The following is a 57,671-nucleotide window of genomic DNA, read 5'->3' as shown; positions in this document are numbered from 1 at the left end:
CGCGAGCAGTGCCGTCAGCGTCACGGTGAACACCAAGGGGGGCACGCGTACGCCCAGGGCGAGCTGGGCGGCCGTCCCCGCCCCGGCGGCTGCGGCGATCAGCAGGGGGAGGCGGATCTCGACGATCTCGCCGAGGTCGTTCAGCAGGCCGACGGCCGCCGGGCTCGCGACCGCGCGGCGCAGGTCCTCTTCGGAGAGCGGGCGGGCGTTGGGGATCTTGAAATCGCGGTACGACTCGGGCCGGGCGCCCGCGACGACCAGCGCGAACATCTCCACGATGTACTTGTGGGCGACGACGAGGACGGTACGGCCGGCCTGGGAGGCGGGGAGCAGTACCTCGTCGTAGTAGGCCGCCACGCGCGCGTACATCTCGGTCCAGGTCTCGCCGCCGGGGGGCCGTCCGGTCGGGGAGTGGAACGCCTCGGTGTAGCCGGCGAAGCCGATGGACTTCTTCACCAGGCTCTTGTTGCGGCCGCTGTAGAGGCCGAAGTCGCGTTCCGTGAGGGCCTCGTCGATCGTGAACCGTTCCGGCGGCTCAGGCAGCCGGTCGGTGATCGTCCGGGCGGTCTCCTGGGCGCGGCGGAGGGTGGACGTGTGCACTTCGTCGATGCGTAAGCCGCTCACCGCGAGAGCGGCGACCCGTTCGGCCGCCTGCTCGGCCTGGCGCAGGCCGAGCGTGGTGAGCGGGGCGTCCAGCCGTCCGGCGAAGCGATTCTGCTCGTTGGCCTGGGACTCGCCATGGCGGATGAAGTAGAGGGGCATGAGTGTCCTTGCGGGCTGTGGGGGGTGTGAGGGGAGGGGTGGCAGGGGCACTGTGCGTTTGGTGTTGTATTTGAGCGTTCAACTTAATCATGTGGAGGCACTGTTTCTGTGAAGTAGCCGTCGAGCGACGCTCATGTTCCGTAAGAGGTGCTCGTGATCCGTCCTGGCGCTCGTCCCCGGCATCCGGGCGGCCCGCGTTGTCAGTGGGCGCCTATAACCTCGTATGCGTGTCGTCTCTCGCGCTGTACCGCCGCTATCGCCCGGAGTCGTTCGCCGAGGTCATCGGGCAGGAGCATGTAACCGACCCGCTGCAGCAGGCGCTGCGGAACAACCGGGTCAATCACGCGTACCTGTTCAGCGGGCCGCGCGGCTGCGGCAAGACGACGAGCGCACGCATCCTGGCCCGCTGCCTGAACTGCGAACAGGGACCCACGCCCACGCCCTGCGGGGAGTGCCAGTCCTGTCGCGACCTGGCGCGCAACGGACCGGGCTCCATCGACGTCATCGAGATCGACGCCGCTTCGCACGGCGGTGTGGACGACGCACGTGAACTGCGCGAGAAGGCCTTCTTCGGGCCTGCGGCCAGCCGGTACAAGATCTACATCATCGACGAGGCCCACATGGTCACGTCGGCCGGTTTCAATGCGCTGCTGAAGGTCGTCGAGGAGCCCCCGGAGCACCTCAAGTTCATCTTCGCGACCACCGAGCCCGAGAAGGTCATCGGGACGATCCGCTCGCGGACGCACCACTACCCGTTCCGTCTCGTGCCGCCGGGGACACTGCGCGAATATCTCGGCGAGGTGTGCGGCAAGGAGAACATCCCGGTCGAGGACGGCGTGCTGCCCCTGGTCGTCCGGGCCGGTCAGGGCTCTGTGCGTGACTCCATGTCCGTCATGGACCAGCTGCTCGCAGGGGCGAGGGAGGAAGGTGTGACGTATGCCATGGCGACATCCCTCCTCGGCTACACCGACGGTTCGCTCCTCGACTCCGTCGTCGAGGCCTTCGCGACCGGTGACGGGGCCGCCGCCTTCGAGGTCGTCGACCGCATCATCGAGGGCGGCAACGACCCGCGCCGCTTCGTCGCCGACCTGCTGGAGCGACTGCGCGACCTGGTGATCCTCGCCGCCGTGCCGGACGCCGCGGAGAAGGGGCTCATCGATGCCCCGGCCGATGTGGTCGAGCGCATGCAGGCCCAGGCGGGCACCTTCGGCGCCGCCGAGCTCAGCCGCGCAGCCGACCTGGTCAACGAGGGCCTCACCGAGATGCGCGGCGCCAACTCGCCCCGCCTCCAGCTCGAACTGATCTGCGCGCGCGTGCTGCTGCCGGCCGCGTACGGGGACGAGCGTTCGGTGATGGCCCGCCTCGACCGGATCGAGCGGGGCGTGAACTTCTCCGCGGGCGGCGGCGCGCCGGCGGTGGGGTATGTGCCGGGGCCCGAGGCGCACGCGGGACCGATGGCTGGTGCCGTCGGCGGCCCGGCAGGCGGCCCGGTTCCGCCGGGCGGCGGCCCCGCTGCGGCCCGGGCGGCGGTACGGAATTCGGGAGCGCCATCGGCGGGCCTGCCGACCGCCGGTGCCGGTGCCGGCACACCCGCAGCCGCCGCGCCCCCGCCCACCGCCGCAGAGCCTGCCGCACCGGTCGCCTCGCCGCCGCCCTCTGCCCCGGTCTCCCCTGCCCCCGCCCCGGCCTCCCCGTCCCCCGCCCCGGGAGCCTGGCCCACCGCGGCCCCCGCGGGCGGCGGCCGACGCCCCGGCGGCTGGCCCACGGCAACCCCGGCGGGCACCGGCCAGCCCCCGGCCACGCCCAGCGTGCCGGCAGCTTCCGCACCCGCACCCGCGCCCGCCCCGCAGACGGCGGCGCCCGCCCCCGCCTCCTCCTACGCACCCCCGAGCGGCGGTCCGGACCCCCGCATGCTCTGGCCGAACATCCTGGAGGCCGTCAAGAACCGCCGCCGCTTCACCTGGATCCTGCTCAGCCAGAACGCCCAGGTGGCCGGCTTCGACGGCACGACCCTCCAGATCGGCTTCGTCAACGCGGGCGCCCGCGACAACTTCGCCGGCAGCGGCAGCGAGGACGTCCTGCGCCAGGCGCTGGCCGAGCAGTTCAACGTGCAGTGGAAGATCGAGGCGATCGTCGACCCGTCCGGCGGCTCGGCCCCGCCGCCCGCCCCTTCCAACGGCGCCTACGGCGGAGGCGGCTACGGCAACCCCGGCGCCGGCACTCCCCCACAGCGCCCGGCGACCCCGCCGCCCCCCAGCTCGCCCGCGCCCACGTCACAGCCCCCGACGGCCCGGTCCACACCCGCACCCGCCCCCCAGCCCAGGGCCCCGGAACCCCCGCCCCCGGTCTCCCCCGAGGACGACATCCCCGAGGACGACGACCCCGACCTCAACGAGTCGGCCCTCTCCGGCCACGAACTGATCGTGCGCGAGCTGGGGGCAACGGTCGTGGAGGAGTTCACGAACGAGTAGGCCGTTCTTCGGGGCGCGGCCTGTTCTTCAAAAAACGGGCGTGCTCTTCTGGCCGCCGGTCACGGCACTTCAGCCCGTCCGGCGTTTGAGGACGAGGCCGTTCAGGCCGAAAAGCGGGGTCTGGGGGCGGCAGCCCCCAGGGCCGGCGCCCCCACCACCCGGGGCGCCACTTGGAGGAACGTACAGCTCCCCGCCCCCCTCCCGCTCGGCACCCCGCACAAAACCCCCGTTAGGCTGACCCCCGTGAAGGTCCTCGTCATCGGCACCGGCGCCCGCGAACACGCCCTGTGCCGCTCCCTGTCCCTCGACCCCGACGTCACCGCGCTGCACTGCGCCCCCGGCAACGCCGGCATCGCCGAGGTCGCCGAGCTGCACCAGGTAGACGCCCTGGACGGCAAGGCCGTCGCCGCGCTGGCCACCGAACTCGGCGCCGACCTCGTGGTCGTGGGCCCGGAGGCACCCCTCGTCGCCGGGGTCGCCGACGCCGTGCGCGAGGCGGGCATCCCGGTCTTCGGCCCCGCCAAGGAGGCCGCGCAGCTCGAGGGCTCCAAGGCCTTCGCGAAGGACGTCATGGCGGGAGCGGGCGTGCCCACCGCACGCTCGTACGTCTGCACGACCCCGCAGGAGGTCGACGAGGCCCTCGACGCCTTCGGTGCCCCGTACGTCGTGAAGGACGACGGCCTCGCCGCCGGCAAGGGCGTCGTCGTCACCGGTGACATCGAGGCGGCGAGGGCGCACGCCAACTCCTGCGAGCGCGTGGTCATCGAGGAGTTCCTCGACGGCCCCGAGGTCTCCCTCTTCGCCATCACCGACGGCGAGACGGTCGTCCCGCTGCAGCCCGCCCAGGACTTCAAGCGCGCGCTCGACCGCGACGAGGGCCCGAACACCGGCGGCATGGGCGCGTACTCGCCGCTGCCGTGGGCCGACCCGAAGCTGGTCGAGGAGGTCCTGCAGACCGTCCTGCAGCCGACCGTCGACGAGATGCGCCGCCGCGGCATCCCCTTCTCCGGTCTCCTCTACGCCGGTCTCGCGATCACCTCGCGCGGCGTCCGGGTCATCGAGTTCAACGCCCGTTTCGGCGACCCCGAGACCCAGGTGGTGCTGGCCCGTCTGAAGACCCCGCTGGCCGGTGTCCTGCTCGCCGCCGCGAACGGCACCCTCCAGGACCTGCCGCCCCTGCGCTGGAGCGAGGACGCCGCGGTCACCGTGGTCGTCGCCTCGCACAACTACCCCGGCACCCCGCGCACCGGTGACCCGATCACCGGCCTCGACGAGGTGGCCGCCCAGGACGCCCCGCACGCGTACGTCCTGCACGCCGGCACGAAGCACGACGGTGACACGGTGGTCAGCGCCGGCGGCCGCGTCCTGTCCGTCACGGCGACCGGCAAGGACCTCACCGAGGCCCGTGACCGCGCGTACCGGGCCGTCTCCCGCATCCACCTCGACGGCTCCCAGCACCGCACGGACATCGCGGCGAAGGCGGCACAGAACGCCTGACCCCACCGCGGCGTCCACACCCGCCGACCAACCCGTCGGGCCCCGGATCCGTCTAAGGATTCGGGGCCCGACGCGTTCGCGGCCGGTCTCCGGGTCGGGTTCGGGACCAGAGGCCTGATCTTCGCTTTCCGTCATCCACCTCTCCCCAAAGCCATTCCATCGAGTGACCGATACCCCATCCGGCTGACGTGGGCCGAGGCCCCAACTAGGGTGCGGCGCAAGCGGTCCGGCACTTGGCCCACCGGCATTGCGATGTCAGTGGCGGGTGCCACAGTGGGGGAGTGAGCAACGCCAGGACAGCCGCGCAGCCAGGACAGCTTGGGAGGGGGTGAGGACCGGCCGTGACCGGTACCGGTATGGGTGTGGAAGCGGGCGCGCAGGCAGCGCGCGCGAGGGCCCTCGCCGTGCTGCGCATCCGCAGCAGGGCGCTGGCCGTGGCGGTGCTGCCCGCGGCGGTCGCCGTGATCCTGCTGGCCGGCGGCTCCACGGACCACCTGGTGGGCCCCTTCTGGCACGCCGCCCGCTGGGCCATGACCCCCCTCGCCGTCCTCGTCCTGCTCGCCGCGGGCGCCATCGCGCTGGTCGTCGCCCGCGCCCGCCCGGCCGTCAGCCCGACGATCCCGATCGCCGAGGAGTCCGCCCCGGACCTGTACCGGATGGTGCGCGACCTCGCCGACCGGCTCGACGTCCCCGCACCCTCGGCGATAGCGCTCACCCCGGACTGCGACAGCTGGCTGGAGGACCGCACCCACCCGGCGCACGGCCCGCCCCCCGCGGCGGACCGGGACGAGATAGCGGGCATGCGGAGCGCCCACCGGCGCACGGCCGCCGCACCGGTCCTCGTCATCGGCTCCCCCTTCCTGTGGTGGATGCGCGTCGGCGAACTGCGCGCGGTCCTCGCTCCGGTCATCGCCGGTACGGGACCCTCCGCCCACCCGGACATAGCTGCGGCCCGCCGCTTCGTACGGGGCCTGGACGCGGCGGTGGCCGTCGGCTCGACGCCCGGCCGCTGCCCCCTGACCCGCGGGGTGTGCGCGAGCATCGGCTGGGTGGCCCGCCTGCTGCTGCGCAGCTGCCGGGAGCATGCGGCGCAGATGGAGCGAGGCGTGGCGGCCGCGGCCTCCGAGCGTGCACAGGCTGTGGACTACGGCCTCAGGATCGTCGCCCAGGAACAGGTGGGCCTGGCCTACGCCGGCTGGGACCGTCTGCTGACCCGGGTCGCGCTGCCCGCCTGGCGGATGGGCCGCTGGCCGTCCCGACTGGACGCTGGAGTGGTGGCGGCCCTCACCGAACTCTCCCGTCGTGACCGTCTGGCGGAGGGCTTCGCCTCCCGTCTGGGTGAGCGCCCCGCCTGCGACCTGCTGGAAGAGCCCGGCGCGGTGGACGGGGCGGCCTCACTTCTCGCTGCCCGTCTCTTCCACGGCGGCCCCGCCGAGTCCGGCCCCGACTGGGCGCCGGTCGACTGGGACGAGTACCCGGAGGAGGTCGTGGACCGCAAATGGCGCACCGACGCGGCCCGCCTCCACCGAGTCCTCGACACCCTGGGCGTCAGCCACACCCCCGACCCCGGCACCCCGCCCGCCGACGGCCCCACCCTCTCCAGAATCCTCAACCACTTGTCGAGCCCACCACCGATTGCTCCCGCAGCCGCCGACGGCGAGACGTCCCCGGTGGGGCCGCCCGCACCCGACGATGTCACGGGTGATGCGGGCGGGAGCACCATGGCCGAAGGCGAAGCCGAGGCCGAAGAACCCGAGCCGGAAAACGAACGCACAGCCACCCTCGCCGCAGGCCTCACCGCCGAACTCGCCCGCGAGGAAGCCACCGCCGCCACCCCCGCGGAGCGAACCAACCCCGACGCCGCCTTCTGGGACGAAGCCACGCTCCCCCTCTTCCCGCTCCAACCCCCAAGGACAGCCCGCGAGTTGCTCGCGGACCACGTCACCGCGATGGTCTGCTGCGCCGCCATGGACACCGCAGGCGCCATCCCCGGCCTCGACTGGCTCGACGGCCCGTCCCTCCTCATCAAGGGCGAACGGGCCACGGACCTGGCCCCCCGCGTCCTCCGCCTCGTCGAGGACGGCGACCCGGCCCCCCTGCGGGCCTGGCTTCTCGAAACCGGCATACGCCCCGAGAAGCCCGTCCGGCTTGTGTGACGGTCACCGGTTCCGGAACCCTGCATTCCACTTTCGGCCAATTCGCAACGAATAGTGACCACATGGGTGCGCAATGTGATGTGCTGGGACCGATCGAGCACATGGCAAGGGCTTGCGGCACAAGCCAGGCACGCCAGGGCCACAAGCCAGGCACGCCACACCATGCGACAGGCACACCACGCGACCGCGGGGGATCGAGGGAGGGGAGCGACCATGGGGCAGGAGCAGATCCGCCGCTGGGAATCCGGGGCGCTGGCGCATGCCGTGACCGACCCCTTCGGCCAGGGGCCGGTGCCCTGGCTCCGCGGCAGCGAGACGTACTTCGACGACACCGGCCAGGTGGTCCCCTGGTATGTGGACGCCCCCCGGCAGTCCTCGTCGGGCGACTCCCCGGACACCCCCCGCGTCCCGGCCCCGCGAGCCGCCGGCGGCCCGCGCTCCGCGGACGACGTCCGCCGCCAGATCAAGGGCTTCATCTCCACCGGCGCGGTCGCCCCGGGCGAGGCCGTCGACTTCCACATCACGGTCGACCCGCCCCAGGAGTTCAGCGTCGACATCTACCGCATCGGCCACTACGGCGGTGACGGCGCAGCCAAGATCACCACCAGTCCCCGCCTCTCCGGCATCGTCCAGCCCCCGCCGCTCGCCGCGGACCGCACGGTCTCCTGCCACCACTGGTGGCTCTCCTGGCGCCTGCAGATCCCGAGCTACTGGAGCATCGGCGCCTACGTCGCCGTACTCACCACCCTCGACGGCTACCGCTCCCACATCCCCTTCACCGTCCGCGACAAGCACCCCGCGGACCTGCTCCTGCTGCTGCCGGACGTCACCTGGCAGGCGTACAACCTCTACCCCGAGGACGGCCGCACGGGCGCGAGTCTTTACCACGCCTGGGACGAACAGGGCCGTCTGCTGGGCGAGTCCGACGCGGCGACCACGGTCTCCTTCGACCGCCCGTACGCCGGAGCCGGCCTCCCCCTGCACGTGGGCCACGCCTACGACTTCATCCGTTGGGCCGAGCGCTACGGCTACGACCTCGCCTACGCCGACGCCCGCGACCTGCACGCAGGGCACGTGGACCCCACCCGCTACCGCGGCCTGGTCTTCCCCGGGCACGACGAGTACTGGTCGGCCAGCATGCGCCGCACCGTCGAAATCGCCCGCGAGCAAGGCACCTCCCTCGTCTTCCTCTCCGCCAATACCATGTACTGGCAGGTCGAGTTGGGCCCGTCCCCGTCCGGCGTCCCCGACCGTCTGCTGACCTGCCGCAAGCGCAAAGGCCCCGGCCGGCCCGTCCTCTGGCGCGAGATCGACCGCCCAGAGCAGCAACTGGTCGGCATCCAGTACGCGGGCCGGGTCCCCGACCCCCACCCCCTGATCGTCCGCAACGCCGACCACTGGCTGTGGGAGGCGACCGGCGCCCACGAGGGCGACGAGATCGAAGGCCTGGTCGCGGGCGAGGCGGACCGCTACTTCCCGCGCACCCCGCTCCCCGAGCACGAGGAGCGCATCCTGCTCGCCCACTCCCCGTACACCGACTCCGAGGGCACCCTCCGCCACCAGGAGACATCCCTCTACCGAGCCCCCTCCGGCGCCCTCGTCTTCGCTTCGGGGACCTTCGCCTGGTCGCCGGCCCTGGACCGTCCGGGCCACGTCGACACCCGCGTCCAGCGCGCCACGGCCAACCTCCTGGACCGCATCTGCAAACGTGACTGAACTCACGTAAGCCCACGTCACCGCCCCTTTCGAGCCGACCCCACTCCAAGGGCGATCCCCGGCATACGGGAGAATCGAGCCACTTGGACAGAACCACGGGGAGGAACCGTGTCCGGATTCGTAGAAAAGCCCGAGCCGATCCAGGTTCCGGGCCTGGTTCATCTCCACACCGGCAAGGTGCGCGAGCTGTACCAGAACGAGGCCGGCGACCTCGTGATGGTTGCCAGCGACCGCATCTCCGCCTTCGACTGGGTGCTGCCGACCGAGATCCCCGACAAGGGCCGCGTCCTGACCCAGCTCTCCCTGTGGTGGTTCGACCGGATCGCCGATCTGATCCCCAACCACGTGATCGGCACCGACCTGCCCGCCGGCGCTCCCGCCGACTGGGCGGGCCGCACCCTCGTCTGCAAGTCGCTGCAGATGGTCCCGGTGGAGGCCGTCGCCCGCGGCTATCTCACCGGCTCGGGCCTGCTGGAGTACAACGAGTCCCGCACGGTCTGCGGCCTCGCCCTCCCCGAGGGCCTGGTCGACGGCAGCGAACTCCCCGCGCCGATCTTCACCCCGGCCACCAAGGCCGAGGTCGGCGAGCACGACGAGAACGTCTCCTACGAGGAGGTCGCCCGCCAGGTCGGCGCGGACACCGCCGCCCGGCTGCGCCAGGCCACCCTCGCCGTCTACGGCCGGGGCCGGGACATCGCCCGGGACCGCGGCATCATCCTCGCGGACACCAAGTTCGAGTTCGGCTTCGACGGCGAGACCCTGGTCCTCGCGGACGAGATCCTCACCCCGGACTCCTCCCGCTTCTGGCCGGCCGACCAGTGGCAGCCGGGCCGCGCCCAGCCGTCGTACGACAAGCAGTTCGTCCGGGACTGGCTGACCTCCCCGGAGTCCGGCTGGGACCGCAAGAGCGAGCAGCCCCCGCCGCCGCTGCCGCAGCAGGTCGTGGACGCCACCCGGGCGAAGTACATCGAGGCGTACGAGCGCCTGACGGGCACGAGCTGGAGCTGACCCTGCGAGAAAGGCCCCGGCACGCAGCCGGGGCCGAACTCCTCCAGGGCGTACGACGAAGGCCCCGGTCAAGTGACCGGGGCCTTCGATGCAGAGAGCGGACGACGAGGCTCGAACTCGCGACCTCAACCTTGGCAAGGTTGCGCTCTACCAACTGAGCTACGTCCGCAGTGCGCCGTGGCGCGGAGCCAACTATACCCAACCCCGCTCCCGCGCGAGCCGCACCGCCGTATGACGGTTCTCGGCTCCGAGCTTGGAGACGGCCGACGACAGGTAGTTCCGTACGGTCCCCTGTGACAGCGCGGCCCGCTCGGCGATCTCCGCGACGGGTGCCCCGTCGGCGGCGAGTTCCAGCACCTCGGCCTCCCGCGCGGTCAGCGGCGAGTCCCCGGAGGCGATCGCATCGGCGGCCAACTCGGGGTCGACGTAACGGTTCCCGGCATGCACGGTCCGGATGATCTCCGCGAGCCGCTGTGCGCTGACCGTCTTCGGAACGAACCCCCGCACACCCGCCGCAAGCGCCCGCTTCAGATGTCCGGGCCGCCCGTGACTGGTGACGATCAGCACCTGGCAGCCGGGCAGTTCGGACCGCAGGGATGTGGCGACCTTCACACCGTCGGCGCCCGGCATCTGAAGATCGAGCACGGCCACATCGGGCTCGTGCGCCCGCGCCATCGCCAGCGCCTCGGGGCCGGAGGCGGCCTCGGCCACGACCACGAGGTCGTCCTCCAGGGCGAGCAGTGCGGCGAGCGCCCCCCGGATCAGATGCTCGTCGTCGGCGAGCAGAAGCCGGACGGCGGCGGTCATGCCATGACCTCTTCCACACTCAGCGGCACCTCGGCCGTCACCCGGAACAGACCCGCTCCGACCCGGCCCGCCTCCAGCGTCCCGCCCACCGCCGACAGCCGCTCCCGCAGCCCGGCCAGTCCGGACCCGCCGCCACCGGCAGGGGCCGAGGCCCCGTCGTTCTCCACGGTCAGCACCACGCATCCCTCACCAGTCTGCAGCGCTATGCCACATCGCACGGCGTCCCCGTGGCGCAGCACGTTCGTCGTCGCCTCCCGCACCACCCACCCGAGCACCGACTGCACCCCGGCCTCCAGCCCACCGGCCTCCCCGCTCACCTCGCAGCGGATCCCGGCCGCACTCAACACGCCCTGTGCACCCGCGAGTTCGACCCCGAGATCGGCCCCTCGATATCCCCGTACGACATCCCGCACCTCCCGCTGGGACTCCTGCGCGATCCGCTGTACCTCGATCATCTGGTCCACGGCCTCGGGCCGCCCGCGCCGCGCCAGCTGCACGGCCAGCTCGCTCTTGAGTGCGACGACGGCGAGATTTCGCCCCATCACGTCATGCAGATCCCGCCCGAACCGCAGCCGCTCCTCGGCGACGGCGAGCCGGGCGCGGGTCTCGCGGGCCTCGTCGAGTTCGTAGACGGCGTTCAGCAGCCAGACCGAGAAGATCGCGGTGAAGGCCAGGAACCCGGCGCCGAGGAGCACGCCCAGCATGGTGAGCAGGGTGGCGGGCCCGGGGGTGCCCAACGGGAACGAGACGGCTCCGGCGCCGATCGCGAAGCCGCCCACGATCGCGTACACGCGCCACCGGTCGCGCACGCCGAGCGAGATGACCCCGGCCGCGACGACCAGGACGACCCCGAAGACACCGTCGGCCGTGGTGTCCACGCCGTCGCCCTTCGGTCCGTGCTGCGCGATCCCCACCGCCGTGACGGCGATCACGGCGGTGACGACGGTGAGCGTCCACAGCAGCCGTACGGGCTGTGGACGCCGCCCGCGGGTCCAGTCCAGTGCCCGGGACGCCGTCACCATGCAGGCCACGGCGTGCACCGCCACCAGGCCCAGCAGCGCTCCGCCGAGCCCGGGCCCCAGCGTGCCGACGGCCGGCAGTCCGATCGCCAGGACCTCGGTCACGCCGAAGAAGTGGAACGACCACCGCGTGTACGTCTCGACCTTCGCCGGTGTGCTCTTGCGCCGCCACCAGCCGCGTGTCCGACCCATCTCCCCGAGGCCCCCATCCGTCAGCGCCGTGGCTCCCACCGGAACCACCGCCGTACAGCAAACACCGCGAGCACGGTCCAGGCCAGGGCGGTCGCCACGGCGCCCAGTGCCTCGTACCCGCTCAGCTGTCCGGTCCAGCCGCCCCGGACCAGCCGGATCGCGGGGGAGAGCGGCAGCAGTTCGCACACGGAGCGCAGCCGGTCCGGCAGGACCTCCGTGGGGATCGCGATGCCCGAGCCCATCATCGACACCAGCACCAGCGGCATCGCGGTGACCTGGGCGCTCTCCACGGTCCTGGTGAAAGAGGCGGTCAGCGCACCGAGCGCGGCACACAGCACCAGGCCCGACAGCATGCCCAGGACGGTGAGGTACGGAGCTCGGGGCGTCCCTGCGTGCAGCAGCACGGCGCAGCCGACGGAGAGTACGACGGCCTGCGCCAGGCCGATGCAGACGGCGGGCAGGGCGGTGCCGGCGAGGATCTCGTGGTCACCGAGTTCCCCGGTGCGCAGCCGCTTGAGGACCAGTTCCTCGCGGCGGGCGACATAGGCGCTCACCAGGGACGTGTACACGGCGAACAGGAAGGAGAACCCGACCGCGGCCGTCAGCGTCACCGTGCCGATGCTCAGCCCCTGCGCCTTCAGGTCGATCCGGTCGACCGCGGGCCGCACGCTGAACGGCAGCGCCAGCGGCATGAGCAGTGCCGTGACCACCGCACCGCGATTGCGTCCGAGGAGGGTGAGCTCGGCGCGGGCCAGGGCACGCAGCCGCCGCCCGACGGGAGCGAGTGCGAGTGCGCTCATGCCGCCACCCCCTGCTCCTGCGCGATCCCCAGGAACGCCTCCTCCAGCGAGGCCGACCGCACATCCAGCCCCCGCAGCTCCACCCGCGCCCCCTCGGCCCACACCAGCAGCCCGGTGGCCGCCCGCTGCAGCTCCCGTGTCCGCAGCCGTACGACGTTCCCGTCCACCTCGTGCCCGCACACCCCCAGCTCACCCAGCGGCGGCAGGTCCCCGAGGAAGTAGCCGTCGGGCAGCCGGAAGGAGATCCGTGAGGGCTGCGCGGCGGTCACCTCGGCCGGTGTCCCGGTCGCCGCGACGCGCCCCTCGTGCAGGATCGCGATCCGGTCGGCGAGCCCCTCCGCCTCCTCCAGGTAGTGCGTGGTGAGCAGCACGGTGGTGCCGCCGTCGCGCAGCGCCCGTACCAACTCCCAGGTGTCCCGGCGCCCTTCGGCGTCGAGTCCGGTCGTGGGCTCGTCCAGGAACAGCACCTCGGGCTCGCCGAGCAGCGCGAGCGCCAGGTCGAGGCGCCGCCGTTCACCCCCGGACAACTGCTTCACCCGTACGGCGGCCCGTTTCCGGAGCCCGACGAGCGCCAGCGCCTCGTCCTCCGGCCGCGCTCCGCTCACACACCCCGCCCACATCCGCGCGGTCTCCGCGACGGTCAGCTCGGACGGAAACCCGCCCTCCTGCAGCATCACCCCGACCCGAGGCCGTACGGCGGCCCGCTCCTCGTAGGGATCATGGCCGAGCACCCGCACCCGGCCCCCGGCCGGCCGGGCGAGTCCCTCCAGCAGTTCGACCGTGGACGTCTTGCCCGCGCCGTTGGTGCCGAGCAGCGCGAAGATCTCGCCGCGGCGCACGGAGAAGGAGATTCCGCGCACCGCCTCGAACCCGCCCCCGTACACACGCCGCAGGTCAGTGACCTCAATCACGTGTTCGCGTTCGTTCGTGTCCATGACTTCAGCGTCCCGGCGAGCGGGGCGGGGCAGCAGTGCGCGCTGTCATCACTCGGCATGACAAATGTCAGACGGACGGCAGGAGAGACTCCGAACACGACGAAGGCCCCAGTCATAAGACCGGGGCCCTCAATCAGAGCGGACGACGAGGCTCGAACTCGCGACCTCAACCTTGGCAAGGTTGCGCTCTACCAACTGAGCTACGTCCGCATTGCCTCCGACCGGCTCCCACCGATCGGCGCGAGCACCAGCCTACCTGATCCACAACAGTGGTCCGGACCGGCGGTGCAGAGCGGGTGACAGGAATTGCACACTGCGCCTTCCCCCTGGAAGGGGGATGTTCTGCTACTGAACTACACCCGCATGTACTCCGTGAGCCGGGCCTTTCGGCCTTGCCCCTCGGCGTGCTCCAGACTCTAGCTGACCAGGAGGGGTGCAGCGCAAGTCGGTTCTCCCGAGGGGCCGGTGACCGCTCGTCGGGCGGCGGCTACTGCGCCGCGCTGAAGGCCTCGTAGACCTTCTTGGGGATGCGGCCGCGGGCCGGGACGTCCATCTTGTTGGCCTGGGCCCAGGCCCGAACGGCCGCCGGGTCGGGGGCGACCTCCGTCTGCCGGTAGATCCGGCCCGACTTCGACCGCTTGCGGCCGGCCTCCACGTACGGCGCGAGCACCTTACGCAGTTTCTTGGCATTGGCTTGATTCAGGTCGATCTCGTACGACTTGCCGTCGAGTCCGAAGGCGATCGTTTCCGCCGCTTCCGAGCCGTCGATGTCGTCAAAGAGAGTGACCACGACCTTCTGCGCCACGAATATCGGTCCCTTCGTGCGGCACGCTGACAATTCATTTGTACAGTGCCCGACAATGCAATGTGAAGCCCGACTAAATCCTCCCGCGTGTCCGAGCGCAATAGGTTTCGGATGTCGATCCGGGATCTTTCCCGGAAATTTCCTGGAGGGGCCCGTCGCCGCGCCGGATCGTGACAGACGTCACGTAGATTCCTACAAGTCGACGCGCGTAGAAATTTTGTGCAGGTAGTCTGAAACCACTGCAGGAACCTGCTCCGCACCACACCACCGGGAGTGCACGTGGCACGCGTCGTAGTCGACGTCATGCTCAAGCCGGAGATCCTCGACCCCCAGGGCCAGGCGGTGCAGCGCGCACTGCCGCGTCTGGGTTTCGACGGCATCTCCGACGTACGTCAGGGAAAGCGATTCGAACTGGAAGTTGACGGGCCGGTCGACGAGGCCGCCCTCGCCCGCATCCACGATCTTGCGGAATCCTTCCTCGCCAACACCGTGATCGAGGACTTCACCGTCAAGGTGGAGGAAGTCGCGGAGGCCGCGAAGTGACCGCTCGTATTGGCGTCGTCACTTTCCCGGGCAGCCTCGACGACCGGGACACGCAGCGCGCGATCCGTCTCGCGGGCGCGGAACCGGTCGCCCTCTGGCACAAGGACAAGGACCTCCACCAGGTGGACGCGGTCGTCCTTCCGGGCGGTTTCTCCTACGGCGACTATCTGCGGGCCGGCGCCATCTCCCGCTTCTCGCCGGTGATGGAGACGGTCATCGAGCAGGCGAAGGCCGGCCTTCCGGTCCTCGGAATCTGCAACGGCTTCCAGATCCTCACCGAGGCCCACCTCCTCCCGGGCGGCATGCTCGGCAACGACCACCTGCACTTCATCTGCCGAGACCAGAAGCTGCGGGTGGAGAACGCGGACACCGCCTGGACCGTCGACTACGAGCAGGGCCAGGAGATCCACATCCCGCTCAAGAACATGGACGGCCGGTACGTCGCCGACGAGTACACCCTCGACAAGCTCGAGGCCGAGGGCCGTGTCGCCTTCCGGTACGTGGACTTCAACCCCAATGGCTCGCTCCGCGACATCGCCGGCATCACCAACGAGGCCGGGAACGTCGTGGGCCTCATGCCGCACCCCGAGCACGCCACCGAGCCGCTGATCGGTACCGGCCGCACCGACGGCCTCCCCTTCTTCACCTCGATCCTCAAGAAGCTGGTGGGCGCATGAGCCGGACGCCTCTGGACACGGTCGAGCACGCGGCCGCGACCCCCGACGTCGAGCTGCCCTGGGCCGAACTCGGCCTGAAGAAGGACGAGTACGAGCGCGTGGTCGAGATCCTCGGCCGCCGGCCCACCGGTGCCGAGCTCGCCATGTACTCCGTCATGTGGTCCGAGCACTGCTCGTACAAGAGCAGCAAGGTGCACCTGCGCCAGTTCGGCGAGAAGGCGCCCCAGTCGGATGCCCTTCTCGTCGGCATCGGTGAGAACGCGGGCGTGGTCGATGTCGGCCAGGGTTACGCGGTCACCTTCAAGGTCGAGTCGCACAACCACCCGTCGTACGTCGAGCCCTACCAGGGCGCGGCCACCGGCGTCGGCGGCATCGTCCGCGACATCATCGCCATGGGCGCCCGCCCGGTCGCGGTCGTGGACCCGCTGCGCTTCGGTGCGGCCGACCACCCGGACACCAAGCGCGTCCTGCCGGGTGTCGTCGCCGGCATCGGCGGCTACGGCAACTGCCTGGGCCTGCCGAACATCGGCGGCGAGGTCGTCTTCGACGCCTGCTACCAGGGGAACCCGCTGGTCAACGCCGGTGCCATCGGTGTGATGCGGCACGAGGACATCCACCTGGCGAAGGCGTCCGGTGCGGGCAACAAGGTCATCCTGTACGGGGCCCGTACGGGCGGTGACGGCATCGGCGGCGCCTCGATCCTGGCCTCCGAGACCTTCGACGACGCCAAGCCGTCGAAGCGTCCCGCCGTGCAGGTCGGCGACCCCTTCCAGGAGAAGCTGCTCATCGAGTGCACCCTGGAGGCCTTCAAGGAGAAGCTGGTCGTCGGCATCCAGGACCTGGGTGCGGCCGGTCTGTCCTGTGCCACCTCCGAGCTCGCCTCGAACGGCTCCGGCGGCATGCGCGTGACCCTGGACGACGTACCGCTGCGCGACTCGACGCTCTCGCCCGAGGAAATCCTCATGAGCGAGTCGCAGGAGCGCATGTGCGCGGTCGTGGAGCCGGAGAAGGTCGACCGGTTCCTGGAGATCTGCGACAAGTGGGACGTCATCGCCACCGTGATCGGTGAGGTCACCGACGGCGACCGCCTGGAGATCTACTGGCACGGCGGCAAGATCGTCGACGTCGACCCGCGGACGGTCGCGCACGACGGTCCGGTCTACGAGCGGCCGTACGCCCGCCCGTCCTGGCAGGACGAGCTGCAGGCCGACGACGCGAACAAGCTGCCGCGGCCCGCTTCGAGCGGGGAGCTCAAGCAGCAGGTCCTCCAGCTGGTGAGCTCTCCCAACCAGGCCTCCAAGAAGTGGATCACCTCGCAGTACGACCACTTCGTGCAGGGCAACACGGTGCTGGCCCAGCCCGAGGACTCGGGCATGATCCGCATCGACGAGGAGTCCGGCCTCGGCGTCGCGATCGCTACGGACGGCAACGGCCGGTACGCGAAGCTCGACCCGTACGCGGGCGCCCAGCTGGCCCTTGCGGAGGCGTACCGCAATGTCGCCACGACCGGCGCCAAGCCGCTGGCCGTCTCCGACTGCCTGAACTTCGGTTCGCCCGAGGACCCGGCCGTCATGTGGCAGTTCGCGGAGGCCATCCGCGGCCTCGCCGACGGCTGCCTGCAGCTGGGCACCCCGGTCACCGGCGGCAACGTCTCGCTCTACAACCAGACGGGCGAGGCGGCCATCCACCCGACGCCCGTGGTCGCGGTCCTGGGCGTCATCGACGACGTGGCCCGCCGCACGCCGGTCGCCTTCCAGGAGGAGGGGCAGCTGCTCTACCTCCTCGGCGACACCCGTGAGGAGTTCGGCGGTTCGGCCTGGTCGCAGGTGGTGCACGACCACCTCGGCGGTCTGCCTCCGAAGGTCGACCTGGAGCGTGAGCGCCTGCTGGCCGAGATCCTGATCTCCGCCTCCCGCGACGGCATGATCGACTCCGCGCACGACCTGTCCGACGGCGGTCTGATCCAGGCGGTCGTGGAGTCGGCGCTGCTCGGCGGCAAGGGCGCGCGCCTGGTCGTACCCGACGGGCTGGACGCGTTCACCTTCCTCTTCTCCGAGTCGGCGGGGCGTGCGGTCGTCGCCGTGCCGCGCTCCGAGGAGGTCCGCTTCAACGACATGTGCGGTGCGCGGGGCCTGCCGGCCGTTCGCATCGGTGTCGTGGACGGTGACACCGTGGAGCTTCAGGGCGAGTTCGAACTGTCCCTGGAGGAACTGCGCGAGGCGCACGAGGCGACGATTCCGGCGCTGCTGGCGTAGACGGTCGTACGACGCTGAAGGCCCCGCCCGGATTCGCGCTTCCGGGCGGGGCCTTCTCGGCTTGTCGGGCGTTCAGCGGACGTAGTTCTTGAGGATCTCCGTGTCGAGTTCGATGTCCATGGGGCCGGGTACGGACACCTTCTCGCCGAACTTCGAGGTCTGGATGCTGCGGTAGCCGCCGACCTGCCGGTCCGGGTTGCTGTGCACCGTGACCGTGCAGGAGTCCCGGACGATCAGGAGGTACAGGGGGATCCCGGCCTGCCCGTACGCGGTCGGCTTCTCATGCCGGTCCCGCCGGTCGGTGTCCGAGTCGTACGAGGTGATCTCGACGACCATGAGCGCGCCGTCCGGGTCGGCCCACTCACCCTGTCCTGCGAAGTGGGCCTCGGGTGCGAGTACCGCGTCCGGTTTCGCCCTGCCTTCTCGATAGGCATCCACCCGGAGTCCTTGGCCGTAAATCAGGTCCAGGTCCGGCCTGGCCTGCAAACAGCGTCGGGCCAGCCAGGAGACGATGGCGTTGTGGTCTCCGTCTGCCACCTTCTTGACTCCGATCCGTCCGTTGATGAACTCCAACGTGACGGTCTCGGGGGCGGCGGAGGCGATCGTTTCGAACTCCACCACCGACATCTGAGACATGCGCTCGGCCATAACCGTCATGTTGCACCCCCTTCCAGGCGAAGACCAGTGTTGTCAGGGCCCGGCGGTGCGGTGCGGGTTTCGCCGTCGATCACCCGCACGGGTGATCGACCCGGGCCCCCTGATCCGTGGGCGTACGGCATAGGCTCACCGTCATGCCCCCGGCCAAGAAGCGCGCCCGTACCTACGACCCCGTCAAGATCCGCAAGGCCGTCCTGGCCCAGTTCGGGAATGTCCGGGAGGCCGTGCGCGCCCTGACCCCCGAGCAGTTGGCCGGGCCCACCCGGCTCGGTGCGTGGACCGTGCGGGAGCTGGTCGCGCACATCGGGATGGCGGTGACCGCCGTACAACGGTCGCTCGACAAGCCGGAGCCCGCCAGGCAGGACGCCGTGCTGCTCGACTGGGCCTTCGCCACCGCCGCCAAATCCTCGGCCATCGACGACTTCACCCGGCGCCTCGCCGAGCAGCAGCCCGATCTCGACGCCTACCTCGCCGGCATCGAGCAGAGCCTCGGCCGGCTGCTCGACGAGCACCCCGGCACCCGGCTGCTGGAGACCAACGTCGGCGCCCTGCCGCTCGCCGACTACCTGGTCACCCGCACCGTCGAACTCGTCGTCCACACCGACGACCTGAACGCAGTCGTGCCCGGCCTGGAGGTGCCGTACGACCGTCAGGCGCTCGCCGCCTGCACCCGCCTGCTCGCCGACGCCCTGGCCGCGAAGGCGCCCGGCGGCTCCACCGAGGTGCGGGTCCCGCCGTACGCCGTGGTGCAGTGCATCGAGGGCCCGCGGCACACCCGTGGCACCCCGCCGAGCGTCGTGGAGACCGACCCGCTGACCTGGATCCGGCTGGCGACCGGGCGTGTGACCTGGGCGGACGCCGTTCAGGAGGCCCAGGTCAGCGCCAGTGGCGAGCGGGCGGACCTGGGCGGGCTGCTGCCGCTGATGAGGTGAACGGGGGGAACCGGTCTCCCGTCCCTTTCGTCCCATCGGCATGGACAAACAGCGACTCACCCTCGCCGTCCTGACCGTCCTTCCGCTGGTCATGGCGTGCGGAAGCGACACGGGCAGCACCTCCGCCGCCTCACAGGTGTCCGGCGTCCACTGGAGGGTCGACAGCGTCACCGTGGACGGCACCACCCGGCGCGCTCCCGCCGACGCCGACCTCCGCGTCCGTGAGGACGGAACGGCCGTGGGCAACTACGGGTGCAACGCGTTCGGCGCGAAGGCCGCCTTCAAGGACCATCGAGTCGAACTGACGCACGCCCGCCAGACCTTGATGGCCTGCGAGCCCCGGCGCATGGCCTTCGAGCGGGCCTTCGCCGCCACCCTCACCGACCACTCGCTCACGGTCGAGACCAAGGGCGACGGCCTGACGCTCACCACCCACGACGGCGACCGCATCCGGCTGACCAAGGAGAAGGACGCCCCGCTGTACGGGACCAAGTGGTCGATCACCGCACTCGATGACTCCAACGGCACGGCGACCAGCCTGCCGCGGCAGCAGACGGCGTCCGCCTACCTCATGTTCGACAAGAAGTCCGGCAAGGTCACCGGGCGCCTCGGCTGCAACCACGTCACGGCGAACGCCACGGTCCACGACGGACATATCACCCTCGGCGCCCCGTCCACCACACGAATGATGTGCGACACCTCACTCATGCATACGGAGAAGAGCCTCCTGCGCCTCTTCGACGGCACCGCGAGCTATGGGTTGGATCAGCAAACCCTCACGCTGACCAGCACAAACGGAGAAACCGCCAAGGCGGTCGCCGAGCGGTGATCCATTAGCGGCAGCTGTCCCCAATTCGGACCAGTGGTCGATCTCGCCTACACTCGGTGGCGTGCCACGTGGTGACGGTCGACTCAATCATGATCTGCTCCCCGGTGAGAAGGGCCCCCAGGACGCCTGCGGCGTCTTCGGAGTCTGGGCTCCCGGTGAAGAGGTCGCCAAGCTCACTTACTTCGGGCTCTACGCCCTCCAGCATCGGGGCCAGGAATCCGCGGGAATCGCGGTCAGCAACGGCTCCCAGATCCTCGTCTTCAAGGACATGGGCCTCGTCTCCCAGGTCTTCGACGAGACCTCGCTCGGTTCGCTCCAGGGTCATATCGCGGTCGGTCACGCCCGCTACTCGACCACCGGCGCCTCCGTGTGGGAGAACGCCCAGCCGACGTTCCGCGCCACCGCGCACGGCTCCATCGCGCTCGGCCACAACGGCAACCTGGTCAACACGGCGCAGCTCGCCGAGATGGTCGCCGACCTCCCGAAGAAGGAGGGCGGCCGTACGCCTCGCGTGGCGGCCACCAACGACACCGACCTCCTGACGGCGCTGCTCGCCGCCCAGGAGGACGCGGACGGCAAGCCCCTGACCATCGAGGAGGCCGCCCACACGGTCCTCCCGCAGGTGCGCGGCGCCTTCTCCCTCGTCTTCATGGACGAGCACACCCTCTACGCCGCCCGTGACCCGCAGGGCATCCGCCCGCTGGTCCTCGGCCGCCTGGAGCGCGGCTGGGTCGTCGCCTCCGAGTCCGCCGCCCTCGACATCTGCGGCGCGAGCTACGTCCGCGAGATCGAGCCGGGCGAGTTCGTGGCCATCGACGAGAACGGTCTGCGTACCTCTCGATTCGCGGAAGCGAAGCCCAAGGGCTGTGTCTTCGAGTACGTGTACCTGGCCCGCCCGGACACCGACATCGCCGGCCGGAACGTGTACCTGTCCCGCGTGGAGATGGGCCGCAAGCTCGCCAAGGAAGCCCCCGTCGACGCCGACCTGGTCATAGCGACCCCGGAGTCCGGCACCCCGGCCGCCATCGGCTACGCGGAGGCCTCCGGCATCCCCTTCGGCGCGGGTCTCGTGAAGAACGCGTACGTCGGCCGGACCTTCATCCAGCCCTCGCAGACGATCCGCCAGCTCGGCATCCGTCTGAAGCTGAACCCGCTCAAGGAAGTCATCAAGGGCAAGCGCCTGGTGGTCGTCGACGACTCGATCGTCCGCGGCAACACCCAGCGGGCCCTGGTGCGCATGCTCCGCGAGGCGGGCGCGGCGGAGGTCCACATCCGGATCTCCTCGCCGCCCGTGAAGTGGCCCTGCTTCTTCGGCATCGACTTCGCCACCCGCGCCGAGCTCATCGCCAACGGCATGACCATCGACGAGATCGGCACCTCGCTGGGCGCCGACTCCCTGGCGTACATCTCCATCGACGGCATGATCGAGGCGACCACCATCGCCAAGCCGAACCTGTGCCGCGCCTGCTTCGACGGCGAGTACCCGATGGAGCTCCCGGACCCCGAGCTGCTGGGCAAGCAGCTCCTGGAGACCGAACTGGCCGCGGGTCCCGCAGCCACGGCCGCGGCCGACGCGATCCGTCGCCCGTAAAGCCCGTGCTGTGCCTTTTCAATAAACGCCTGCCGTACGACACGAAAGTTCTCACTAGCCATGTCTGAGACAACTGGTGCCAGCTACGCAGCCGCGGGCGTCGACATCGAAGCGGGCGACCGCGCCGTCGAGCTGATGAAGGAGTGGGTGAAGAAGACGCAGCGCCCCGAGGTCCTCGGCGGCCTCGGCGGTTTCGCCGGTCTCTTCGACGCCTCCGCCCTCAAGCGCTTCGAGCGTCCCCTTCTCGCCTCCGCCACCGACGGCGTGGGCACCAAGGTCGACATCGCGCGCCGGCTCGGTGTGTACGACACCATCGGCCACGACCTGGTCGCGATGGTCATGGACGACATCGTGGTGTGCGGCGCCGAGCCGCTGTTCATGACCGATTACATCTGCGTCGGCAAGGTCCACCCCGAGCGGGTGGCCGCGATCGTCAAGGGCATCGCGGAGGGCTGTGTGCTGGCCGGCTGCGCCCTGGTGGGCGGAGAGACGGCCGAACACCCGGGGCTGCTGGGCCCGGACGACTTCGATGTCGCCGGCGCCGGTACGGGCGCGGTGGAGGCCGACCGGCTGCTGGGCCCGGATCGCATCCGTACGGGTGACACGGTGATCGCCATGGCGGCCTCCGGGCTTCACTCGAACGGGTACTCGCTCGTCCGGCATGTCCTGCTGAACCAGGCGGGCCTGTCGCTGGACGCGCGGATCGAGGAGCTCGGCCGCACCCTCGGCGAGGAGCTGCTGGAGCCGACCAAGATCTACTCGCTGGACTGCCTGGCCCTGACCCGTACCACCGAGGTGCACGCGTTCAGCCATGTCACGGGTGGCGGCCTCGCCGCGAACCTCGCCCGTGTCATCCCCGACGATCTGCACGCGATCGTCGACCGCTCCACCTGGACCCCGGCCCCGGTCTTCGACCTCGTCGGCAGGACGGGGCAGGTCGAGCGCCTGGAGCTGGAGAAGACCCTCAACATGGGCGTGGGCATGATCGCCATCGTCCCCGAGGAGTCCACCGACGTGGCCCTGGCGACGCTGGCCGACCGAGGCGTCGAGGCATGGGTCGCCGGAGAGATCACCGGGCGTGGCGAGCACGAGACCGGCGCGGCCCTCGTCGGGGACTACAGCGCCTGACGGTGGCGAAAGCAGCGCAAAACCCGGTCCGGTGGTGTGACCACTCCCGGACCGGGTCAAGCACTGCTCAGTGCGTCAAGCGCCGCGGCGATGTTGCGACGACGGACCGGACTCGTCGTCCTCGTCCTCATCGTCGTCGTTGTAGAGATCCGCGTACTGGGCGTACGGGTCGTCTTCGTCCTCGTCGTCCTCGAACGGCTCGCCGTTCGGCGGCTGACTCGAAGTCGAAGCGCCCAGCTCGCTGGCCAGACGCGACAGGTCTGTCCCGCCGCTGTTGTACTTCAGCTGGCGGGCGACCTTCGTCTGCTTGGCCTTGGCCCGGCCGCGCCCCATGGCTCGACCCCCTCGGTGACGGGGCTCGACGGCCCCAGAGTCTTGACACGCGTTCATGATCTGGAACGGGCTCTCCGCGGAGAGACCGGTCCGTAGGGCTTCCACGGTACCTGAGCCCACGCCCATACGGTACGTCGCCCGCAGGACGGGCCCGGCTCCAGGACCCTCGGGGCGCCCCGTCCCCGCTGGTCAACCGCGATTTTAACCACTTCTCGACAGGCGACCCGCCGACGAACGTGAGAGTTCTCTCTAAGTGTGCGCCGACGGGTACCGGCCAAACCTCCCGAAGGTCAGAGACTGCGCCCTGCGGCCGCCTCGTGCATCCGCTGCTCGGCGATCCGGTCGGCCGCCGCGGCCGGCGGAATCCCATCCGTCTTCGCACGTGCGAATATGGCCAGCGTGGTGTCGAAGATCTTCGCCGCCTTCGCCTTGCACCGGTCGAAGTCGAAGCCGTGCAGCTCGTCGGCGACCTGGATGACGCCGCCGGCGTTCACCACGTAGTCCGGCGCGTAGAGGATCCCGCGGTCGGCGAGGTCCTTCTCGACGCCCGGGTGGGCGAGCTGGTTGTTGGCGGCACCGCAAACGATCCTCGCGGTCAGCGCGGGCACGGTGTCGTCGTTCAGGGCACCGCCGAGCGCGCAGGGGGCGTAGATGTCCAGGCCCTCCACGCGGATCAGGGTCGCGGTGTCGGCGACGGCGCTCACGCCCTCCGGGTGCGCCGCGAGGATCCGGCCCACGGCCTCCTCACGCACGTCGGTGACGACGACCTCGGCGCCCTCGTCGCGCAGGTGCCGGACCAGGTGGTGGCCGACCTTGCCGACGCCCGCGATGCCGACCTTGCGGCCGCGCAGCGAGGGGTCGCCCCACAGGTGCTGGGCGCTGGCGCGCATGCCCTGGTAGACACCGAAGGCGGTGAGGACGGAGGAGTCGCCGGCGCCGCCGTTCTCCGGGGACCGTCCGGTCGTCCAGCGGCACTCCCGTGCCACGACGTCCATGTCGGCGACGTACGTGCCGACGTCGCACGCGGTGACGTAGCGGCCGCCGAGGGAGGCGACCATGCGACCGTAGGCGAGCAGCAGCTCCTCGGTCTTGTCCCGCTCCGGGTCGCCGATGATCACGGCCTTGCCGCCGCCGTGGTCGAGACCGGCCATGGCGTTCTTGTACGACATCCCGCGCGCGAGGTTGAGCGCGTCGGCGACGGCCTCCGCCTCGTTCGCGTACGGGTAGAAGCGCGTACCGCCGAGGGCCGGGCCCAGAGCGGTGCTGTGGATGGCGATGACGGCCTTGAGGCCGCTGGCGCGGTCCTGGCAGAGCACGACTTGCTCATGTCCGCCCTGGTCCGAGTGGAACAGGGTGTGCAGTACATCAGCAGGTGCGCCGGTTACGTCGGTCACTGTGGTGACTCCTGAGTAGCTAGCGGCGGTTGGAGACCAGCTCCCGTGGGGTGGCGGGTGCTGTGAGCATGAGATTAGAGCCTGGGTGCCCCCGTCACCGCGCAGTGCTCAGGATCACCCACTCGCGGAGTACGTCCGTGCGACGATTTGCATAGATTTCCCGCCGGTTTGTGAGCGGGTTCCGCAGGTTTTCCCGGTGGTGGGCGGGGGAGGGAGCAGGCGTGCCCAAGGTGTCCTCGGTGATCGTCCCGTACGCGACGTATCTGCGCGTGTACGAGCCACTGGCCGCCTTCCCCGAGCCGGAGCGCAGCCACTGGGCGCGCTACGCCCGGAGCGCCGACCGCCCCTCGTACCAGGACGAACTGCGCCGCTCCCTGGCCGACTTGGTGCCCACCCCGCCGATCGCGGTGCCGGTGCACGAGAGCAGTGACGCCTTCGTGCTGGAGGCCGACGGGGTGCTGTGCGTGTGCCCCTGGCGGACCCGGCTGCGCGGCTGGCAGGCCCTCCAGGAGCTGCCCGAGGAGTTGCCGAAGCCGGTCCTGGACGCGGTGCTCCCGGAGGTCGTACGACGCCAGGCGGCCCAGGACTACGAGCGCTGGCTGGTCCGCAACCCGGACGCCCGCCCGTGGATCCGCACGGCGACCTGGCAGGTGCCGCTGCACTGGTTCGTGCTGGTGGCGGACGAGGAGCGGCGCTTCGACAAGGGCTCCGGCGAGATCCCTCCGATGCTGCGCTACCAGACGCCGATGGTGCAGGCGCGGCGGCGGGTGGCGCGGGCGCTGCGGGCCCTGAAGGACGGCATCGACGAGGGGCCGCTGATCGACGGCCTGGTGGACGTGGGGCGCTGGCTGGAGGAGTTCCACCCGCGCTCGACGGTGGAGCTGGACTACGGCGGCCTGGTGCACACGCTGCCGGCCGGCGAGCTCGAGGACGACCACTCCGCGGCGGACGTCGCCGAGGGCATCGAGGCGCTGCGGCAGGGCGACGGGGTGGCCGCGGGGGCGGCGTACGCGCGGCTGGTGGAGCGCTGGCGGTCGGTCCGGGACCGGCGCTCGGCCAACTGACGGCGGCCTCAGGTCACGAACTGACGTTTGACGAATCGCCCGTTTTGGGGTTTCGTCCTCGCACCGAAGTGTGCTCTGTGTTTCCTGAGGTTTCGTCAACATGGGACGTAGGTCCCGATCCGGGCGTTCATCTCAAGCTGTGCCAAGCGTGACGGACCGCACTTACGCGGCCCTTGCGCCCCTTGCCCCTCCTCGTGCCAAAATAGGACAAGGAGTCCGGGGAGGGCTCCGTCCGTCCCGGTGCGTACCACTGTGGGCGGAATCTCAGCATTGCACGCTTTGGGGGGTCTCGTGGCTCCTGATTGTCCTGTGACTGATCGTCACAGTGACGTGACTGTCCGCTATGGCATGGTCCATCGGCTTCCGTCGCTGATGAACACCTGGAGGGGCAATTCCATCGGTTTGGCCGACGCGGCTGGACAGATGGTGTAGTTGTAGTGCCGAGGACAAGCCGTTCGTCCTATAACCGACTCGACTCGCGTCCACCATTTCGGGCAACGCGGGTCAAGGTGCAGAATTTAGAGGAAAGAACCGAGAAGGTTCGGTTCTCCCGAGGAGGCCGCTCATGACCGCTCGCACCCCTGATGCCGAGCCGCTGCTGACCCCGGCTGAGGTCGCCACGATGTTCCGCGTCGACCCCAAGACGGTCACGCGGTGGGCGAAGGCCGGAAAGCTCACTTCGATTCGAACGCTCGGCGGGCACCGCCGCTACCGCGAGGCGGAGGTCCGTGCACTGCTCGCGGGCATCCCGCAGCAGCGCAGCGAGGCCTGAACAACTGCATAACCGGGCAAACCGGCAGGTCCCCCACTTGCCGCGGCGCCCGAACCCTGGCTCCAAGCGACGCGGGGTCTGCCCCAACAGGCTCCACGCCCACGCTCTTCAGAGCTTTCCAAGCAAGTAACAGGGTGCGTCGTCGATCGCGCTGGACTCCGCCGGGTCCAGCGCGATCTTTTTTGTGTGCACTGCGTGCCTGGCCGGGGGTGCCGTGAGCGGCCTTGTCGGAGTCCGGGGGTGGATGTCGGATCGCCTGTGGGGCACGGCCGGGGGGCACCCTGCGGCAGCCTCCCGGAGGGGTCCCCGAGTGGTGCAATTGCACATATAAAATTGACCACTTGTAGGCGAGGTGTAAGTACCGCGGTTTCAGAAACTCATGCGGTGACACCCATCACATGCCGCGCTCCTTGTTGCCTTCGGTGCCCGTGCGCTAAAGGAGCGATACGGTCCAGATTCCCATGGCGGGACGGGTGTTGGGGCGGGCGGCCGTCATGCGCCGGCGGCGCTTTCGTCCTCGACGACCTCGTCCGGGGCCTCGGCGACGCTTGGCGAGTCCAGCGCCAGCCGCTGCAGGTGGTGGCATATCGGGCAGTGGCGGGTCAGGTGGCCGTACGAGGAAGCGGCCGACAGATGCGCACGGAGCAGGGCCCGTGTCTCGTGCCTGACCGACGCCGCCATACGCCACCTCCACGGGCCGAACGGGGAACGGGCCCTGTCTTCTGGGTACCGATGGAATGTGACGCCGTCAAGACGGCATGGGGTTCCGCCGAACGCCTGTGCACGGCGTGACGCACGCTGCCGCGACCCTTTCCCTGGGGGCTGCGCCCCCAGAACCCCGCTTCGGCCTGGACGGCCTCGTCCTCAAACGCCGGACGGGCTGAAGTGCCGCGACCGGCATGAAAAAGGGCCCGCACTTTGCCGGTGCGGGCCCCACTCACTTCTCACTGCGGTCCTGACGGGATTTGCTGTATCCGATGGCGGCTGCGCCGCGGGCGCGGCCTCCGCCTTGGTGGTGCGGCGCGTTGGCGAGCGGGCATGAAGAAGGCCCGCACCGACAAGGTGCGGGTCTCACTCACTTCTCACTGCGGTCCTGACGGGATTTGAACCCGCGGCCTCCACCTTGACAGGGTGGCGAGCACTCCAAACTGCTCCACAGGACCAGGTTTCGCGGCGCTATTCGTGCGTTGCGCTGCGAGAAGAGACTGTACAGGAGGGCGAGCCCACTGGTCGAACTCACCCACCGTGTGCGGGCGGTTACGGGACGGCCGCGTCGATCGCCTTCACGATCCGCTTGTCGGAGACCGGGTACGCCGTACCCAGCGCGTGGGCGAAATAGCTGACCCGCAGCTCCTCGATCATCCAGCGGATGTCCGTGACGGAGGACGGGATCGGACGGCCCTGGGGCATCTGCTCCAGCAGCCACGCGTACTCGTCCTGCATCTCGTGGACCTTCTCCATGCGCGTCGTGTCCCGCTGGACCCCCGTCGGCATCTGCTGGAGCCGGCGGTCCGCGGCCACCAGGTAGCGCATCAGGTCCGGCAGACGGCGAAGGCCTGCCTCCGTCACGAAGCCGGGCTTCACGAGGGCGTCCAGCTGCTTCCTGACGTCCTGGAGGTTCGGGAGCAGCGCGGGGCTGCGTACGGCCTTCAGACGGCGCTCACAGGCCTGCCAGGCGGCCAGTACCTGCTGCACCTGCCCCACCGTACGGACCGTGGTGTCCACGATCTCCGCGCGAACCTTGTCGTACAGCTTCCGGTACGACTCCTCGTCCCACGCCGGGCCCCCGAAGTCCCCGATCAGCTTGTCCGCCGCCGCCGTCGCGCAGTCGTCGAACAGGCCCTGGATGGAGCCGTGCGGATTCGCGGACAGGGCGAGCTTCTGGGCGTTCGTCAGCTTCTCGGACGCGAACTTCGCAGGGTTGACCGGGATGTTGCGCAGGATCAGCCTGCGTGTGCCCTTCCACATCGCCTCCGCCTGTTCCGCCTCCGTGTCGAAGAGACGGACCGAGACCGTGTCGCCGTCGTCGACCAGCGCCGGGTACGCCTTCACCGGCTGGCCCGCCCGGCGCGTCTCGAAGACGCGGGTCAGCGAGCCGATCGTCCAGTCCGTCAGGCCCTTGCGCTCCAGGGACTGGCCGCCCTCGCGCGAGGCGGTGGCCGCGGCGGCCTGGGAGAGGGCCTTGCGGGCCTTCGGCTTCAGCTGGAGCCGAAGCGCCTCCAGGTCCTTGTCCTCGGCGAGCTTGCGCCGCCGCTCGTCGACGATGCGGAAGGTGATGCGCAGATGGTCCGGGACCTTCGACCAGTCGAAGTCGGAGGCCTCGAAGGGGACTCCGACCATGCGCTTCAGTTCGCGGGCCATCGTCACCGTCAAAGGCTCCTGCAAGGGGACGGCCGTATCGAGGAAGCGCTTCGCGAAGTTCGGCGCAGGCACGTAGTTGCGGCGGATCGGCTTCGGGAGCGAGCGGATCAGCTCGGTGACGAGTTCCCCCCGCAGGCCCGGGATCTGCCAGTCGAAGCCCTCGTCCGTGACCTGGTTGAGGACCTGGAGCGGCACATGGACCGTCACACCGTCCGCGTCCGCGCCCGGCTCGAACTGGTACGTCACCCGGAACTTCAGCGGCCCCTGCCGCCAGGAGTCCGGATAGTCGGCCTTGGTGACCGCCTCCGCCGACTCCCGGATGAGCATCTCCCGCTCGAAGTCCAGGAACTCCGGCTGCTCGTGCCGCTTCCGCTTCCACCAGGAGTCGAAGTGGGCGCCGGAGACGACGTGTTCGGGCACCTTCTGGTCGTAGAAGTCGAACAGCGTGTCGTCGTCGACGACGATGTCCCGGCGGCGGGCGCGGTGCTCCAGCTCCTCGACCTCGCTGAGGAGCCTGCGGTTGTCGGCGAAGAACTTGTGGTGCGTGCGCCAGTCGCCCTCGACGAGCGCGTTGCGGATGAACAGCTCGCGGCTTGCCTCGGGGTCGATCCGGCCGTAGTTCACCTTGCGCTGGGCGACGATCGGGACGCCGTACAGCGTGACCTTCTCGTACGCCATCACGGCCGCCTGGTCCTTCTCCCAGTGCGGTTCGCTGTACGTCCGCTTCAGCAGATGCTCCGCGAGCGGCTCGACCCACTCCGGCTCGATCTTCGCGTTGACGCGGGCCCACAGCCGGGACGTCTCCACCAGCTCCGCGGACATCACGAACCGCGGCGGCTTCTTGAAGAGGGCCGAGCCCGGGAAGATCGCGAACTTGGCGTTGCGGGCGCCCAGATACTCGTTCTTCGCGCCCTCCTTCACGTCCTTCATGCCGATGTGCGAGAGCAGGCCGGCGAGGAGGGAGACGTGGATGCGGTCGCCGGGGGCGTCGTCCTCGTTGAGGTGGATGCCCATCTGCTTGGCGACCGTCCTCAACTGCGTGTAGATGTCCTGCCATTCGCGAATGCGCAGGAAGTTGAGGTACTCCTGCTTGCACATACGGCGGAAGGAGCTGGAGCCCCGCTCCTTCTGCTGCTCGCGGACGTACCGCCAGAGGTTGAGGTAGGCGAGGAAGTCGCTGGTCTCGTCCTTGAAGCGGGCGTGCTGCTGGTCGGCCTGCGCCTGTTTGTCGGCGGGCCGCTCGCGCGGGTCCTGGATGGACAGTGCGGCGGCTATGACCATGACCTCGCGGACACAGCCGTTCTTGTCGGCCTCCAGGACCATGCGGGCCAGGCGCGGGTCGACGGGCAGCTGGGCGAGCCTGCGGCCGGTCGGGGTGAGCCGCTTGCGTACGTCCTTCTCCGCCGGGTCCAGTGCGTGCAGCTCCTGGAGCAGCTGCACGCCGTCGCGGATGTTGCGGTGGTCCGGCGGGTCGATGAAGGGGAACTTCTCGATGTCGCCGAGGCCGGCCGCGGTCATCTGCAGGATGACGGACGCCAGGTTCGTACGGAGGATCTCCGCGTCCGTGAACTCCGGGCGGGCGAGGAAGTCGTCCTCGGAGTAGAGACGGATGCAGATGCCGTCGGACGTACGGCCGCAGCGGCCCTTGCGCTGGTTGGCGCTGGCCTGCGAGATCGGCTCGATGGGCAGGCGCTGGACCTTGGTGCGGTGGCTGTACCGGCTGATCCGGGCGAAGCCCGGGTCGATGACGTACTTGATGCCCGGGACGGTCAGCGAGGTCTCGGCGACGTTCGTGGCCAGAACGATCCTGCGGCCCGTGTGCGGCTGGAAGACGCGGTGCTGCTCGGCGTGCGAGAGCCGGGCGTAGAGGGGCAGGACCTCGGTGAACCGGTAGTTCTTCTTCACCAGCGCATCTGCCGTGTCCCGGATCTCCCGCTCCCCCGAGAGGAAGACGAGGATGTCGCCCTTGCCCTCCCCCTGGAGCTCCTCCACGGCGTCGCAGATCGCGGTGATCTGGTCGCGGTCGGAGTCCTCGGAGTCCTCTTCGAGGAGGGGCCGGTACCGCACCTCCACCGGATACGTCCGCCCGCTGACCTCGATGATCGGGGCGTCGCCGAAGTGCCGGGAGAAGCGTTCGGGGTCGATGGTCGCTGAGGTGATCACGACCTTGAGGTCGGGCCGCTTCGGCAGCAGCTGCGCGAGGTAGCCGAGCAGGAAGTCGATGTTGAGGGACCGCTCGTGGGCCTCGTCGATGATGATCGTGTCGTAGGCGCGCAGCTCGCGGTCGGTCTGGATCTCGGCGAGCAGGATGCCGTCCGTCATCAGCTTGATGAAGGTCGAGTCCTGGTTCACCTGGTCGGTGAACCGCACCTTCCAGCCGACGGCCTCGCCGAGCGGGGTGTTCATCTCCTCGGCCACGCGCTCGGCGACCGTACGGGCGGCGATACGACGGGGCTGGGTGTGCCCGATCATGCCCCGCACCCCCCGCCCGAGCTCGAGACAGATCTTGGGGATCTGGGTGGTCTTTCCGGACCCGGTCTCACCGGCGACGATGACGACCTGGTGATCGCGGATGGCCTCCGCGATGACGTCCTTCTTCTGGCTGACCGGCAGCTGCTCGGGATACGAGACGGCGGGGACCCGGACGCGCCGCTCGCCCATCCGCTCCTCGGCCTTCGCGATCTCCGCCTCGATCTCGGCGAGGACGGCGGCCTGGGCCTCGGGCTTACGGATCTTGCGCGCGCCTTCGAGCCTGCGCCCGAGCCGGTGCGCGTCGCGCAGGGACAACTCGGTCAGGCGGGGGGCGAGGGTGCCGAGGGCCGGGGTGGCGGGGGCAGGGTGCGTAGACATACGCGATCCAGGATCTCATCCCGGAGAAATCCGTGGCGAACGAATTGTCGCCCGGCGGCCCGGCGGCCCGGCGGGGCGGTTCAGCCGGTCCGCTGCGCCGGAGGCGGCGCGGGCGCGGGCGGCTGCTGCCGCAGGCCGCCGTTGCCCAGCGCGATGGACCTGGCGGTGTTGGAGACGGCCTTGATCCCCAGATAGGCGGTGGTCATGCTGCTGACCGCGGTGAAGGCGGCCGTGAGCACGCCCACGATCACCGACTTGTCCCCGTCGAGCCGCCACACCCCGAAGGCCGCCACGCCCGCGATCGCAAGATTGCTGATCACCACGGCCAGCAGCCCGTAGCGAGCCCGGTCCTTCTCCAGCTCGACATCCCGGATGGCCTTGGCCTCGTCCCGGCTCATCGTCCCCCGCCCCCCTTGTCCCAACGCCGACCAGCCAGAACGTAGCGCTGCGGCGGATCGCTGCCAAGCAGTCCGACCGTCGTCCTCAGCCGGCCCGCAGTTCTGCGATCCGGGCGTCGACCTGCGCCCGGTCGTAGCCGCGGCGGGCGAGGTCGAAGGCGGGAGGTGCGTCGGGGGCCGCGCCCGCGGCCAGCTGTGCGAGATAGGCGTCGACCTGGGCGCGGTCGTAACCGCGCCGGACGATCGCGAAGGCGAAGATCTCGGGTTCCATCGTGTCCCCCTGTTCGTTTGGAGCCGTCATGCTTCCAGCCCCAGCCAAAGGGGACGCCATGATCGACCCTCGACCTGCCCAAATCAGAGCCGCCCGGCAAACACCTGCAGGTGACACGATCAGGGCCCCCGTCCGGATGGACGGGGGCCCTGGATTGTGGCTGGGGCCGGGGTCGAACCGGCGACCTATCGCTTTTCAGGCGATCGCTCGTACCAACTGAGCTACCCAGCCACGAGGCTTTCGAGGAAGCCTCAGCGGTCCTGACGGGATTTGAACCCGCGGCCTCCACCTTGACAGGGTGGCGAGCACTCCAAACTGCTCCACAGGACCAAGCTTTGTGCGCGACCACCAGTGTCTCACACGGTTTTACGTGCCCCCAACGGGATTCGAACCCGTGCTACCGCCTTGAAAGGGCGGCGTCCTAGGCCGCTAGACGATGAGGGCTATCGGCCCGCCTGGGCGCCTCTCGGCGCGTCGGGGACGTGAGAAGCATATGGGATGGCGGGAGGTATCGCCAAAACGGTTTACGGGGCGGAGCTGGAGGGTGCTGACGGGGCGGGAGTGGAGGGGGCTGCTCCCGGCTTGTTCTCATCGGGGAGGTGGCGGGTGACCTCCGCCGTCGTCTCGCCCAGGCCGCCCAGTTTGATCGCGTCCCAGGCCTGCAGACGGCGGGTGTCGCGGTCGAAGTAGAGGATCGAGGCCTCGATGGGGGCCGGGTACTTGTGCTCCAGGGCGCGCAGGCCGCTGCCGCCCGTCGAGCCCTCCATGCGCAGCCGGGTGCCGCGCGGGAGGATCTCGTCGCCCTCGTGGTGCAGGTGCCCGCACAGGACCAGTGGCACCTCGCCGTCGACCACACGGGCCGCCGACGGCTCGTGGACCATGGCCACGTCGACGGGGGTGCCCGCGCTCTTCTGGTCGCTCAGGTCCGTCGCCAGGCGGGCGCCGGCCAGTTCCTCCGACTGGGCGGCTCCCAGTGTCTTCGAGCGGTCGGGGGTGAACTGCGGATCGCCCATGCCCGCGAAGCGCAGGCCCCCGATCGTCTCCGCCCGGCCGCCGTCCAGCACGTGGACGTTCTTCATGCCCTGCAGATAGTGCTGCGTGACGTCCGAGTCGTGGTTGCCGCGGACCCAGACATACGGCGCTCCCAGGTCCGCGATCGGGTCGAGGAAGCCGTTCTCCGCCGCCGAGCCGTGGTCCATGGTGTCGCCGGTGTCGACGATCACGTTCACCTTGTACTGGTCCACCAGCGACGCGATGATCTTCCAGCTCGCGGGGTTGAGATGGATGTCCGAGACGTGCAGGACACGGATGGTGGACGGGTCCGGCTGGTAGGCGGGGAGCGTGGACGTGACGTCGTAGAGCTTCGTCACGTTGGTCACCAGGCGGGCCAACTCCTTCTGGTAGACGTCGAATTCGGTGACGATGTTGCGGGCGTTGCCGACCAGCGAGGGCGCGGAGGAGAGCAGGCCGGAGTACTTCGGTTCCAGTACGGAGTCGGGGTTCCAGGTCGCGTACACCGAGGCTCCGCAGGCCACGAGGAGGGCCAGGGCCGTGCCGCCGGCGGCGAGGGCGCGGCGGGGGCGGCGGTAGACCGCGAGGCCCAGGGCCGTGGCTCCGGACACGACGGCGATGCAGGAGCGCAGGGCCACGTCGAGGGTGCCGTGCTCCACGTCGCGGGCGACCTCGTCCTGCAGGCCGGAGAGGCGTTCCGGGTGGTCCACCAGGGCCTGGGCGCGGACCGGGTCGAGCTGGTCGACGTTCACGTCGAGGCGGAGCGGCGCGTGGTGGCTGTTCAGTTCCAGGGCGCCGAGCGGCGAGACGTTGATCTTCGTGCCGCCGCTGAGGGACGGGCGCAGCGTCATCGTCGTGTCCATGGGGCCGACCGGCACCCGTACGTTCCCGACGATCAGCAGCCCCAGCCAGGCACCGAGCAGGACCACGGCGGCCAGGCCCAGGGCGCGGGGCCAGGGGTGGGGCTGCCGGACCAGCTCGAGGGTCGGGTGGGGACGGCGGGCGCGGTAGTGGCGGGCGAGGGTGCGCGGGGACTTGCGTACCCGGTTCAGTACGGAGGCGACGATGGCGGGGACGCGGGCCATTGGTCCCATATGCCCAGGTGCGGGTGTGGATATGCGAGTGGATTCATGACTCTCCTGCGGACGGGCCGTGGCCGACAATGGGCCTGTGCTGGAGATGACGCGCGAGGAGTTCGAGGAACTGGTCGCCGAGGCGCTCGACCGGATCCCGCCGGAGCTGACGCGGCTGATGGACAACGTCGCGGTGTTCGTCGAGGACGAGCCGCCGGCGGACGATCCCGAGTTGCTCGGGCTCTACGAGGGCACTCCCCTGACGGACCGGGGTGAGTGGTACGCCGGGGTGCTGCCGGACCGCATCACCGTCTACCGGGGGCCGACGCTCAGGATGTGCCGGTCGCGGGAGGACGTCGTCGCGGAGACCGAGGTGACCGTCGTGCACGAGATCGCGCACCACTTCGGGATCGACGACGCGCGGCTGCACGCCCTGGGATACGGATGACCGGGGCGCGTGTCCTCTTGTGGGCGGCGGGAGTTGGGCAGGTTGACTCCTTCCCCCGCCTCGGAGGTGGCTTTCCGTGCGCCGCTTGTACGTACCCGTCCGCCTGGCCGCCACGGTCATGGCCGTCGCCGCTGCCGCCGGCTGCATGAGCGTGGGGGAGGACGGGGGAGGCGGCGCGAAGCCGTCGCACTCCGCGGGGCAGCGGGGCGGCGAGGCGCCCGACGGCGGGTCGGGCGTGTCCGGCAGGGGGTTCGGGGCCGGTGCGGCCGACGGCAAGCACAGGGGCGGCAAGCGGGAGAAGGAGAAGGGCGGGGAGTCGGCCTCCCCCTCGGCCTCGCCGTCGGCCGGAGACGGCCGGTCCGCCCCTCCGGCGGGCAAACCCGGGAACGGGAAGAGCGAGAAGCCCGGGGTTCCCGCGCCGACCGTCGCGTCGCCGACCCCGACGCACACGGCCGAGCCGCAGCCGACGCCGACCGAGCAGCCGACCCCCGCCTCGCCGGAGCCGACGGTCGCCGAGCCGTCGTCGTCGGCGCACGAGGAGACGTCGCCGCAGCTGGCGGAGCGCGAGCCGGCGCCGACGGCGGGATCACCCGCGTAGGGACGTGACGAGCGTCTCGGCGGCTCGGTTTGCCTCGGGGAGGGCAGGGTGCGTATGGTGGTAGATCGTTTGATCCCATTGCCCGGCGCCATTGCAGAGAGCGCCGCGTGGCGCGTTCTCTCCCTTGCCGTGGCTGACCGCATAGAGGCGGTCGTGATGCGAAATCACGGAGTTGACGGGCGCGTGCCGACGAGACTCCGGAAGGTTTCGCTTACGCATGTCCATTTCCAGTACTGATCACGTCGTCGTGCCCGAGAACGAGGGCACCGAAGGCGCCGTGGAAGCTCCCGAGGTCACCTTCGCGGACCTCGGTCTCCCCGAGGGCGTCGTGCGCAAGCTCGCGCAGAACGGCGTGACCACCCCCTTCCCGATCCAGGCCGCGACCATCCCGGACGCCCTGGCCGGCAAGGACATCCTCGGCCGTGGCCGCACCGGCTCCGGCAAGACCCTCTCCTTCGGTCTGCCGGTCCTGGCGCGTCTCGCCGGCGGCCGCACCGAGAAGCACAAGCCCCGCGCGGTCATCCTGACCCCGACCCGTGAGCTCGCGATGCAGGTCGCGGACGCCCTCCAGCCCTACGGCGACGTCGTCGGCCTCAAGATGAAGGTCGTCTGCGGCGGTACGTCGATGGGCAACCAGATCTACGCCCTGGAGCGCGGCGTCGACATCCTCGTCGCCACCCCGGGCCGACTGCGCGACATCATCAACCGCGGTGCCTGCTCCCTGGAGAACGTCGAGGTCGCCGTCCTCGACGAGGCCGACCAGATGTCCGACCTGGGCTTCCTGCCCGAGGTCACCGAACTGCTCGACCAGGTCCCGGCCGGCGGTCAGCGGATGCTGTTCTCGGCCACGATGGAGAACGAGATCTCCACGCTGGTCAAGCGCTACCTGGTCGACCCGGTCTCGCACGAGGTCGACAGCGCCCAGGGCAACGTCACGACCATGTCGCACCACATCCTGATCGTGAAGCCCAAGGACAAGGCGCCGGTCACCGCGGCCATCGCCTCCCGCAAGGGCCGCACCATCATCTTCGTCCGCACCCAGCTGGGCGCCGACCGCATCGCCGAGCAGCTGCGCGAGGCCGGTGTGAAGGCCGACGCGCTGCACGGCGGCATGACGCAGGGCGCGCGCACCCGTACGCTCGCCGACTTCAAGGACGGGTACGTCAACGCGCTCGTCGCGACCGACGTCGCCGCCCGCGGCATCCACGTCGACGGCATCGACCTCGTGCTGAACGTCGACCCCGCCGGTGACCACAAGGACTACCTGCACCGCGCCGGCCGTACCGCCCGCGCGGGCCGCACCGGCACGGTCGTCTCGCTGTCCCTGCCGCACCAGCGCCGCCAGATCTTCCGGCTGATGGAGGACGCGGGCGTCGACGCCGGGCGTCACCTCATCAACTCCGGTACGGCCTTCGAGCCCGAGGTCGCCGAGATCACCGGCGCCCGTTCGATGACCGAGGTCCAGGCCGAGTCCGCGGGCAACGCGGCGCAGCAGGCCGAGCGCGAGGTCGCGCACCTCACCAAGCAGCTGGAGCGGGCGCAGCGGCGCGCGACCGAGCTGCGCGAGGAGGCCGACCGTCTGGTCGCCCGGGTCGCCCGCGAGCGCGGCGAGGACCCGGAGGCCGCGGTGGCCGAGGCGCAGGCGGCGGTGGCCGAGGCTGCCGTCGAGGCGGCCGAGGCGGCGGTGTCCGAGCAGCCCGCCGCGCAGGACGGGGACCGGGCGCAGGCTCCGTCGTCGTACGAGCGTCGTGAGCGTCGGGACAACGACCGCGGCGGCTTCCGCCGTGACGACCGCGGTGGTGGCCGTTCCTTCGAGCGCCGGGACAACGACCGGGGCGGGTTCAACCGCGACCGCGACCGTGGCTTCGAGCGCCGGGACAACGACCGGGGCGGGTTCAACCGCGACCGCGACCGTGGCTTCGAGCGTCGGGACAACGACCGTGGCGGGTTCCGCCGCGACGACCGTCGGGACGACCGTGGTGGCCGTTCCTTCGAGCGTCGTGACGACCGTGGTGGCCGTGGCTTCGAGCGTCGGGACAACGACCGTGGCGGGTTCCGCCGCGACGACCGTCCGTCCGACCGTCCGGCCGGCCGTTCCTTCGAGCGTCGTGACGACCGTGGTGGCCGTGGCTTCGAGCGTCGGGACAACGACCGTGGTGGCTTCCGCCGCGACGACCGTCCGTCCGACCGTCCGGCCGGCCGTTCCTTCGAGCGCCGTGACGAGCGCGGTGGGCACCGCGGCAGCGACCGTCCCTTCAACCGCGACCGCCAGGGCGACCGCCCGGGCTTCCGCTCCGGCGGCCACGAGCGCCCCTACGGCCGCCGTGACGACCACCGCGGTACCGGCTCCGGCACCGGCGGTTCCTCCTTCGGCCGCCGCGACGACAAGCCGCGCTGGAAGCGCAACGGCTGACGCCGAGTGAACTGAGCGAGGGCCCGTACGACTTCGGTCGTACGGGCCCTTCGCGTGTCACGCTGCATGACCCGGACGCCGGAGGCCCGCGCAAAGGTCTCCGGCGTCCGGGGAGCGGCGTACGAGAGGGTCGTCGGCGTCGGCGAGAGCGCCGATGACGGGAAGAACGAGCTGGTCGTGCGGGGCAGCGCTGGGCGCCTTCACCACAACGTCGGCAGGGGCAATGGTTCCTGCGGCGGGCGGGCGCGGAACGGGGGCGTCGGGCAGGCCGGCAGGGGCATTTTTTGGCCATGCTGTGATGCATGTCACGACTCTGACGAGGGAATCGCTGGGGGCATGACAGATGACGCCATAGCGAGCGGGAAGTCGGGACCCTCCGACTCGGGGTTGACCGACGAAGAACGGCTTGCCCAGCTCGGCTACACGCAGGTCCTTGCCCGCCGCATGTCGGCGTTCTCCAACTACGCGGTCTCCTTCACGATCATCTCGGTCCTCTCCGGCTGCCTCACCCTCTATCTGTTCGGCATGAACACGGGCGGCCCGTCGGTGATCACCTGGGGCTGGGTCGCCGTAGGTCTGATGACGCTGTTCGTCGGCCTGTCGATGGCCGAGATCTGTTCGGCGTACCCGACCTCCGCGGGCCTGTACTTCTGGGCCCACCGACTCGCGCCCCCGCGTACGGCCGCCGCCTGGGCCTGGTTCACGGGCTGGTTCAACGTGCTGGGCCAGGTGGCGGTGACGGCGGGCATCGACTTCGGAGCCGCGTCCTTCCTGGGCGCCTACCTGAACCTGCAGTTCGACTTCCAGGTGACGCCGGGCCGGACGGTCCTGCTCTTCGCCGGGATCCTGGTGCTGCACGGCCTCCTGAACACCTTCGGCGTGAAGATCGTCGCGCTGCTCAACGACATCAGCGTCTGGTGGCACGTGCTCGGCGTCGGCGTCATCGTCGGCGCGCTGGCCTTCGTCCCGGACCACCACCAGTCAGCTTCCTTCGTGTTCACCAAGTTCGTGAACAACACGGGCTGGGGCAGCGGGGTGTACGTGGTGCTCCTCGGCCTGCTGATGGCGCAGTACACCTTCACCGGCTACGACGCCTCCGCCCATATGACGGAGGAGACGCACGACGCGTCGACGGCCGGCCCGAAGGGCATCGTCCAGTCCATCTGGACGTCGTGGATAGCGGGCTTCGTGCTGCTGCTCGGCTTCACGTTCGCCATCCAGTCCTACGACAAGGAGCTCGCCTCGCCCACAGGGGCGCCGCCGGCCCAGATCCTGCTGGACGCCCTGGGCGCCACGGCGGGCAAACTGCTTCTCCTGGTCGTCATCGGCGCCCAGTTGTTCTGCGGGATGGCCTCGGTCACGGCCAACAGCCGCATGATCTACGCCTTTTCACGCGACGGCGCGCTGCCCCTCTCGCACGTCTGGCACACGGTGAGCCCGCGGACCCGGACGCCCGTGGCCGCGGTATGGCTGGCGGTGGCCGGGGCGCTGGTGCTGGGGCTGCCGTATCTGATCAACGTGACGGCCTACGCGGCGGTGACGTCGATCGCCGTCATCGGCCTGTACATCGCGTACGTCATCCCGACGCTGCTGCGGGTGCGCAAGGGCGACGACTTCGTGCGGGGGCCGTGGCACCTGGGCCGCTGGTCGCGTCCGGTCGGCATCGTCTCGGTGGCGTGGGTGGGCGTGATCACGGTCCTCTTCATGCTGCCCCAGGTCTCGCCGGTCACCTGGGAGAGCTTCAACTACGCCCCGGTCGCCGTCCTGGTCGTCCTCGGCTTCGCGGCGGCATGGTGGGGCGCGTCGGCCCGGCACTGGTTCCTCAACCCGGGCCACGAACGCACGCTCGCCAGGGAGGCGTCCCGCGCGGCGGCCTCCGGGGGCGCTTCAGCAGACGCCCCCGAAAAGGTAGATCCCTGACACTCCGGCTGGATCTTCACCTCCGGCACGGCCGTGTCCCCGATACCCGATCGGAGACGCGGCCGTGTCCGGCTATGCTCGGGGAGGCAACATCGCCAGGGGCCCTTAGCTCAATTGGCAGAGCAGTGGACTTTTAATCCATTGGTTGTGGGTTCGAGTCCCACAGGGCCTACGGGTTGCAGGCGGAGGATATGCCCTCTGACCTGCTACGCAGCGCCTGAGTCGGCTTCGGTCGGCTTGGGCGCTGTGGCGTTTCCGGGGCTCTGCGTGAGCGATGCGTGAGCGGATGTTTGATCAGGGCCGCACGTTTGGTGGTGCTGACAAGATCTCGCGCCGGCGCGTCCGCGAGGCTTCGCAGCGACGCGGCGCCTCTCGCTCCGTGCTGCGGTAGCCGACGGATCGGCCGCAGCCGAAGCTAGCTAGCTCATCCGTCGTTTTCTCCGCGATGTCAGAGCGGTAGCCCACACCCTCCAAGCTGGTCTGCCATGACCGACGGCAGTCGACTCAACACCGAAGTTCAGTGGACTAGTGAGTGCGGGGCAGCGTAATCCCACGCCGCTCTAGGCTTGGGCACGTGCACGACGCTTAATCACGAGAGGGCTCCTGCTGATGGCCAAAGAGATCACCGGTGCTGTGACACGCTGGGACATCTCAGCGGCAGACCTGCCCGAGATGGTGCTGACTGCCCCCACGGGCGACCGCGTGCTTCTGCTCCCCGACTCGACCATCGACGGGATGGCTGTCTACCGGGACGATGTGGCCGGCTTGATCAAGACGCTGCGACATCGTGGCGTGGACATCGACTTCGCATGCGCGCGAGAAGACCGCCGCTATCTCAGTGAGTACGGCGCCACCGCGGTGGTGGCCACCATTGGCATCGCTGTCGCGACCACGCTCACCACCGATCTGGTCAAGAGCATCGTTCTGACTGCCTGGCAGCGGGCACGCTCCTCACTGGGGCCCAATTGCCCTGATGAGGAGATCGACGAGGCGAATGTGACGGTCAAGATCGCTGAGATCGTCCGGACCGAGAACGAAACGGCCATCCGGGGTCTGGAGATCACCAGCCGGCTGGCAGACATCGAGAGCCTCATCCAAGCGGTCGTGTTCGACCCGGCCCGTGCCGAGCTTCCTCCGGCAGACCCCGGCGATGCTGCTCCGGAGGACACCACCGAATGAGAGTCTCCGGCCTCGCCATTCGCACTGGGGTGCCTTTGCCCCCGGCATCAGGCCCTATGCGCGTGGCCATGTTGCACCAGGACGGTGTAACGGCCCTGCGAGAATCCATGCGTCTGTACGGGCAGTGCTGTCGCAGCATCTCCCTCACCTGGGGACTGCCCCTGGACCACCTTCCGTCCTGGGCATCGACGACAGAGGAAATCCACCGCCGCGGACTGTGGACGATGAGCGCACAACGGGACTTCCTTATCCGCGTGTGGTCGCAGGCTCGACGCCGACTGCGAGCCAACATCGCAGCACTCACCTCGCCGTCTCCGTGGTCTATCGGTCCACCCACCTCCGACCGGTGGAGCCACCGCCAGTACATGGCAATGGCGCGTTCGCTGCGAACACCGCACGACACGCGCCAGCCCACCGATCCGTGGCAGGACCTGGAAGCTGCGGCACGCACCTCTCTGGGCCGTGCCATCGACGCCTACAACTTCCTAGAGGACAGCGAGCTTTCCGAACTCGCCCACCGACACGCTCACCACGTCGCAGCTCTCGTAGGTGGGCTCTTCGACTGCAACATCGAGTACTCCGACGACACCTACTGGGACGTCTGCCGCCTCACGCTTATGCATAGAAGATGGGGCATGTCTGTCGGCTTCACTGCGACTCGAAATTGCTCCTTGTGCGGGCAGGACATCGATTACTGCCCGCACCTGCTCGATACCCGATACGACGTCACCGTGCGGCATGACGCTGACGGAGCGTGCAACGTTTGCGGTGCGCGTAGCTGTTCACACAGCGACGGTGAGACCGTCTCCGCCTTTCCGCGATCCGTCATGTCCGAGTTGCAGCTCCACGAAGTGAGTTGGGTGTCCCGGCCCAGAGATCCCTTGGCCCGCTTCACCAAGATTGAGTTGAGCCAGGAGGTACTCAGGCTCGGCTTGGGAGAAGACCCGACAGGGAGAGACATCTGTTGCTACCGGTGCCTTCATCCCTGCAGCGGTTTTAGCCACTTGCCGAACCAGGACGACGATCCTTCGCCTTGATCTTCCGCTTGCCGGCGCGGGGTACCAGCCTTACTGCGGCCTCGGCTATCTCGCGGTCCAGCTCAGGTAGCAAGCTCGTATACGTGTCCGAGGTCAGCGTGATGGTGGAGTGCCGCAGAGTCTCCTTCACGGCGTGGATGTCGCCGCCACCTCCGTGCGTGAGCGTTGCAGCGACGTGGCGCAGGTCCCGCAGAGTGATGGGCGGCAGGTCGGTCGTGGTGAGGATGCGGCGGAAGGTCTCGGAGACCGTTCCGGGGTGGAGCCACGAGCCGTCTTCCTTAGTGAAGACCTTGCCGGTGTCCTGCCAGGCTTCGCCCCACTTCGCGCGATCCTTCTCCTGGCGGGCTTTGTGGTCGCGCAGTTCGGAGATGGTCGTGCTGTCGAGCGCGATCGTGTTCGCGCTGCCGTCCGTCTTGGGTTCCGACTCGTAGGGGTCCCAGCCGTCCACCACGATCTCCTTGGCGGGAGTGATGAGGCCAGCCTCAAGGTCGATCTCGTGCCAGTCCTGACCGACCGCCTCGCCGCGACGGAGGCCGCGAGTACCCATGAGGTGGAAGATCGCGTACAGGCGGTCGCCTTCGGCTGCGTCGAGGAAGGCGCCGAACTGCTGCGGGGTCCACACCATCACGGGGCCGGGGACCTCGCCCGTCTCGCGCCAGCGCCGGACTCGTTCATCGGTCCAGAGGAGGGGCTTCGGGCGCTTGCCGGATTCCAACTCGACGTGGGACGCCGGGTTGAAGGTAATGAGCTGCTGCGCGATCGCGGAGTTCAGGGCCGCGCGCAGAGTGCGGCGGATCGCCTGACGGCTGGCCGGGCCGGTGATCTTCCGGAACGGCTTCATCTCGGCGAGCTTGGCTCGTTCGGCCGCGAGCAGCTTCCGCTCAGCTCCTACGGGGCGGCCGGGCTTACTCGGCTTGCAGCGGGCGATCTGCTCGCGGCGGGCCTCGTTCTCGGCCGCGATGACCTCGTTGTCGTCGGCGATCCCGTCGAACATCTCCACCAAGTGGCCGACGTTGAGGCGGTCGAGGCGTACGTGGCCGATGCGCGGCTTCAGGTGGACGCGGATGTGGGAGGCGTAGCCGTTGAGCGTGGTCTTGCGGCGCTTCTTCGCGGCGAACCACTGGTCGAGCCACTCGCCGACGGTGAGGCTGCCACGGAGGGCCAGGCCCGCCCTCAGGCGGCGTCGGGTCTCTTCGATGGCCGGGAGCGGGGCCTTCTCGATCGCGACTTCTTCCAGCATGTCGACGAGGCGCTGGAGGCTATCCGGGTCGTCCTTCTCTGCGAGGGCGAGCAGGGAGCGGAGGTGGTCGAGGTCGGCCTGCGCGTCCTTGAGGGACTCGTAGCCGGCGCGGCTGAAGGAGCGGCGGGTGCCGTCTTCTCGGGGCGGGAGTTCCTGGCGTATGGAGTACGAGCCGTGCTTGCGGCTGGAGAGCTTGGGGCACTTCTTGCCGAGCGGCTTGCCGGTGTGGGGGTCGCGGCAGTAGCAGCGGCGGTGGGTGGAACCCTTCAAAGATCGTTCTCCTCGGTGGTACTGGGGTCGGTCTCGGGTGGGTCGACGTCGGCGAGTTCCGGTGGCAGGTGCGGTGGGGTGCCGCCGTCTTCGCGGATGAAGGCACGGGCGCTGCGGAGCCGATACTTGGCTTCCAACGCCCTTTCTGCGTAGTCGGCTTGGGCGAGTACGGCTTCCTCGCGTTCTGCCCGGTTGGGTGCCGTCTCGGCCTTCCAGCGCTCGTGCTTCTCGCCCTTCAGGGCGGCCAGGGCGGCGCGCTGGTGGCGGACGTGGGCACGGAAGGAACGGAGCATGTCGTCTTCCAAGCCGAAGTCCTCGCTGTCACCGGTGAACCAGCGCATGGCATCCCAGGTCGGTTCGGAGTGCTGAAGGGGAAGGCGTTGGACTCGGTCGACGTAGCCGACGGGGTAGAGCAGGCAGATCGGGTAGGTCCGCAGGGCTTCGGCGAGGACGATGACGTCGACCAGGGGCAGGTTGGCTCGGCGGCCGGATTCCATGTTGGCGATCACGTTGCGCGGGATCGGGTGCCCGATCTCCTCACAGCGGTCCGCCAGGTCCTGGGCGCTCATCCCTAGCTCCTTCCTTCGTCTGCGGACTTCGGCGGCCACGGTGGCCATCACCTGGTCCACCCACTCCGGGACGTCGTCCTCGTCCCCTCCAGCATCCCAACCTTGTTGTGTCATGAGGACACATTAGCTTCCCTAACGTTGATTCCATGGCTTGGAGACGAGCGCGATTGCCGTGTTCGCCGAGGGCTCAGTCATGGATGGAGCGCGTATGCGCGAGAACGAACTCGCCGGCCGAGTGAAGGGCATGAGTCGAGAGGAGCTGCTGGAGCTTCCCGTCGCAGTTGACCTGGAGACGGGTAATCGGGCGCTGGGGCTCGGGCGGAGCAAGGGGTACGAGCTGGCGAAGCGCGGCCAGTACCCGTGCAAGGTGCTGCGGCTGGGCAACGCCTACCGGGTGGTGACCGCCGACCTGCTGGCTCTGCTGGGCCTGGCCGCGTGAGAGCGGGGAGTCATAGCAGCCCGTTCTGCGCTGAGCTGACACAGGAACGCTGGACTGTTGCCGGGTGTGGACGTACGGTCCGTGTTCCCTCGCGATGGCCTGGCGCCCGCGAGAAAGGGGTGGGCCCCCGGCGGTGCAACGCCGGAGGCCCGAGCAACCCCGAACGGCCCTGGAAGAACCAACCCGGCGGCAAGGGCGTGCGAGCCCGCCACCGCCAGACGAGGAGCTGCCGAGTGCAACCCGAGAACCCCGAGTCCTATTCCGCCCCAGCCCAGGCTGTCTGGCCTGCAGCGGCCATCCCCGGCCGACCCGTCGCCCACCTGCGCGCCGCGCAGGCTGACGGCGCCGACGAGGCGGAGACGCCGAGCGGCCTGGAGGCGATACCAGATGCGGAACCGACCCACGGCTCCAAGCTGCTGGATGAACTGCGGTCGCAGATCGCCCAGTTCGTGATCCCGCCCTCGCCGGAGGCCCTGGACGCGATCACCCTGTGGGTGGCGGCGACGCACCTACAGCCCGCGTGGCAGCACGCCCCGCGCCTGGCGGTGGTGGGCCCGGCGAAGCGGTGCGGCAAGTCGCGTCTCCTCGACGTGCTGACCGAGACGGTCCACGAACCGATGCTCACCATCAACACCACACCGGCGGCCATCTTCCGGTCGATCACCGAGGAGAACCCGCCCACGCTCCTGGTGGACGAGGCCGACACCATCTTCGGCACCCCGAAGATGGCCGAGAAGAACGAAGAGATGCGCGGCCTGCTCAACGCAGGCCACCAGCGCAACCGGTACGTCACCCGGGTCGTCGGCAACGACCACACCCCGCACCGCTTCGCTACGTTCGCCATGGCGGCCATCGCGGGGATCGGCGACCTGCCCGACACGGTCATGGACCGGGCAGTGGTGATCCGTATGCGGCGCCGGGCCGAAGGCGAGAAGGTCAAGCCGTTCCGGTCGCGGCGTGACATCCCGGCCCTGAATGAGCTGCGCGACCGTCTGCACGCGTGGGCCAGGCCGCTGCTGGACGAGGCCGCGGACCTGGAGCCGGACATGCCGGTCGAGGACCGCGCTGCGGACACCTGGGAACCTCTGGTCATCGTCGCCGACCTGGCCGGTGGCTGCTGGCCCCGGCTGGCGCGGGTTGCCTGTGCGCGGATGGTCGCCGCCGAAGAGGCGGCCGAGGAGGACCACCCCAGCGGTGCGCGGATCCTCGCCGACATCCGCCGGGTCTTCGTCGCCCAGCGCGAGGTGGACAGCCTGTCCACCGAGGAACTCCTCCACCACCTGCGCCAGGACCCCGAGGCGCCGTGGGCGGAATGGGGGCGCGGCGGGCTGGACGCCCGCGAACTGGGCAGGATGCTGCGCGCGTACGAGATCAAGTCCGGCAACGTGCGCATGGCCGACCGGACCCAGCGCAAGGGCTACATGCGCAACAAGTTCCTCGACGCCTGGCGCCGGTACTGCCCCGCCGTCCACCCCGTCGACGCCGACATCACTCGCGGCGAGGACTGAGGCCCTCTCCCGGTTGCCGTCCCTGCCGTCCCTGCCGTGATCTCGCAGGTCAAAGGGCATGCAGCCAAGACGGGAACCAGGGCCAAGACGGCACCGCGATCGACCATCGCAGTCCGCCGCCAAGACGCCGCCCTCATCCGTCTTGCGCCGTCCCCCGCCGTCCCCCGCCGTCCTGCCGTATCACCGCAGGTCACAGCCCCGCCCGCTGGGACGGACGACGCAACGCTTCTGTCCCGACTCGGGACACGGTCCATCCGCAACGAAGCCCTGCAGGACGCCCCTGCGTCGTGTTCCGACTCGGAACACGACGCAGGCGGCACCCGCCAGGACGGAGGGCCAAGGCGGTTGCCGTACCTGCTCTGACCTGCGCTTGCAACGGCCAAGACGGCAAAGACGCACCACACCACTACCCCAGGAGTACCTCGCTTGAGGATCCCTCTCATGTCTCGTAGCCCAGACCGTCCGCCGAGGGATGATCAGCCCGGTCTGGAGCAGCTGGCGAAGGCGAAGCTGCCTGCGGAGCAGTACGTGCTCCGTGCGGCCGGCATCGTCATCGCGGCCCTGACCGCAGGTGCGTTCTGGCTCTCCTACGCACACCTGGCCGAGGTCGCCGCCCAGCACGGACTCCGTGACTCGCCGACCCGCCGATGGGCGTGGCCCGCGACGCTGGACGCGTTCATCGTCGCGGGCGAGCTGCTCATGCTCCGTGCGGGCCTGCGCCGTGTCACCGACAAATGGGCCATCAGCGTCACCGCCATCGGATCGGTCGGCTCCATCGGGCTCAACGTGGCCGGGGTGACGGGCACGCGCGAAGTCAGCAGCGTGCCGCTGCTCGACTACGTGGTCGCCGCGGTTCCCCCGGCCGCCGCGATGGTGGCCTTCGGCGTGCTGATGCGGCAGATCCACGAACTCGTCGCACAGCCTGCTGTCGACCGTTCGGCCCCCGATTCAGCGCAGGTGCCGCAACCACCGTCCACCCCATCCGTCCACCCCGCCGGGGCGCCGGCCACCGCAGTTGACCCGTCTGTCGAGGTTCCGGCCGAGGGCGTCCGGCCTGCCGGCCTACTGGTTCAGCCCGGTCGGACCACCGAGCCGCCGACCGCCGCATCCGTCCAGCCGCCGGAATCGCCCGCCGATGCCGCAGCAGGCAAGCCGCGCGGTGGGCGTCCGCCCGGCGCCCCGCTTGAGGTACTCGTGGAGATCGGCCGGGCTGCAGCCGCTGAGCAGGGCAAGCTCACCCGGACGGTCGTCCGTACGGCAGTTGAGGACAAAGGGCTGACGATCGGCAGCAAGCGGCTGACCGACGTGATGGACATCCTCCGGGCCGAACCCGAAGCCCCAGCCGAGACCGACCGGCCCGGCGACTGACCGGAACCGCCACCGGATGACCGGAACCCTTCCGGTCATCCGGCCCGCCGATTACCGCCCCGCGCAACGCACAAACGTCCACACCTGTGGACGAGGCGGCAGCCGCCCGAACTCCACCTGATCTCTGCGGTGACCCGCACGCCCTCCCACCTCTTCTCCGGAGAACCGTCCATGACGCACGACCCGCTCCACTCCGAGGACACGCCCGACGAGCTGCCGACGCTGACGAAGTCCCCTACGCGGATGGACCGTTGGCGCCGCGCGTTCGGACGGGCCGCCCCGGGCGGAGCCAGTAGTACCCCGAGTCCGACTCACAGCCGGTCTTCGGGGGTCTCCGCCCCGGGGGTGGCGGAGGAGGCCCAGCGCCAGGGGGCGCCGGGCCAGGACGTCGGGACCGAGGGCAGCCCCGACGAGGACACGCTCCGCACCGTCCAGCGCGAGACCTTGCGTCCCGTACGTGCCACCGACACCGCCGAGAGCGTCGGCGGTGAGCCCGTCGTGAAGAGCGTCCAGCCCACGATCCGCCGCTTCACCGGAGACAAACGCAAGGAGCGTGTCGGCCCCCTGCGCTTCACGACCGATCAGCTCGCCCTCCTCCAGGAGGCCACTGCCGAGCACGGCTACAAGGGCGAGGGCGGCTTCGCCGCCGACGTGGTCGTCGCCTTCATCACCGGTCGGTTCACCGCCAACCTGCCCCTGTCCGAGGACCGCCGCCGCACCCACCACTTCCGCGCCCAGGTCCTGCGCCAGCTCAACCGGATCGGCGTCAACGTCAACCAGATCGCCCGCGCCCTCAACAGCGACCACACCCCACCCGACATCCGCCAACGCCTCACCGAACTCCACGACCTGCTGGAGCTGATCGCCGAGGCCCTCCGTCAGCCCGCCGCCCCGGAGACGGAGGCAGCCGCGTGATCGCCGCCATCAAACCGGCCGGGGCCAATACCCGCGGCCTGCTCGCCTACCTCTACGGCCCTGGCCGCCACGACGAACACCTCGACCCGCACATTGTGGCCGGGTTCGCCATGTTCGGCATGCCTGACCCCGGCCGTGACGAGAACGCCACCCTCACCGAACTCGCCCGTTACCTCGATGCCCCCGTGCTGCTGCGCAACAGCGAGTTCGGCCAGAAGGTCACCGACCACGTCTGGCACTGCCCCGTGCGCGCAGCGCCCGAGGACCGCTACCTCTCCGACGCCGAGTGGGGCGAGATCGCCCAGCGCATCGTCCAGGCCGCCGGCATCGCTCCGCCCGGTGACGACCTGGCCTGTCGTTGGATTGCCGTACGTCACGCCGACGACCACATCCACATCCTGGCCACCACGGTCCGCGAGGACGGCCGCCGCCCCAAGCTCCACGACAGCGGCCTGCGCGTCGGTGATGCCTGCCGTGAGATCGAGAATGACTACGGGTTGCGTCGGCTGAAGAAGGGGGACCGTACCGGTGCCCGTCGGCCCACGCAGGCCGAGATGCACAAGGCCGAACGCCTCGGCTGGGAACAGCCCAGCCCTGCATGGCTCCAGGACCGTATCCGCGCCGCCATCCCGCACGTGACCAACGCCGAGGAATTCATCGCCTACCTCGAAGCCAGCGGCGTCGAGGTCCAGGTCCGGCGCGGCCCGTCAGGCGACCTCCTCGGCTACGCCGCCGGCCGACCTGGCGACGTCAACGAGGCCGGCGAGCAGATCTACCACCCCGGAAGCAAGATCTCCCCCGACCTCTCCCTGCCCAAGATCACGGCCCGCCTCGAATCCAGCCGGCCCGAGGAACACCCCACCGCCCGCCGCAACCACCCCAGCACCCCCTGGCACCAAGCGACCGACGCCCTCGACACCCTCCACACCGACCTCGCCGACGACACCCACGCCCAGGCCCACATCACCGCCCTCGGTGAACTGCTCGAAGCCACCGCCCAGAAGGCACCCGCCAACCTGCGCACCGAACTCCAGGCCGCCGCCAAGGCGTTCGCCCGAGCCCAGCGCTCCCAGATCCGAGCCGAAGACCGCGCCGCCCACGCCCTGCGCAGCGCGGCCCGCGACATCGTCCACACCGCCACCGGCCCCGACGGCAGCGCGCTGGCATCCATGGTCGCAGCCCTCGTCTGGGCCGCCATCGTCGCCAGGCGCTGGCACGAAGCGAAGAACCACGCCCACCAGGCTGACGCCGCCCGCCAGGCCGTCCAGCACCTCCAGATGGCCGCCGACCGTGCCCTTGCTCCGACTCTCGCCGAACTCACAGCCCGACCGCCCAGGGAGCAAACCCGCCGCGTTCTCGCGAACGACGTACGAGCAGCCGTCCCCGACCACGCCGAGTGCATCCTCGCCGACCCGGTCTGGCCGGCACTTGCCACCGTCCTCGCCGACGCCGAAGCCCGCGGCCACCAACCCCACCAGCTCCTCAAGGAGGCTGCTGCCCAGCGCGAGTTGACCAGCGCCCGCCAACCTGCCCGGGTGCTGATCACCCGTATTCAGTACACCGGCCGGAACCCTGCCCCGAACCGCCGCGCTGAAGCTGCCCGCCGACGCTCGACCATCACACCCTCGGTCCGCGTCCAGCAGATCCAAAACGGTGAGACTCCATCGACGACTACGACGCCTGCCGAACAGCAGCACCGACGGCGCCGTTAGACACCGTCAGAGCCGCAGGGGTTGCGTTCCTCCGGGATCGGAGGAACGTGCGAGGCTTTCCCGGATCACGCGATCACTGGCGCGCAGAGCCGCCGTCAGTTCTCCTCGCAGCTCGTCCGGGAGGGCCCCTGAGCCGAGGGCGCAGGCGCGCACCAGCGCGCGACAGTTCTGCACTTGCCGGTCCGTGGCGATCTCGGTGTACAGAGGGTGAGCCAAGATTTCGCGGGCCGCATAGCCGTCTTCGGTGTCCGTCGTCCTGCGGTGGAGGTCCTCGACGATGCTGTGCGCGGTGAGCGCCTCGGCGGAACCGATCGCGTCGAGGACCGTAAGTCCGAGCCGGGTGTCGAAGACGATCATCCCGGGTTCGGTCTTCCGTCCGGAGTAGACCGTCACCAGGTCCGCCAGGTGCCCGTCGATCGGCTGCCCGGCGTCTCGGCGGCATAGGACGGTCAGGCATGTCGTGACGGCTTGTTCCCATGGGGCGCCGGGCATCGTGTCGGCAAGGAGGGCAGCGGCCCACGCGGTGTCACCCGCAACGAGAGCGGCGAGGACGGCGACCTGCCGACCGTCGAGCATCCGCTTTCCGATGCCATGGTGGGCCTCGATGTGCGCCAGCGCTTCGGCCCATCGTCCCTCGGTGGTGAGGGTGCGCGTGCCGTCTGCGAGGAGGACGCGCCACAGCCACGCGCGAACCTCCTGGCGGTCTTCGCCGGTCGCAGTGAGGTTCGAGGGGACGGTGACGTGCTCGAACCGGGCGGCTGCGCCTGCCTCGACGGCCTTGTACAGGTTGAGGAGTCGCTGCCGACCCTCATCGGCGTGACCGGCGCGGATCTGGAGGCGAGCGAGGTTGACGACCGGTTCCAGTCCTCGGATCGCGCTCATGCCGGGCAGGGGGCAGGCGTGGAGGTAGGCGGCGGCGTGCTGGTGGCACATCTCGCGGGCGAGGTCGGGGAGGCCGAGGTCGGAGGCGATGAGCGCGGCTTGGTTGTAGACGGCCGATGCGAGCCCCTGGTCAGTCTCTTTCGCCGCGGTGTCGGCCAGGTCGGCGAGTGCGCGTACGCGTTCAGGCAGGGGCAGGCAGGCGGGTCGGAATCGGGCGACGAGCGGGAAGCGCTGGGCTGTGGAGCCGTGTGGGTCCATGGATCCCCCTTGTCGAGAGTGAGGAATGCTGAGGCGGCGGTGCCCGCCAGCCATGTGGCGACGGGCACCGTCCGCTACGCGTGGGGCGTCACTGCCAGTCGACGATGATGCGGTTCAGCGGGGTGTCGAGAGCGAAGAGGCCGGGGCGCCGCTCGATGCTGGGGGCGTCGAGGGGCTGGATTTCGAATGTGGCTTCGTGGCTGCGGTATTCGCGGTCCCAGGTGCGGATGGCGTCGGCGACCTTCGCGGCCAGTTCGTCGCTGCCGGGACCGTGGCCGATGACGCCGAACTCCCAGAGCTTGCCGCCCTCGGGGGTCCTCTTCTCCGACAGCCGCCGCGCCAGGTAGGTGACGGCGCCCTTGTCGACGACGGCGGTCGACGAGGGGTAGGGATCCTCGGTGAGCAGAGTGCCCTTGGTGCTCTGAGGGAACAGCATCCGGATCAGGCCGGAGGGCAGGGAGCAGGTGAGGAACAGTTCCATCCACTCCGGCGATTCCATGGCGCGGACCGTCATGCCGGTCCACTCCTCGGTGCGCGGCTGGTCAAGTACACCTGCGAGGGCGTCGGCGTCGATGTTGAGTCCGGCGGGGGCCTGGAGTCGTACGGTGCCGTCCGTGCTGAGCGGGATCACTCGGCGGTCGTCGTCGGCGATGCCCCGCCGAAGCGGCATGAAGGTGTTCATCTCGCTGCCGAGGGACACCCACCGCCCGTCACGCTGCTCGTAGGCAATGGAGCGGGACACCGTGCCCTTGAGGCGCTGGGGGACGAGAAGCCGACCGCCGGGGGCAAGCTGCTGCAGCCAGGCGTGCGGCACACCGTGCGCGCCCACGGTGGCGATGATCCGGTCGTACGGCGCTGCTTCGGCGTAGCCGAGCGCCCCGTCGCGGGTCACGGCCTGGACGTTGGTGATCCCGGCGGCGGCGAGGTGCGTGCGGGCGCCTTCCACGAGGTCTTCGTCGACGTCGAGGGTGGTCACGTGTCCGTTCTCGCCGACCAGGTGGGCGAGTAGACCGGCGTTGTAGCCAGTGCCGGCGCCGAGTTCGAGGATGCGCTCGCCGGGCTGGGCTTCGAGCTGGTCCAGCATGAGGGCGACGACGCCTGGTTGGGAGGCGCAGGAGATGGACGTGCCGTCGGTGTCGTATTTGATGTGCACTGGTGCGTTGGCGTAGGCGTCTTCGAGGGACGCGTCGGGCACGAACACGTGGCGGGGTACGGTCCGCAACGCGGTCTCGACGGCGGGCGTGCGGGCGTGTCCGTCCACGCGGAGCTGGTCGACCAGGGCGTTGCGGAGGCGCTCGGCGTCCACCGTGGGGGTCGTGATCGTGTCGGTGTTCACCGCGCTGACGCTAGCGGCGTCGGTCGTTGCCTCGGTGGACGGTTCGGTGTGGTCACTCGTTCCCATGACTACCTCTCGTGCGATGTGGGACAGGGCGCTTTGGTCGTCCTGGAGGAGACCGGCGCGGTTGGCGTGGAAGATCAGGTGGTGGGCGATGACGGCTCGCAGGCCGCGGGTGAGGGCGCCGCGGGCTGCGAGGTCGGCGAGCGTGGCGCCGGCCTGTTCGAAGGCGGTCACCCATTCCTCGTGAGCGGGGAGTGGGCCATCCGGGCGGCAGAGGCTGTGGGCGTCGGCGGTCATGAGCTTGCGCATGGCCGGAGCCAGTGCGGCGGCTCGTTCGGGCGGTTGTGGAGCGGTGGCCGGTCGAAGGGCCGCGACCTTCGCCCATACGTCGCCCTGTTCGAACCAGTCGAGTCCCGCGCCGCGCATCATGGCGCTCGCCAGCAGGACGGCGGTCTCCCTGCGTCCCAAGTGCATCGGGCTCGGCTGGTAGGTGAGCAGGTGGCGGGAGTCCCTGTGGAACAGTTCGTGGGCTGCGTCCATGGCCTCCGGGCCGCCGAACGCGTCGGTCTCGGGCTCGTAGACGCAGGGCAGGCACGACACGGCCACGCCGTCGCCGACTAGATCGCTCAAGAGCGACTCAATGGCTGGTGAGGGCTTGTCCGCGAGGTAACGCAGCGGCCAGGGTTGCTTGTTCATGAACCACCAGCCGGTGAGCTGCCCGTCGGCCTCGGCCTCGATCAGGGTGGGGCCGAGGCGTTCGGCGATGGTGCGCCGGGCGATCTCGCGGTCGACGAAGGTGATGTTGTGCTGCTGCCAGCGGTCGGGAGGCATTGAGGTCCTTCGGTCGGTGGATCAAGCGATGAGGAGGCAGGCGTCCCAGGCGGACCGGGGTGGTGTGGCGGTGCTGGGCGCGAGGAGGGCCAGGGCTATGCCGGCGGCGCCGTCGAGTAGGCCGGGGCCGCTTTCCTCGTCCTGGATGAGCGCCATGGCCGTGAGTTCGCGGTCGGAGCCCGGTGGGATGACCGCAGCCAGGAGAGCCGGGATCGCGGCGCGGAGTTTCTCCGCGGTCGAGGGGCGGGCGTCGTCGGCCGTACGCGCGGCGACGTGGGCGAGGCCGGCGAACCCGTGGCAGAGGCCGGTGTCCGTCGTGGCCTTCAACTGCTCCGGGTCGGTAAGAGCGGCCACGAGTGCGTTCTCCGCGGCAATCTGGCGGCGGGTGTCGCCGAGGGCAAGCGCGGCAAGTTGCTCGGCGCGGGCGAGGCCGGCGGTGCCGTAGCACCAGGATGGCCGCCGGGGCGCGGACGGGGCGAGACGCCCGCTTCGCAGCTCTCCCTGAGTGACCCAGTACGGCCAGCCCGGTCCGCCTTCAGCCTCCCCCTTCCAGCGGTCCAGCCAGGCCAGGATGGTGCGTAGTGCTGCGTGGTACCCATCGGTGACGGAGCCGTTCCGAGCGGCAAGGGCCAGGAGCGCGAGCACGCCGCCGATGCCGTGCGCCATACCGGTGTTGGCGTGCCCGCCGGGGAATCGGTCGTCCGGGCTGCCCGAGGGCCCGGTCTCCGTCCACCAGCCCAGAAGGCTCTCGCCGTGGTGGGGGATCGGTTCGGTGAGGCGTACGCAGTAATCGAGAACGGCGCGCATCGTGGAGCTGCCGGGGTTGCGGCGTAGTAGGTAGGCGCCGTATCCGGTGAGGCCCCGGATGGTGTCGAACTCGGCGAGTTGCGGCAGGCGTCCGGCGTTGATGCGGCGGTGTGCGGCTTCGAGACGGCGCTCGACGTCGACTGCGACCTGGGCGTCTATCGCGTCGAGGGCGCGCTGGTAGGAGCCGGGAAGGTGGTCGGCCGCACAGGTCAGGGCGTGGGCGAAGGCGGGCACTCCGTAGAAGGGGTGGCTGTCTGGGCCGCTGGTGAGCGGTTGCCGGGAGGCGGCGGCGAGCCAGTCGTGGGCGCGGTGCCACGGGCTGAGGCCGTTCGCGGCCAGCTCGATGTGCAGGAGCGCGATGCCGGGCGGGCCGTAGGCAAGATGCTGCCGGTCCGAGGACAGCGTCCTCGGACCGAGGGCCACGGTGTCGGGGTTGGCGAGGTGGGCGGCGATGGCCTCGACCAGGCCGAGCGCGGGGTGGGTGGTCACGAGGCCCTCCCCCTGGTGCGAGCCGTCCAAGCCAGGGCGGCGGCGCGTGCCAGGTAGAGGCATACCTCCTCCTCCGGGAAGTTCACGGCGACGTGACGTACGAAGTGGACGTGCAGCAGGGAGGTCAGGACGTCGTCGAGGGCGATGCCTTGGGTGTCCGGGCCGGGCAGGTGCGGCCGGTACGCGGCGAGTGCCGCTTCCCGGTCGGCCCATCCGGACACGATGGCGTCTCCGCCTGGGACACTGCGCAGGGCCGACCAGTCGTCGCGCGGGTCGGCGAGCCGTACGGCCTGGGTGAACTGCGGGCGTGGAACGGCCACCGGTGCGGTCGGCGGGACATGGTCGATCAGCCACCGCATCCCAGCCTCGGTGGTGCCGAGGAAGGCGGAGGTGATAGCGACCGTGTGGGCCGCCACCAGCGTCCGCTGGCCCGGACGGTGTGACTGGGCAAGTTGGGCCAGGACGGCGCGCGAGTCCGCCCGGAACACCTCCTCGGCCGCCTCCCATGCGGCGCCGGAGCCCCAGCGGCCCATCTCGCGGTAGGAGGTGGGATAGCGCAGGTCGGCCAGCAGGCCGATGCTTCGTAGCTCGTCGGCCCAGGCGCTCACCGTTCGAGCCGTGTCGGCGAAGGCTTGCGGGCCGGGGAGGGCGATGCGTACGCGGAGGTGCTGGTCCGGGTCTCGGAAGCGGATGAACCACCACGGCGGGTTGCCGAGCTGTTCGAGGAGACCGGGCAAGTACCGGGAGACCAAGACGTCTTGGCGGCGGGGGTCGCCGTAGAGGGCGGCCAGAAGAACCGAGGAAGAGGCAGGCGTCTGCATCTGGTCCGCAGACAGGGCACGGGCCCGGCTGGGGGCTGGCAGTGGCGGCCATGGCGACGGCCTGGTTGCTTTGAGTGGCACCACGACCTCATGGGCTCGCCCGCCGCACCAGCCATACGCATCTGGTTCCGGGGCCTCGACGAGTACGGCCAGGCGCGTACGGTCCAGGTGTCGGCGCAGGAGCGCACGGTGGCCGGCCTCGTCGAGGTCGAGGAAGAGGCGCCGGTCGTCCTCTACGAGATGGACGCGGCGCTGCAGCCTCCGCCGGGCACGCCAGTCGCTGAGAGCGGCGTCCCACTCAGCCCGAGGACGGGCATGGCCGGGCAGTTCGGACGCTTCCAGCCGCCAGCGTGCCGGGGCCAGCACGGTCTGGCCGTACCGCAGACGTGGAAGGAACGGCATCGCGGTTGCGGCGCCCCAGTCGAAGACGGTTACCTGCGCGCACTGGGCGCGGGACAGTTCGGTGAGGAACCGCACCAGTGGTGGTGTGTGGGTGCGGAGGTTCAGCGCGTGCATCCCGACGGCCTCCACGCGGTGGCCTCGCTCAGGGACGGCGAGGTACATGCGGCGGCCGTCGCACCCCACAGCCAAGTCCTCCGGGGTCAGGACGGTGTCCTGCGGGGCGCGGTGCTCCTGAAGGCTGATCACGGTGGGTAGCACCTGCGGGGAGCGGGTGACGTGGGCGCTCTCGGGGAGCAGGGACGGGAAAGAAAGCTGCGCGGGCATGGTGTTGCCGTCTGAGGCTGGGAGGTCGGCAAGCTCTGTGACCAGGGCATCCCGGTCGGCGGGGGCCAACACGCTGAGGAATCGGCCCGTGGAGACGCCGGCGCCACGGGACACGTTCACGACCTCCAGCCGGAACCGCCCGCGCTGCAAATCCTCCAGGCTGGCCGCATGCACCCGCACCCCGATCTCCAAGTGCGGCGGCAGCCGAGGCTCGTCGGGACCCACGTCCAGGGCCTCAATCTGTTCGTCCGTGAGGATCACTTCGTCACGACCGTCGAGCGCGGCGGCCTGCGCCAGACGTACGAGGGCGTCATCCCGAGCGGAGACGCGGGGCCTGCGCACGCTGGCCGGAGCGCCCGGGTAGCCGTCGGGATAGCCGGTGCCGCTGTCCGCGACGACCTCCGCGAGCGGCACCATCGTGCCGATGCCGTACCGCTCGTAGAACCGCTGGTGGTACGCGTTCCAGGCGGCGGTCCCGTACGGGCGGATGCTCAAGCGGGTCAGGATGAGAGCGGCCCGCTCGATCTCTTGGGCGACCGCTTCCGGCAAAACGATCTGGGCGTCCAGGCGGAGATCGAGCGCGACGGGGTGGCGACGCAGGCCAGGGACGAGGTCTCGCATCCGCGCCGCGACGCTGTCCCGGCCGCCGTGCGTGGCGCACTCCTCCAGGCCCGCCCGGACCGCGTGGAGTTCGCGTACTGTCTCCGCGACCGGGGCGAGGCTTCCAGCGTCGATCACGTCGAGCTGGCTCACCAGATACCCGAGGGCATCGGTCTCGGTGCTCGGAGCGTGCAGGCCCGTGATCAGCACCCGCCGCCAGATCAGCTCCGCCAGCAGTTGACGCACCTTCTCGGGACCGGCCTCGGGGAACTCCGCCTGGAGCTTTTCCACGAGGATGCCGAACCGGATCGGTAGTCGGCCCGCGGCAAGGACGGCGCGCACCGGTTCGGTCAGGGCCAGGGATGCCTCGACCGTGCGAGTCCGGTCGTCCTGGACGTCGGACTGGAACGGCACGACGAGCCGGTCTCCCCGGTACGTCACGGTGTTGTTGACGACAACGGGTAGCCGTTCGAGGAGGTCTGGGCACGACTCCAGCCGTTCAACCACGGCAGCCAGCCACTCTGCCCCCGCGCGGCCGACGGCCACGTGCTCCTCGCTCCAGTCGGCCCGGGCCTGCGGGCCGAACTCGGCGGTGGCCACGCCGGCGAACAGGCCGAAGGGTGTCGCACGGTGCTGTGCCCGCAGGAGGTAGCGGGACACGGACATCGCTGCGCGCTGCACATCACGGAGGGCGGGATGCTCAGCCGTGCACAGGGCCCGTACTTGCGCGGCCAGGACAGGGCTGGAGTGCCGGAGTGCCTCGGCGACGTCCTTGTTCGCCCAGACCGCGCGTAGCCACGCCACGCGGGCAGATGAACCACTGTGCGAGCGGTCATCGAGGTCAGGGCATGGCGGGAACGGCAGCGAGGGCCGGGCCACAGCGCGCACGAGAGCGGTGGAACCGGTGCGGAACGCTGCAGGCGAAGCAACCACCAAGTACCTCCGTAGGTGAGGGGGCGGGCGCTGGTGCCGCCGCGCGGGGGGGCGGGGGCCCC

Annotated in this window: 43 protein-coding genes, 8 tRNA genes and 1 pseudogene; 25 read left to right on the top strand and 27 right to left on the bottom strand. The window is 70.0% G+C overall.

Translation table 11 applies throughout. The features are described from left to right. Positions 1-264: 264 nt before the first annotated feature. Positions 265-762 (bottom strand): annotated as a pseudogene (locus AB0N07_RS27240) (histidine phosphatase family protein); the annotation flags it as partial. 227 nt (positions 763-989) lie between these two features. Here AB0N07_RS27240 and AB0N07_RS27235 point away from each other — a divergent pair. From AB0N07_RS27235 to AB0N07_RS27215, 5 genes are all read left to right on the top strand, one after another. Further along, positions 990-3,233 carry a DNA polymerase III subunit gamma and tau gene (locus tag AB0N07_RS27235; protein WP_365839382.1) on the top strand — a complete coding sequence of 748 codons (2,244 nt, stop codon included), beginning with the start codon at positions 990-992 and terminating at the stop codon, positions 3,231-3,233. Between the two features lie 243 nt (positions 3,234-3,476). After that, positions 3,477-4,730, top strand: a complete 1,254-nt coding sequence (gene purD / locus AB0N07_RS27230; RefSeq protein WP_365839380.1) for a phosphoribosylamine--glycine ligase — start codon at positions 3,477-3,479, stop codon at positions 4,728-4,730. Positions 4,731-5,086: 356 nt separating this feature from the next. Then, the gene (locus AB0N07_RS27225) at positions 5,087-6,886 is read left to right on the top strand and encodes a hypothetical protein (protein WP_365839394.1); all 1,800 of its coding nucleotides are present in this window, start codon (positions 5,087-5,089) and stop codon (positions 6,884-6,886) included. A gap of 213 nt (positions 6,887-7,099) precedes the next feature. Beyond that, a complete protein-coding gene (locus tag AB0N07_RS27220) occupies positions 7,100-8,602 on the top strand; it encodes a N,N-dimethylformamidase beta subunit family domain-containing protein (protein ID WP_365839378.1) in 1,503 nt (500 codons plus the stop codon). Between the two features lie 108 nt (positions 8,603-8,710). Continuing rightward, complete coding sequence (locus AB0N07_RS27215) at positions 8,711-9,610, top strand: phosphoribosylaminoimidazolesuccinocarboxamide synthase (RefSeq protein ID WP_365839376.1); 900 nt, start codon at positions 8,711-8,713, stop codon at positions 9,608-9,610. A gap of 96 nt (positions 9,611-9,706) precedes the next feature. Here AB0N07_RS27215 and AB0N07_RS27210 read toward each other — a convergent pair. The 8 genes from AB0N07_RS27210 to AB0N07_RS27175 form a co-directional block, all read right to left on the bottom strand. Further along, positions 9,707-9,779, bottom strand: a tRNA-Gly gene (locus tag AB0N07_RS27210). Positions 9,780-9,802: 23 nt separating this feature from the next. Further along, complete coding sequence (locus tag AB0N07_RS27205; RefSeq protein ID WP_365839374.1) at positions 9,803-10,417, bottom strand: response regulator transcription factor; 615 nt, start codon at positions 10,415-10,417, stop codon at positions 9,803-9,805. Then, a complete protein-coding gene (locus tag AB0N07_RS27200) occupies positions 10,414-11,628 on the bottom strand; it encodes a histidine kinase (protein WP_365839372.1) in 1,215 nt (404 codons plus the stop codon). The genes AB0N07_RS27205 and AB0N07_RS27200 overlap by 4 nt, the downstream gene beginning before the upstream one ends. A 20-nt stretch (positions 11,629-11,648) precedes the next feature. Beyond that, positions 11,649-12,428 carry an ABC transporter permease gene (locus tag AB0N07_RS27195; RefSeq protein WP_365839370.1) on the bottom strand — a complete coding sequence of 260 codons (780 nt, stop codon included), beginning with the start codon at positions 12,426-12,428 and terminating at the stop codon, positions 11,649-11,651. Beyond that, on the bottom strand, positions 12,425-13,363 hold the full coding sequence (locus tag AB0N07_RS27190) for an ABC transporter ATP-binding protein (RefSeq protein ID WP_365839368.1): 939 nt from the start codon (positions 13,361-13,363) through the stop codon (positions 12,425-12,427). Before AB0N07_RS27190 ends, AB0N07_RS27195 begins: the two co-directional genes overlap by 4 nt. 137 nt (positions 13,364-13,500) lie before the next feature. Then, positions 13,501-13,573 (bottom strand) — tRNA-Gly (locus tag AB0N07_RS27185). A gap of 81 nt (positions 13,574-13,654) precedes the next feature. Beyond that, a tRNA-Gly gene (locus AB0N07_RS27180) sits at positions 13,655-13,726 on the bottom strand. Positions 13,727-13,850: 124 nt separating this feature from the next. Further along, entirely contained in the window at positions 13,851-14,168 is a 318-nt protein-coding gene (locus AB0N07_RS27175) for an Lsr2 family protein (protein ID WP_365839366.1), read from the bottom strand. Between the two features lie 279 nt (positions 14,169-14,447). Here AB0N07_RS27175 and purS point away from each other — a divergent pair, with 279 nt between their 5' ends. The 3 genes from purS to purL are packed head-to-tail and all read left to right on the top strand — an operon-like array spanning position 14,448 to position 17,643. Then, positions 14,448-14,711 carry a phosphoribosylformylglycinamidine synthase subunit PurS gene (gene purS / locus AB0N07_RS27170; protein WP_007383088.1) on the top strand — a complete coding sequence of 88 codons (264 nt, stop codon included), beginning with the start codon at positions 14,448-14,450 and terminating at the stop codon, positions 14,709-14,711. Continuing rightward, positions 14,708-15,388, top strand: coding sequence for a phosphoribosylformylglycinamidine synthase subunit PurQ (purQ, locus tag AB0N07_RS27165; protein WP_365839364.1), 681 nt, complete (start codon positions 14,708-14,710; stop codon positions 15,386-15,388). Before purS ends, purQ begins: the two co-directional genes overlap by 4 nt. Next, the gene (gene purL / locus AB0N07_RS27160) at positions 15,385-17,643 is read left to right on the top strand and encodes a phosphoribosylformylglycinamidine synthase subunit PurL (protein WP_365839362.1); all 2,259 of its coding nucleotides are present in this window, start codon (positions 15,385-15,387) and stop codon (positions 17,641-17,643) included. Before purQ ends, purL begins: the two co-directional genes overlap by 4 nt. Positions 17,644-17,715: 72 nt before the next feature. On the opposite strand, the gene AB0N07_RS27155 is transcribed toward purL, so the two are convergent. After that, positions 17,716-18,300: a Uma2 family endonuclease gene (locus tag AB0N07_RS27155; RefSeq protein WP_365839360.1), complete on the bottom strand. Its 585-nt coding sequence runs from the start codon at positions 18,298-18,300 to the stop codon at positions 17,716-17,718. A 134-nt stretch (positions 18,301-18,434) separates the two neighbouring features. On the opposite strand from AB0N07_RS27155, the gene AB0N07_RS27150 reads away from it, so the two are divergent. From AB0N07_RS27150 to purM, 4 genes are all read left to right on the top strand, one after another. Continuing rightward, positions 18,435-19,232, top strand: coding sequence for a sterol carrier family protein (locus AB0N07_RS27150; RefSeq protein WP_365839358.1), 798 nt, complete (start codon positions 18,435-18,437; stop codon positions 19,230-19,232). 40 nt (positions 19,233-19,272) lie between these two features. After that, positions 19,273-20,061 (top strand): META domain-containing protein, encoded by a 789-nt coding sequence (locus AB0N07_RS27145; protein ID WP_365839356.1) that lies wholly within the window; start codon positions 19,273-19,275, stop codon positions 20,059-20,061. A 61-nt stretch (positions 20,062-20,122) separates the two neighbouring features. After that, positions 20,123-21,652, top strand: a complete 1,530-nt coding sequence (gene purF / locus AB0N07_RS27140) for an amidophosphoribosyltransferase (protein WP_365839354.1) — start codon at positions 20,123-20,125, stop codon at positions 21,650-21,652. 60 nt (positions 21,653-21,712) lie between these two features. Further along, positions 21,713-22,780 carry a phosphoribosylformylglycinamidine cyclo-ligase gene (gene purM, locus AB0N07_RS27135; RefSeq protein ID WP_365839352.1) on the top strand — a complete coding sequence of 356 codons (1,068 nt, stop codon included), beginning with the start codon at positions 21,713-21,715 and terminating at the stop codon, positions 22,778-22,780. Between the two features lie 75 nt (positions 22,781-22,855). On the opposite strand, the gene AB0N07_RS27130 is transcribed toward purM, so the two are convergent. Then, the gene (locus AB0N07_RS27130; protein ID WP_361273844.1) at positions 22,856-23,113 is read right to left on the bottom strand and encodes a DUF3073 domain-containing protein; all 258 of its coding nucleotides are present in this window, start codon (positions 23,111-23,113) and stop codon (positions 22,856-22,858) included. Between the two features lie 290 nt (positions 23,114-23,403). Continuing rightward, a complete protein-coding gene (locus AB0N07_RS27125) occupies positions 23,404-24,507 on the bottom strand; it encodes a Glu/Leu/Phe/Val dehydrogenase dimerization domain-containing protein (RefSeq protein ID WP_365839350.1) in 1,104 nt (367 codons plus the stop codon). 221 nt (positions 24,508-24,728) lie between these two features. On the opposite strand from AB0N07_RS27125, the gene AB0N07_RS27120 reads away from it, so the two are divergent. Both AB0N07_RS27120 and bldC read left to right on the top strand, forming a co-directional pair. After that, positions 24,729-25,571: a hypothetical protein gene (locus AB0N07_RS27120; RefSeq protein WP_365839348.1), complete on the top strand. Its 843-nt coding sequence runs from the start codon at positions 24,729-24,731 to the stop codon at positions 25,569-25,571. Between the two features lie 565 nt (positions 25,572-26,136). Next, entirely contained in the window at positions 26,137-26,343 is a 207-nt protein-coding gene (bldC, locus tag AB0N07_RS27115; RefSeq protein WP_003949541.1) for a developmental transcriptional regulator BldC, read from the top strand. A gap of 492 nt (positions 26,344-26,835) precedes the next feature. Here the strand turns inward: bldC and AB0N07_RS27110 are convergent, their stop codons facing one another. The 9 genes from AB0N07_RS27110 to AB0N07_RS27070 all read right to left on the bottom strand — a co-directional run bounded on the left by AB0N07_RS27110 (position 26,836) and on the right by AB0N07_RS27070 (position 34,319). After that, positions 26,836-27,024 carry a DUF6274 family protein gene (locus tag AB0N07_RS27110; RefSeq protein WP_365839347.1) on the bottom strand — a complete coding sequence of 63 codons (189 nt, stop codon included), beginning with the start codon at positions 27,022-27,024 and terminating at the stop codon, positions 26,836-26,838. Positions 27,025-27,431: 407 nt separating this feature from the next. After that, positions 27,432-27,506 (bottom strand) — tRNA-Asp (locus AB0N07_RS27105). Positions 27,507-27,600: 94 nt separating this feature from the next. Beyond that, on the bottom strand, positions 27,601-31,554 hold the full coding sequence (hrpA, locus tag AB0N07_RS27100) for an ATP-dependent RNA helicase HrpA (RefSeq protein ID WP_365839345.1): 3,954 nt from the start codon (positions 31,552-31,554) through the stop codon (positions 27,601-27,603). An 80-nt stretch (positions 31,555-31,634) separates the two neighbouring features. After that, on the bottom strand, positions 31,635-31,952 hold the full coding sequence (locus tag AB0N07_RS27095) for a hypothetical protein (protein WP_365839343.1): 318 nt from the start codon (positions 31,950-31,952) through the stop codon (positions 31,635-31,637). Between the two features lie 85 nt (positions 31,953-32,037). Then, entirely contained in the window at positions 32,038-32,223 is a 186-nt protein-coding gene (locus AB0N07_RS27090) for a DivIVA domain-containing protein (protein WP_365839342.1), read from the bottom strand. 157 nt (positions 32,224-32,380) lie between these two features. Beyond that, a tRNA-Phe gene (locus tag AB0N07_RS27085) sits at positions 32,381-32,454 on the bottom strand. Between the two features lie 24 nt (positions 32,455-32,478). Next, positions 32,479-32,553 (bottom strand) — tRNA-Asp (locus AB0N07_RS27080). Positions 32,554-32,594: 41 nt separating this feature from the next. After that, positions 32,595-32,667: transfer RNA gene (locus tag AB0N07_RS27075), tRNA-Glu, on the bottom strand. Positions 32,668-32,747: 80 nt separating this feature from the next. Then, positions 32,748-34,319: a metallophosphoesterase gene (locus AB0N07_RS27070; RefSeq protein ID WP_365839340.1), complete on the bottom strand. Its 1,572-nt coding sequence runs from the start codon at positions 34,317-34,319 to the stop codon at positions 32,748-32,750. Positions 34,320-34,404: 85 nt separating this feature from the next. Between AB0N07_RS27070 and AB0N07_RS27065 the strand changes: the two genes are divergently transcribed. The 6 genes from AB0N07_RS27065 (at position 34,405) to AB0N07_RS27040 (ending at position 40,865) form a co-directional block, all read left to right on the top strand. Further along, complete coding sequence (locus AB0N07_RS27065) at positions 34,405-34,755, top strand: metallopeptidase family protein (RefSeq protein WP_344403389.1); 351 nt, start codon at positions 34,405-34,407, stop codon at positions 34,753-34,755. Positions 34,756-34,831: 76 nt separating this feature from the next. Continuing rightward, positions 34,832-35,353: a hypothetical protein gene (locus tag AB0N07_RS27060; RefSeq protein WP_365839338.1), complete on the top strand. Its 522-nt coding sequence runs from the start codon at positions 34,832-34,834 to the stop codon at positions 35,351-35,353. Between the two features lie 217 nt (positions 35,354-35,570). Continuing rightward, positions 35,571-37,766: a DEAD/DEAH box helicase gene (locus AB0N07_RS27055; protein ID WP_365839337.1), complete on the top strand. Its 2,196-nt coding sequence runs from the start codon at positions 35,571-35,573 to the stop codon at positions 37,764-37,766. 336 nt (positions 37,767-38,102) lie between these two features. Then, positions 38,103-39,686, top strand: coding sequence for an amino acid permease (locus AB0N07_RS27050; RefSeq protein WP_365839336.1), 1,584 nt, complete (start codon positions 38,103-38,105; stop codon positions 39,684-39,686). Between the two features lie 99 nt (positions 39,687-39,785). Beyond that, positions 39,786-39,858: transfer RNA gene (locus tag AB0N07_RS27045), tRNA-Lys, on the top strand. Between the two features lie 437 nt (positions 39,859-40,295). Then, positions 40,296-40,865: a hypothetical protein gene (locus AB0N07_RS27040; RefSeq protein WP_365839334.1), complete on the top strand. Its 570-nt coding sequence runs from the start codon at positions 40,296-40,298 to the stop codon at positions 40,863-40,865. Positions 40,866-41,861: 996 nt separating this feature from the next. On the opposite strand, the gene AB0N07_RS27035 is transcribed toward AB0N07_RS27040, so the two are convergent. Both AB0N07_RS27035 and AB0N07_RS27030 read right to left on the bottom strand, forming a co-directional pair. Then, positions 41,862-43,412 carry a site-specific integrase gene (locus AB0N07_RS27035; protein WP_365839333.1) on the bottom strand — a complete coding sequence of 517 codons (1,551 nt, stop codon included), beginning with the start codon at positions 43,410-43,412 and terminating at the stop codon, positions 41,862-41,864. After that, positions 43,409-44,095, bottom strand: coding sequence for a helix-turn-helix transcriptional regulator (locus tag AB0N07_RS27030; RefSeq protein WP_365116243.1), 687 nt, complete (start codon positions 44,093-44,095; stop codon positions 43,409-43,411). Before AB0N07_RS27030 ends, AB0N07_RS27035 begins: the two co-directional genes overlap by 4 nt. A gap of 94 nt (positions 44,096-44,189) precedes the next feature. Between AB0N07_RS27030 and AB0N07_RS27025 the strand changes: the two genes are divergently transcribed. The 5 genes from AB0N07_RS27025 (at position 44,190) to AB0N07_RS27005 (ending at position 49,923) form a co-directional block, all read left to right on the top strand. Continuing rightward, positions 44,190-44,420 (top strand): hypothetical protein, encoded by a 231-nt coding sequence (locus AB0N07_RS27025; RefSeq protein ID WP_365839331.1) that lies wholly within the window; start codon positions 44,190-44,192, stop codon positions 44,418-44,420. 233 nt (positions 44,421-44,653) lie between these two features. After that, complete coding sequence (locus tag AB0N07_RS27020; protein ID WP_365839329.1) at positions 44,654-45,928, top strand: DUF3631 domain-containing protein; 1,275 nt, start codon at positions 44,654-44,656, stop codon at positions 45,926-45,928. A 441-nt stretch (positions 45,929-46,369) separates the two neighbouring features. After that, positions 46,370-47,296: a DUF2637 domain-containing protein gene (locus AB0N07_RS27015; RefSeq protein ID WP_365839327.1), complete on the top strand. Its 927-nt coding sequence runs from the start codon at positions 46,370-46,372 to the stop codon at positions 47,294-47,296. A 171-nt stretch (positions 47,297-47,467) separates the two neighbouring features. Further along, the gene (locus tag AB0N07_RS27010; RefSeq protein ID WP_365839325.1) at positions 47,468-48,211 is read left to right on the top strand and encodes a MobC family plasmid mobilization relaxosome protein; all 744 of its coding nucleotides are present in this window, start codon (positions 47,468-47,470) and stop codon (positions 48,209-48,211) included. After that, positions 48,208-49,923, top strand: a complete 1,716-nt coding sequence (locus AB0N07_RS27005) for a relaxase/mobilization nuclease domain-containing protein (protein ID WP_365839323.1) — start codon at positions 48,208-48,210, stop codon at positions 49,921-49,923. Before AB0N07_RS27010 ends, AB0N07_RS27005 begins: the two co-directional genes overlap by 4 nt. A gap of 6 nt (positions 49,924-49,929) precedes the next feature. Here the strand turns inward: AB0N07_RS27005 and AB0N07_RS27000 are convergent, their stop codons facing one another. The 4 genes from AB0N07_RS27000 to AB0N07_RS26985 form a co-directional block, all read right to left on the bottom strand. Further along, complete coding sequence (locus AB0N07_RS27000; RefSeq protein ID WP_365839321.1) at positions 49,930-51,063, bottom strand: hypothetical protein; 1,134 nt, start codon at positions 51,061-51,063, stop codon at positions 49,930-49,932. Between the two features lie 88 nt (positions 51,064-51,151). Then, positions 51,152-53,233, bottom strand: coding sequence for a methyltransferase, FxLD system (fxlM, locus tag AB0N07_RS26995; protein WP_365839319.1), 2,082 nt, complete (start codon positions 53,231-53,233; stop codon positions 51,152-51,154). A gap of 21 nt (positions 53,234-53,254) precedes the next feature. Then, on the bottom strand, positions 53,255-54,529 hold the full coding sequence (locus AB0N07_RS26990) for a lanthionine synthetase C family protein (RefSeq protein ID WP_365839318.1): 1,275 nt from the start codon (positions 54,527-54,529) through the stop codon (positions 53,255-53,257). Further along, positions 54,526-57,480, bottom strand: a complete 2,955-nt coding sequence (locus tag AB0N07_RS26985; protein ID WP_365839316.1) for a lantibiotic dehydratase — start codon at positions 57,478-57,480, stop codon at positions 54,526-54,528. The genes AB0N07_RS26990 and AB0N07_RS26985 overlap by 4 nt, the downstream gene beginning before the upstream one ends. Positions 57,481-57,671 lie beyond the last annotated feature (191 nt).

It is taken from the genome of Streptomyces sp. NPDC051172, assembly GCF_040682555.1.
GTDB lineage: Bacteria > Actinomycetota > Actinomycetes > Streptomycetales > Streptomycetaceae > Streptomyces.
Note: the sequence above shows the minus strand (reverse complement) of the source record. Positions and strands in the feature narration are given on the sequence as shown.

Coding starts and splice junctions, on each gene's coding strand:
- AB0N07_RS27200 (WP_365839372.1), bottom strand. CDS start 11,628: ATGGGTCGGACACGCGGCTGGTGGCGGCGCAAGAGCACACCGGCGAAG.
- AB0N07_RS27070 (WP_365839340.1), bottom strand. CDS start 34,319: ATGGCCCGCGTCCCCGCCATCGTCGCCTCCGTACTGAACCGGGTACGC.
- purL (WP_365839362.1), top strand. CDS start 15,385: ATGAGCCGGACGCCTCTGGACACGGTCGAGCACGCGGCCGCGACCCCC.
- AB0N07_RS27205 (WP_365839374.1), bottom strand. CDS start 10,417: ATGACCGCCGCCGTCCGGCTTCTGCTCGCCGACGACGAGCATCTGATC.
- AB0N07_RS27040 (WP_365839334.1), top strand. CDS start 40,296: ATGGCCAAAGAGATCACCGGTGCTGTGACACGCTGGGACATCTCAGCG.
- AB0N07_RS27130 (WP_361273844.1), bottom strand. CDS start 23,113: ATGGGGCGCGGCCGGGCCAAGGCCAAGCAGACGAAGGTCGCCCGCCAG.
- AB0N07_RS27015 (WP_365839327.1), top strand. CDS start 46,370: ATGTCTCGTAGCCCAGACCGTCCGCCGAGGGATGATCAGCCCGGTCTG.
- AB0N07_RS27010 (WP_365839325.1), top strand. CDS start 47,468: ATGACGCACGACCCGCTCCACTCCGAGGACACGCCCGACGAGCTGCCG.
- AB0N07_RS27000 (WP_365839321.1), bottom strand. CDS start 51,063: ATGGACCCACACGGCTCCACAGCCCAGCGCTTCCCGCTCGTCGCCCGA.
- AB0N07_RS27025 (WP_365839331.1), top strand. CDS start 44,190: ATGCGCGAGAACGAACTCGCCGGCCGAGTGAAGGGCATGAGTCGAGAG.
- fxlM (WP_365839319.1), bottom strand. CDS start 53,233: ATGCCTCCCGACCGCTGGCAGCAGCACAACATCACCTTCGTCGACCGC.
- AB0N07_RS27155 (WP_365839360.1), bottom strand. CDS start 18,300: ATGACGGTTATGGCCGAGCGCATGTCTCAGATGTCGGTGGTGGAGTTC.
- AB0N07_RS27090 (WP_365839342.1), bottom strand. CDS start 32,223: ATGGAACCCGAGATCTTCGCCTTCGCGATCGTCCGGCGCGGTTACGAC.
- purM (WP_365839352.1), top strand. CDS start 21,713: ATGTCTGAGACAACTGGTGCCAGCTACGCAGCCGCGGGCGTCGACATC.
- hrpA (WP_365839345.1), bottom strand. CDS start 31,554: ATGTCTACGCACCCTGCCCCCGCCACCCCGGCCCTCGGCACCCTCGCC.
- AB0N07_RS27110 (WP_365839347.1), bottom strand. CDS start 27,024: ATGGCGGCGTCGGTCAGGCACGAGACACGGGCCCTGCTCCGTGCGCAT.
- AB0N07_RS27225 (WP_365839394.1), top strand. CDS start 5,087: ATGGGTGTGGAAGCGGGCGCGCAGGCAGCGCGCGCGAGGGCCCTCGCC.
- bldC (WP_003949541.1), top strand. CDS start 26,137: ATGACCGCTCGCACCCCTGATGCCGAGCCGCTGCTGACCCCGGCTGAG.
- AB0N07_RS27150 (WP_365839358.1), top strand. CDS start 18,435: ATGCCCCCGGCCAAGAAGCGCGCCCGTACCTACGACCCCGTCAAGATC.
- AB0N07_RS27195 (WP_365839370.1), bottom strand. CDS start 12,428: ATGAGCGCACTCGCACTCGCTCCCGTCGGGCGGCGGCTGCGTGCCCTG.
- AB0N07_RS27190 (WP_365839368.1), bottom strand. CDS start 13,363: ATGGACACGAACGAACGCGAACACGTGATTGAGGTCACTGACCTGCGG.
- AB0N07_RS27220 (WP_365839378.1), top strand. CDS start 7,100: ATGGGGCAGGAGCAGATCCGCCGCTGGGAATCCGGGGCGCTGGCGCAT.
- AB0N07_RS27050 (WP_365839336.1), top strand. CDS start 38,103: ATGACAGATGACGCCATAGCGAGCGGGAAGTCGGGACCCTCCGACTCG.
- AB0N07_RS27030 (WP_365116243.1), bottom strand. CDS start 44,095: ATGACACAACAAGGTTGGGATGCTGGAGGGGACGAGGACGACGTCCCG.
- AB0N07_RS27055 (WP_365839337.1), top strand. CDS start 35,571: ATGTCCATTTCCAGTACTGATCACGTCGTCGTGCCCGAGAACGAGGGC.
- AB0N07_RS27095 (WP_365839343.1), bottom strand. CDS start 31,952: ATGAGCCGGGACGAGGCCAAGGCCATCCGGGATGTCGAGCTGGAGAAG.
- AB0N07_RS27145 (WP_365839356.1), top strand. CDS start 19,273: ATGGACAAACAGCGACTCACCCTCGCCGTCCTGACCGTCCTTCCGCTG.